41 protein-coding genes (1 of these 41 running past the window's edge) are annotated in these 57,671 nt (G+C 65.6%); 25 read left to right on the top strand and 16 right to left on the bottom strand.

The window, feature by feature from the left end:
• Window positions 1-1,407 carry the 3' portion of a CARDB domain-containing protein gene (locus tag CKO23_RS10130; RefSeq protein WP_200330640.1) on the top strand. The gene continues 912 nt to the left of window position 1, outside the view, so only the last 1,407 of its 2,319 coding nucleotides appear in the window; the start codon falls outside the window, past its left edge; it ends in the stop codon at window positions 1,405-1,407.
• Window positions 1,408-1,854: 447 nt separating this feature from the next.
• Complete coding sequence (locus tag CKO23_RS10125; RefSeq protein ID WP_200330638.1) at window positions 1,855-2,559, top strand: DUF3581 family protein; 705 nt, start codon at window positions 1,855-1,857, stop codon at window positions 2,557-2,559.
• Here the strand turns inward: CKO23_RS10125 and CKO23_RS10120 are convergent.
• Together CKO23_RS10120 and CKO23_RS10115 are read right to left on the bottom strand one after the other, a co-directional pair.
• A complete protein-coding gene (locus CKO23_RS10120; RefSeq protein WP_200330636.1) occupies window positions 2,547-2,930 on the bottom strand; it encodes a Uma2 family endonuclease in 384 nt (127 codons plus the stop codon). The two genes, CKO23_RS10125 and CKO23_RS10120, sit on opposite strands and share 13 nt — an antisense overlap.
• A 160-nt stretch (window positions 2,931-3,090) precedes the next feature.
• Entirely contained in the window at window positions 3,091-4,299 is a 1,209-nt protein-coding gene (locus CKO23_RS10115) for a hypothetical protein (RefSeq protein ID WP_200330634.1), read from the bottom strand.
• A 166-nt stretch (window positions 4,300-4,465) separates the two neighbouring features.
• Between CKO23_RS10115 and CKO23_RS10110 the strand changes: the two genes are divergently transcribed.
• The gene (locus CKO23_RS10110) at window positions 4,466-5,611 is read left to right on the top strand and encodes a glycosyltransferase (RefSeq protein WP_200330632.1); all 1,146 of its coding nucleotides are present in this window, start codon (window positions 4,466-4,468) and stop codon (window positions 5,609-5,611) included.
• A gap of 219 nt (window positions 5,612-5,830) precedes the next feature.
• Here CKO23_RS10110 and CKO23_RS10105 read toward each other — a convergent pair whose 3' ends face one another.
• On the bottom strand, window positions 5,831-6,259 hold the full coding sequence (locus CKO23_RS10105) for a thiol-disulfide oxidoreductase DCC family protein (protein ID WP_200330630.1): 429 nt from the start codon (window positions 6,257-6,259) through the stop codon (window positions 5,831-5,833).
• Between the two features lie 109 nt (window positions 6,260-6,368).
• Between CKO23_RS10105 and CKO23_RS10100 the strand changes: the two genes are divergently transcribed.
• The 9 genes from CKO23_RS10100 to CKO23_RS10060 all read left to right on the top strand — a co-directional run bounded on the left by CKO23_RS10100 (window position 6,369) and on the right by CKO23_RS10060 (window position 21,622).
• Complete coding sequence (locus CKO23_RS10100) at window positions 6,369-6,878, top strand: CIA30 family protein (protein WP_200330628.1); 510 nt, start codon at window positions 6,369-6,371, stop codon at window positions 6,876-6,878.
• 20 nt (window positions 6,879-6,898) lie between these two features.
• Window positions 6,899-7,255, top strand: coding sequence for a VanZ family protein (locus CKO23_RS10095; RefSeq protein ID WP_200330626.1), 357 nt, complete (start codon window positions 6,899-6,901; stop codon window positions 7,253-7,255).
• Between the two features lie 270 nt (window positions 7,256-7,525).
• Window positions 7,526-8,002: a pantetheine-phosphate adenylyltransferase gene (gene coaD, locus CKO23_RS10090; RefSeq protein ID WP_200330624.1), complete on the top strand. Its 477-nt coding sequence runs from the start codon at window positions 7,526-7,528 to the stop codon at window positions 8,000-8,002.
• Window positions 8,003-8,089: 87 nt separating this feature from the next.
• Entirely contained in the window at window positions 8,090-8,344 is a 255-nt protein-coding gene (locus CKO23_RS10085) for a YfhL family 4Fe-4S dicluster ferredoxin (RefSeq protein ID WP_200330622.1), read from the top strand.
• A gap of 26 nt (window positions 8,345-8,370) precedes the next feature.
• Entirely contained in the window at window positions 8,371-10,062 is a 1,692-nt protein-coding gene (ggt, locus tag CKO23_RS10080; RefSeq protein WP_200330620.1) for a gamma-glutamyltransferase, read from the top strand.
• A 341-nt stretch (window positions 10,063-10,403) separates the two neighbouring features.
• Window positions 10,404-11,849 carry a glycosyltransferase gene (locus tag CKO23_RS10075; protein WP_200330618.1) on the top strand — a complete coding sequence of 482 codons (1,446 nt, stop codon included), beginning with the start codon at window positions 10,404-10,406 and terminating at the stop codon, window positions 11,847-11,849.
• Window positions 11,850-12,098: 249 nt separating this feature from the next.
• A complete protein-coding gene (locus tag CKO23_RS10070; RefSeq protein WP_200330616.1) occupies window positions 12,099-14,708 on the top strand; it encodes a bifunctional diguanylate cyclase/phosphodiesterase in 2,610 nt (869 codons plus the stop codon).
• 466 nt (window positions 14,709-15,174) lie between these two features.
• Entirely contained in the window at window positions 15,175-18,162 is a 2,988-nt protein-coding gene (locus CKO23_RS10065; RefSeq protein WP_200330614.1) for a chemotaxis protein CheB, read from the top strand.
• A complete protein-coding gene (locus CKO23_RS10060) occupies window positions 18,155-21,622 on the top strand; it encodes a bifunctional diguanylate cyclase/phosphodiesterase (RefSeq protein WP_200330612.1) in 3,468 nt (1,155 codons plus the stop codon). Before CKO23_RS10065 ends, CKO23_RS10060 begins: the two co-directional genes overlap by 8 nt.
• Window positions 21,623-22,127: 505 nt before the next feature.
• On the opposite strand, the gene CKO23_RS10055 is transcribed toward CKO23_RS10060, so the two are convergent.
• The 11 genes from CKO23_RS10055 to CKO23_RS10005 all read right to left on the bottom strand — a co-directional run bounded on the left by CKO23_RS10055 (window position 22,128) and on the right by CKO23_RS10005 (window position 41,681).
• On the bottom strand, window positions 22,128-23,168 hold the full coding sequence (locus CKO23_RS10055; protein ID WP_200330610.1) for a quinone-dependent dihydroorotate dehydrogenase: 1,041 nt from the start codon (window positions 23,166-23,168) through the stop codon (window positions 22,128-22,130).
• Window positions 23,169-23,542: 374 nt separating this feature from the next.
• Window positions 23,543-26,941: a mechanosensitive ion channel domain-containing protein gene (locus CKO23_RS10050; RefSeq protein WP_200330608.1), complete on the bottom strand. Its 3,399-nt coding sequence runs from the start codon at window positions 26,939-26,941 to the stop codon at window positions 23,543-23,545.
• 228 nt (window positions 26,942-27,169) lie between these two features.
• Entirely contained in the window at window positions 27,170-28,402 is a 1,233-nt protein-coding gene (locus CKO23_RS10045; RefSeq protein ID WP_200330606.1) for a hypothetical protein, read from the bottom strand.
• A gap of 243 nt (window positions 28,403-28,645) precedes the next feature.
• Window positions 28,646-30,613 carry a mechanosensitive ion channel family protein gene (locus CKO23_RS10040; protein WP_200330604.1) on the bottom strand — a complete coding sequence of 656 codons (1,968 nt, stop codon included), beginning with the start codon at window positions 30,611-30,613 and terminating at the stop codon, window positions 28,646-28,648.
• A gap of 124 nt (window positions 30,614-30,737) precedes the next feature.
• Window positions 30,738-32,420, bottom strand: coding sequence for a DUF1254 domain-containing protein (locus tag CKO23_RS10035; RefSeq protein ID WP_200330602.1), 1,683 nt, complete (start codon window positions 32,418-32,420; stop codon window positions 30,738-30,740).
• 413 nt (window positions 32,421-32,833) lie between these two features.
• Window positions 32,834-34,396, bottom strand: coding sequence for a CorA family divalent cation transporter (locus CKO23_RS25565; protein WP_242482339.1), 1,563 nt, complete (start codon window positions 34,394-34,396; stop codon window positions 32,834-32,836).
• Between the two features lie 133 nt (window positions 34,397-34,529).
• The gene (locus CKO23_RS10025) at window positions 34,530-36,194 is read right to left on the bottom strand and encodes a PqiB family protein (RefSeq protein ID WP_200330600.1); all 1,665 of its coding nucleotides are present in this window, start codon (window positions 36,192-36,194) and stop codon (window positions 34,530-34,532) included.
• Window positions 36,187-36,870 carry a paraquat-inducible protein A gene (locus tag CKO23_RS10020; protein ID WP_200330598.1) on the bottom strand — a complete coding sequence of 228 codons (684 nt, stop codon included), beginning with the start codon at window positions 36,868-36,870 and terminating at the stop codon, window positions 36,187-36,189. Before CKO23_RS10020 ends, CKO23_RS10025 begins: the two co-directional genes overlap by 8 nt.
• The gene (locus tag CKO23_RS10015; protein ID WP_200330596.1) at window positions 36,867-37,610 is read right to left on the bottom strand and encodes a paraquat-inducible protein A; all 744 of its coding nucleotides are present in this window, start codon (window positions 37,608-37,610) and stop codon (window positions 36,867-36,869) included. Before CKO23_RS10015 ends, CKO23_RS10020 begins: the two co-directional genes overlap by 4 nt.
• Window positions 37,611-38,102: 492 nt before the next feature.
• Window positions 38,103-41,366 carry an AsmA family protein gene (locus CKO23_RS10010; RefSeq protein WP_200330594.1) on the bottom strand — a complete coding sequence of 1,088 codons (3,264 nt, stop codon included), beginning with the start codon at window positions 41,364-41,366 and terminating at the stop codon, window positions 38,103-38,105.
• Between the two features lie 60 nt (window positions 41,367-41,426).
• Window positions 41,427-41,681, bottom strand: coding sequence for a hypothetical protein (locus CKO23_RS10005; protein ID WP_200330592.1), 255 nt, complete (start codon window positions 41,679-41,681; stop codon window positions 41,427-41,429).
• A gap of 298 nt (window positions 41,682-41,979) precedes the next feature.
• Between CKO23_RS10005 and hslV the strand changes: the two genes are divergently transcribed.
• The 8 genes from hslV (at window position 41,980) to CKO23_RS09965 (ending at window position 48,622) form a co-directional block, all read left to right on the top strand.
• Window positions 41,980-42,525: an ATP-dependent protease subunit HslV gene (gene hslV / locus CKO23_RS10000; protein ID WP_200330590.1), complete on the top strand. Its 546-nt coding sequence runs from the start codon at window positions 41,980-41,982 to the stop codon at window positions 42,523-42,525.
• A gap of 253 nt (window positions 42,526-42,778) precedes the next feature.
• Window positions 42,779-44,110, top strand: coding sequence for an ATP-dependent protease ATPase subunit HslU (gene hslU / locus CKO23_RS09995; protein ID WP_200330588.1), 1,332 nt, complete (start codon window positions 42,779-42,781; stop codon window positions 44,108-44,110).
• Between the two features lie 87 nt (window positions 44,111-44,197).
• Window positions 44,198-44,560 carry a gamma-butyrobetaine hydroxylase-like domain-containing protein gene (locus CKO23_RS09990; protein WP_200330586.1) on the top strand — a complete coding sequence of 121 codons (363 nt, stop codon included), beginning with the start codon at window positions 44,198-44,200 and terminating at the stop codon, window positions 44,558-44,560.
• Between the two features lie 220 nt (window positions 44,561-44,780).
• Entirely contained in the window at window positions 44,781-45,530 is a 750-nt protein-coding gene (gene ubiE, locus CKO23_RS09985) for a bifunctional demethylmenaquinone methyltransferase/2-methoxy-6-polyprenyl-1,4-benzoquinol methylase UbiE (protein WP_200330584.1), read from the top strand.
• A complete protein-coding gene (locus tag CKO23_RS09980; protein WP_200330582.1) occupies window positions 45,527-46,168 on the top strand; it encodes an SCP2 sterol-binding domain-containing protein in 642 nt (213 codons plus the stop codon). Before ubiE ends, CKO23_RS09980 begins: the two co-directional genes overlap by 4 nt.
• Window positions 46,165-47,820, top strand: coding sequence for a ubiquinone biosynthesis regulatory protein kinase UbiB (ubiB, locus tag CKO23_RS09975; RefSeq protein ID WP_200330580.1), 1,656 nt, complete (start codon window positions 46,165-46,167; stop codon window positions 47,818-47,820). Before CKO23_RS09980 ends, ubiB begins: the two co-directional genes overlap by 4 nt.
• 291 nt (window positions 47,821-48,111) lie before the next feature.
• Window positions 48,112-48,345: an ATP-binding protein gene (locus CKO23_RS09970; RefSeq protein WP_200330578.1), complete on the top strand. Its 234-nt coding sequence runs from the start codon at window positions 48,112-48,114 to the stop codon at window positions 48,343-48,345.
• A 124-nt stretch (window positions 48,346-48,469) separates the two neighbouring features.
• Window positions 48,470-48,622, top strand: a complete 153-nt coding sequence (locus CKO23_RS09965) for a hypothetical protein (protein WP_200330576.1) — start codon at window positions 48,470-48,472, stop codon at window positions 48,620-48,622.
• Window positions 48,623-48,821: 199 nt separating this feature from the next.
• On the opposite strand, the gene CKO23_RS09960 is transcribed toward CKO23_RS09965, so the two are convergent.
• Complete coding sequence (locus CKO23_RS09960) at window positions 48,822-49,580, bottom strand: ATP-binding cassette domain-containing protein (protein WP_200330575.1); 759 nt, start codon at window positions 49,578-49,580, stop codon at window positions 48,822-48,824.
• Window positions 49,581-49,591: 11 nt separating this feature from the next.
• Window positions 49,592-50,443, bottom strand: coding sequence for an ABC transporter permease (locus CKO23_RS09955; RefSeq protein ID WP_200330574.1), 852 nt, complete (start codon window positions 50,441-50,443; stop codon window positions 49,592-49,594).
• Window positions 50,444-50,687: 244 nt separating this feature from the next.
• On the opposite strand from CKO23_RS09955, the gene CKO23_RS09950 reads away from it, so the two are divergent.
• The 5 genes from CKO23_RS09950 to CKO23_RS09930 all read left to right on the top strand — a co-directional run bounded on the left by CKO23_RS09950 (window position 50,688) and on the right by CKO23_RS09930 (window position 57,401).
• On the top strand, window positions 50,688-53,972 hold the full coding sequence (locus tag CKO23_RS09950; RefSeq protein ID WP_200330573.1) for a glycoside hydrolase family 99-like domain-containing protein: 3,285 nt from the start codon (window positions 50,688-50,690) through the stop codon (window positions 53,970-53,972).
• 229 nt (window positions 53,973-54,201) lie between these two features.
• Complete coding sequence (locus CKO23_RS09945; protein WP_200330572.1) at window positions 54,202-54,543, top strand: FeoA family protein; 342 nt, start codon at window positions 54,202-54,204, stop codon at window positions 54,541-54,543.
• 19 nt (window positions 54,544-54,562) lie between these two features.
• Entirely contained in the window at window positions 54,563-54,796 is a 234-nt protein-coding gene (locus CKO23_RS09940) for a FeoA family protein (RefSeq protein ID WP_200330571.1), read from the top strand.
• Between the two features lie 11 nt (window positions 54,797-54,807).
• Window positions 54,808-57,153: a Fe(2+) transporter permease subunit FeoB gene (gene feoB / locus CKO23_RS09935; protein WP_200330672.1), complete on the top strand. Its 2,346-nt coding sequence runs from the start codon at window positions 54,808-54,810 to the stop codon at window positions 57,151-57,153.
• A 26-nt stretch (window positions 57,154-57,179) separates the two neighbouring features.
• Complete coding sequence (locus CKO23_RS09930; RefSeq protein WP_200330570.1) at window positions 57,180-57,401, top strand: FeoC-like transcriptional regulator; 222 nt, start codon at window positions 57,180-57,182, stop codon at window positions 57,399-57,401.
• Window positions 57,402-57,671: the final 270 nt, after the last annotated feature.

The raw sequence follows: 57,671 nt of genomic DNA, 5'->3' as shown, positions 1-57,671 counted from the left end.
GTCATCGATGACAATGGCGCCTGGGCCGAGCGCTACGAGGGTAATAATGCAGTGACTTTCACGAACGGCGTGGCCTACACGGGGTCGAGCTACACGCCAACGCCGCTCACCATCCTGCTGGCGGAGGACGTCAACGAGCCGAACGACAGCACCGCCGCGGCGACGGCCGTCACCTTGCCCTATGTGCGCTCCAATCTCAGCATCGACCAGGACGCGGAGGAGGACTTCTACCGGATGGTCGCCCCGCGGCGCGGCACCTTCAATCTCAGCGCGACCTTCAGCCATGCCTTGGGGGACATCAACCTGCGCCTGCTGAACTCGAGCGGCGGCACCCTGGCCAGCTCCACGACCACCACGAATAACGAGTCCATCACCTATCACGTGAATACGGGCGGAACCTATTACGCCCGTGTCTACGGCTGGGGCGGCGGAAGCTGCAACAAGTACTCGCTAAGTCTGAGCTTTACGCCCGATTGGCCCGACCTCATCGTGGCGCGGCTCAACCTGTCGGACATCATTCTGAGCCTGGGCCAGACGTTCGCCATCGACGCTACGGTTCTCAACCAGGGCGAGGGGGCCTCGGACGCCACGACCCTGCGCTACTACCTGTCCGCCGATGAGATCCTCTCCAAGGACGACAGGCTGCTGGGCACGGATGCTGTCGGGGCGCTCGAACCGGGGGCGCGTTCGCCGCAAGATATCAGGGCAACCGCCCCCGATGTGCCCGGCGACTACTGGATCGGGGCTTGCGTCGATGCGGTGAAGGAAGAATCCGACACCACGAATCAGTGCTACGCGATGGTCAAGATCGGTGTCGGCGGCAGGCCCGACCTGACCGTCGAGGATCTCGCGCTGAGCAGCGCAAAGGTCTCCGCGGGTGGCGCCTTTGAGATCAAGGCCAGCGTGCACAACCTGGGATCGGTCGGTTCGACCGCCTCGACACTGCGCTACTTCCTCTCGGCCGATCAGACAATCGATCGATTGGACAAGGAGCTCGGCAACAACCCGGTGCCGGGACTCAGGGCCGGTGATTCCGCAACGGACAGCATTCGGGTATCGGCGCCAAGCACGGCGGGAACCTGGTGGATCGGAGCCTGCGTCGATCCGGTGACGGGCGAGACCGCGACTGGCAACCAATGCTTCAGCCCTGGCGCCGAGCTGAACGTCTCCGTCGGAACGCCTGACGACCTGCTGATCACCGACGAGACCTGGGCAGGGACGGAGAATCGCCGGGCGTGCAACTCCATCACCGCCGGTCCCAGGTTCGTGGTGAAGAGCGGGAGCAACGTCAGCTTCCAGGCGGGCGCGCAGATTCTCCTCAAGAGCGATGTCGCACCGGGCGCTGGCGTGACGATCGAGAAGGGTGCGTCCTTCACAGCCGTCATCGGCACTCCGCCAGGGTGTTAGTCATCTAGAGAGGTGCCGATCCAATGCCGTTCTGGCAAGGGATCGGATCGCGGCTCGGAAACGCGGTTTCCGAGCCGCGAAGTCTCTACCTTCGTCAGCATGCTCCACCTGGCCCCTCAACACCTGCAGCGACCCGCGCAAACAGCACCTCATCCCGCCCCGCAACCCATCAACGCAACCCCCTTCGCCGAGGTCTACGACAAGACCGACCTCTAGCCGCCCCCAGTGTGCCGGCATGCCGCGAGAGCAGGCACTCTCGGCGTTGGAATGATCTGGTGTGCGGCGGGTCAGGCGCATTCGCTTTGAGGTGCGGTTAGAATCCGGGTGTTTCGATTGACCCGTGAGTTGGCTGGGCACGCTGTGCCGACCCGACCTCGCGCGCGGTCGATGTCTTCCCCCGCCCCGATGCCACCCCGTCGGGCGCACCATTTCTCGGAGCGATGAGCCATGTTTCTCGATTCTTTCCACACGGCCGCCGGCGGCGCCGTTCGTGTCTCCGCGGCGCAGGGCAGTGCCTTCGCGAAGGAGGTCGCGGGTGACTTCAATCCCATTCATGACGCGGCGAATCCGCGCTTTTGCGTGCCGGGCGATCTGCTGTTCGCGCTGGTGCTGACGCGGTTCGGGGTGGCGAGCCGGATGGCCTTTCGCTTCACGGGAATGGTGGGGGCGGATGCCCCTCTGACCTTTTCGGAGGGCGACGCGGGGGTGACGGTCGGGGCCGAGGACGGCAAGTCCTGTCTTGAGGTCGAGTCGAGCGGGGAGGTCAGCAAAGACCTGGCGTTGATCGAGTCACTGGTGCGCCGCTACGTCGCCTTTTCGGGTCAGAACTTCCCGCACATCCTGGTGCCGCTCATGGAGGAGCATGGCGTGATGATCAATCCGGACCGGCCGCTGGTGATCTATGAGCGGATGTCGTTCGAACTCGACCGGCTGGATTGCCCGGATCTGGACGTGGTGCTGGAGTCGACCGCGCTGGAGGTGAAGGGGCGGCGCGGCGAGGCGCGCTTGGGCTTCGCGCTCAGCGCCGGGGGCGAGCCGGTCGGGCGTGGCTCCAAGACACTGATCCTGAGCGGGCTGCGCGAGCACGAGCCCATGGCGCTGCAAGGCTTGGTGGAGCGTTACGCGGGCTGGAAGGCGGCCTATCTCGGCTGATCCGCCGTCCCTTCCGCGACCTCGCCGGGGGTCGGCTCGGGCCGCGCGGGAAACGACAGGCGCTCGTAGATGTCGACGAGCCGCAGGCTGCAATCCATGTCGGTCAATGGAATGCTGTCGTCCGGGGCTTGATACTCGGTCAACAGCCAGCGGTTGCCGGTCTGGCGGGCGAAGTGCTCGACGCGGCACTCGGTCTGGCTGACCAGCAGGTAATGGTTCAGCGAGGGGAGGTTGCGGTAGTGGGCGAACTTCGCGCCCCGATCGTCGCTTTCGGTGGATTGGGACAGCACCTCAATGATCAGTCCGGGATTGAGCAGCGTATCGACCTTGGTGTCCTCGAACTGCGGCGCGTCTCCTGCTGCCGCTCCCACTCCAGGTAGTCCTGCGGCGTCGATCGTGATTGCGCTTAGGCACCCATTGCAGCGTCTCCGACTCGATAGACTTGCTTCATTCTGGGCAATCTCGGCCGGCAATGCGAGACCATGGCCGGTGCGCCGACCGAAGCCTTCCGCGCAGGCCGCTCCGCCAGACCTACTCGCGATGCCGGTAGGGCGCGACGAAGAAGATGACTGCGAGCCCGATGAAGGCCAGCACGGCCAGGGCCGACGACAGTCGATAGGTCAGCCGCCAGCCTGTGTTGGACTTGCGGGTGATCTGGAAGTCTTCGATGTAGACGGTCTCGCAGGCGCCGTTGCCGCTGTCCGTGCGGGTGGTGCTGGTGCCGCGCTGGAAGCCGCCGGCGTGGGAGTAGCGTGCGAGCTTGCCGCTGAAGTGGATCTGGTCGCCGATTTCGGCCGACTTGATGGCCTTCTGGATGTATTCGTCGTGCGAAAGCACATGGTTGTTGCTGAGCTGGTTCCAGCCGAAGCGCTCGGCGGCGACCGGGTCGGCCGTGGAGATCCAGCAGGTCCAGGTGGTGTTCTTGTACTGCATGTCGCGGAAGACGCCGCTCGCGACGTTGTCGCCCCAGACGACGCAGAGGTCGCGGATGTTGATGAAGTCCTTCCAGTCCTTGCGGTGGTAGATGTCCCAAAAGGCGTCGCTGTCGTGCAGGCTGACCACCACGCCGTCCAGCGCGTAGTCGAAGAGGGGCTCGATGTCGTAGGTGATCGCGTTCGCCTGGATCTTGAAGGGCTCGGTATCCGTCGGAGTCTGGCGCGGCTCTTCGAGCCGCGCCTGGTCGTAGAAGTCGGGCGGCGGTAGCTGGTCCTTCTTCCAGTGGCTCCAGAGGGCGAGCGCCAGGCTGGAGAGGAAGAGCAGCAGCAGGAGTTGGTTGGCCACGCGATAGGGGAAGGAGTCGGCCTTCTCCCGCGCAGCCTCCTCCGGCGCGGCCCGCGCGAACCGGCGCTGCATCTGCTCGAACTTGGCGTAGACGATGCCGCAGCGCGCACAGGTGTCACCTGGCGGCTGCTCGTGATCGCACTTCGGACAGCGAACCTTGGTCGTCTCGACCCGCAAGTCCGGCGGGGACGCGAAGGCGTCCGCAGCTGGCGACGGCTGGACCGGCCGCGGGGCCTCTTCCAGGATCTGGCAGCCGATCCCCGCCGCCTCGAAGCGGCGCTTGGCATCCGCCGCGCGCTCATAGGTCAAGGTTCCGTTCAGTGGCCTGGGCTTGCCGTTGAGCGTGGCGTCCGCCTGGGGCAGCGTCAGCCGCAGCAGCTCGGCGAGTGCCGCCACGGCGGCATGGCGTCTCGCGTCGGGCAGCAGCTCTCCGGTCAGCATCAGGGAATAGTGTTTCATGCCGGTCTCTCGCGTCTCTTCGCCTCACACGGGGCTCCGACGCTATCTTAGGCGACCTGGATGGGGTGAAATGCGCAGGGTTCGACAACTTGGCGATCACGGGGTGTCCATGCCACGGGGGCACGACCGCTTGGTCGGGCCAAGAGCTTCCATCCACGAGTGACTCATGCCTACTTCATTTGCCGCCAAGGGGACCGACGCGACCCGCATCGCCTGCTTCTTTTCCACCTCGGGACACAGCGGGGTCGATCGCGCGGCCAGCCACCTGCTTCCCGCGCTGGCTCGGCGGGGCTATCGGGTGGACCTGCTCAAGGTGCGCCGACACGGTCCGAATCTGCCCGAGATCCCGGACGGCGTGCGGGTGGTCGACCTGGGGTCGCGGCACACCTTTGCCTGTCTGCCAGCGGTCGCGCGCTATCTGAGGCGCGAACGCCCGGCCGCCATGCTCTCCGACAAGGACCGCGTCAACCGCGTCGCACTCTTCGCGCGCGCCCTGGCGCGGGTGCCCACGCGCCTGGTGCTGCGCTCCGGGACGACCATCTCGATCGACCTGGCGACACGCGGGCCGCTGGAGCGTTGGATCCAGCGCAACTCCATGGGGCGTCTCTATCCCTTCGCCGACCAGGTGATCGTCGCGAGCGAAGGTGTGGCGGACGACATGGCGGACTACACCGGACTCGCGCGTGAACGCATCCGGGTGGTGCCGCCGCCCGTCATCGCGGAGGATCTACTGACCGCGCAGCCGCCGCGCCCCGACCATCCCTGGTTCGGGCAGCCGGGGCAGCCGCTGATCCTGAGCGCCGGCGAGCTGTGCGGGCGCAAGGACTTCGAGACGCTCATCCGCGCCTTTGCGCGGCTGCGCGCCGAGCGTCCATGCCGGCTGATGATCCTCGGGCGAGGCGCCGCCCGAGATCGGCTGCTGGCGCTCGCGCGCGCCCTGGGGGTGGCCGAGGACGTCGCGCTGCCGGGCTATGTCGAGAATCCCTACGCCTACATGGCCCACGCCGATCTCTTCGCCTTCACCTCGCGCTGGGAGGGGCTGGGGTTCGTGCTGATCGAGGCGCTGGCCGTGGGCACGCCGGTCGTGTCGACGGACTGCCCGAGCGGGCCGCGCGAGATCCTGGAGGCCGGGCGCCATGGTCCCTTGGTCGCGGTCGGTGACGACGCGGCCTTGGCGGCGGCGATGCGGACGACGTTGGACGCCCCCCTGCCCGCGGCCCAGCTCAAGGAGGCGGCACGCCGCTATGAGATCGAGGCGAGCACGGATGTCTATTTGGATGCCTTGGGGCTGCCGCCGAGGGCGCCGGTCTGAGGCGGGTTTCGGGAAGGCTCCTATCCGTTTCAGAGCTGGTGAAGCCAGTCGAGCCCGCGACCATTGCGAGAGCGCTGCGCCCGATCGCGGCGGGGCGCCGCTCCCACCGATCGAGCGGCCTGGCTCAAGCGGCGACGAGGGGATGGGGAGTCGCCTCTCTGGAGAGCGTCGTGTCTCGAACGAGACGGCGACGGGGGCGTTCGTCGCGCTTGGCCTCGTTCAGGAGGATGCGCGTCCCGCGTCACCCGAGGCGGAGATTCCGCAACTGTCCTCGGTGCACCGTTGCCTGAGCCGCCGCCGGGCGAACCAGACATAGCCACGCTCCAGCACCCCGTCGAGCCGCAGGGCCTGGACGAGCCTGGCGAGATGACGCCAGCCCGGCATCGCGGACCAGAGCAGCAGAAAGGCCGCCGCGCCCGTGTGGATCTGCTCGCCGTCGAGCACGTGAAAGCGGGCCATGGCGGCTTCACGCGAGATGCCGAAACGCCCGGGCGCGCCGGCATCCGCATGGATATCGATCCAGACCAGGGGGCGGCGCGGCCGCAGGCGTTGGTAGAGCGCGATCTCGCGCCGGCACAGGGGGCAGCCCCCGTCGTAGAGCACGCGCAGGGTTGGCGGGCTGTCCTGGGTGTTGCGGTCGGCTGTCATGCGGAGTCCTCCTCTCTGGCGGCCAAGCGCCGTCGATCGATGGCGCGATGGCTAGAGATGCGTCATCGTTGGCGTCTTTCCAATCGATGCCGAGCCAGAGGAGACCCGCATGCAGCTGTATTCCGCCGTTGAGAACGAGGCAGTGACGTCCGGAAGGGCTTGGCGGCTGGTCACCGATCAGGTCATGGGCGGCCTGTCCCAAGGTCGGCTCCTGGCCGCGGAGCTGGGAGGCCGACCCTGCCAGCGGATGCACGGCGAGGTGAGCACCGCGAACAACGGCGGCTTCGTCCAGATCGCGTTGGATCTCGCGGACGACGGCGCGCTGGACGCAACCGGCTTCGCCGGCCTCGAGATCGAGGTCTTCGGCAACGGCGAGCACTACAACGCCCACCTGCGGAGCGCCGACACCCGTTTGCCCTGGCAGGCCTACCGCGCGCGCTTTCTGGCCGAGCCCCAGTGGCATTGCCTGCGCCTGCCCTTCGCGGCGTTCGAGCCCCATCGTATCGATCGGCCCTTGCGCGTCGATCGGCTGCGGCGCCTGGGCCTGGTCGCCATCGGTCGGCCCTTCCAGGCGGATCTCGGCGTCGCCCGGGTCGCACTCTATCGAGCCAAGGACTGAACCAGGGATCACGCCACTCGATGCCACCTGACAGCCTTCGGTCGCTCTCCCGGATCGCGCTCGCAACCTGCGTCCTGGCGGTCGCCTACCTCGCCTTCGCGCCCCTGGAGGAGCCAGTCCTCTTCAGCTACGACAAGGGCAATCATCTACTGGCCTTCGCCGTGATGGCCTGGCTTGCGGACATGGGCTGGTCGGGCCGCCGCTACGCGCTGGCCCGCTGGGGCTGGCTGCTCGGCTATGGGCTGCTCATCGAGCTGGTCCAGCATCAGCTCCCCTTTCGGGAATTCTCCTGGCTGGACTTCGCCGCCGACGCCCTGGGCATCGCGGCCTACGGCGCCGCGCGGACGATCAGCGCCCGCCTGCTCTCGGCTTGGTGATCTGGAGCCCCGAACGACAGTGATGTCCAGGGCGGAACAGCCTTGAATTGGAACCGGCGCCGCGCCGGCCGCGTTGCTCGCCCCGATCCTAGGAGACGTTTGCGCTTGGCCTCTTGATCCTCGGAGAGGAAGGCTCCTCGACACAGCTTCCGACTCAGGTTTGTGCTATCGTGCGCGCCGGCAGCGGCTCGGCAGTGCGGCTGGTGCTCCCGGTCTCTACAGCCGCGCGCAAGCGTGGACCTTGCCCCAGCTCTCAAGAGGATCCAGCGATTGCGAAGCGTGGTCTATCCCGGAACCTTCGACCCCATCACCATGGGCCATGTCGATCTGATCCACCGGGCTTCCCGATTGTTCGATCGCGTCATGGTTGCGGTGGCCGCGGATACCGGCAAGACGCCCCTCTTCTCCATCCAAGAGCGTGTGGCCCTGGTGCGTGAGAGCGTCGGCGACTGGCCGAACGTGGAGGTCATCCAATTCGAGGGCTTACTGGTGAGCTTCGCGCGCGACCTGGGTGTGTGCGTTATCATGCGCGGCCTACGTGCCGTCTCGGATTTCGAGTATGAGTTCCAGCTGGCGGGCATGAATCGACACATGGCACCGGATATCGAAACCCTTTTCCTCACCCCGGCCGAGAAGTACGCCTACATCTCCTCGTCGTTGGTCAGGGAAATCGCCCGTCTCAAGGGAGATGTGTCCGCCTTCGTCACGCCCGTGGTGCAAGCGGCATTGAGAGAGCGGTTTGGATGACGGCCCGAGATTTGGATAAGACCGGGTGGTTTGGATAACATCCGCCCGTCCCCACAACATCACTGAACAAGCAGAAGGAGTTATTCCATGGCATTGATCATCACCGACGAGTGCATCAATTGCGATGTCTGTGAGCCCGAGTGCCCCAACGGCGCGATTTCGCAGGGCGACGAGACCTACGTGATCGATCCGAAGCTCTGTACCGAGTGCGTCGGCCACTATGAGACCTCGCAGTGCGTCGAGGTCTGCCCGGTCGACTGCATCATCAAGGATCCCGACAACGAAGAGACCGAGGAAGAGCTGCGCGCCAAGTACGAGCGCATCGCGGGCACCGAAGGCTGAAGCCTCCTCAGTACGCTCGCAATCCGATGCGTCGTTCCCCAAGGAGCCCCATTGCGGGGCTCCTTTGCTGTTGTCTACTGACCCTCGCGGGCCCGCTCTGGGCACTGGGTGAGGTCCCACCCAAGGCGGCGATCGCCTCCGCGCATCCCCTGGCGACCGAGGCCGGCTTCGCGGCCCTCGATCAGGGCGGCAATGCCTTCGACGCGGCCGTGAGCGTCAGTGCCGTGCTTGCCGTCGTCGAGCCCTACAGCTCCGGCTTCGGTGGCGGCGGCTTCTGGCTGCTGCATCGCGCCTCCGACGGTTTCCAGACCATGCTCGACGGCCGCGAGCGCGCGCCATTGGCCGCCCGTCGCGACATGTATCTGGACGCCCAGGATCGCTTCGTTCCCGCGCTTGCGCTGAACGGTCCCTTGGCGGCCGGTATTCCCGGCATGCCGGCGGCCCTCTGTCATCTCGCCGAGCACTACGGCCGCCTCCCGCTCAAGCAAACGCTGGCGCCGGCGATTCGCATCGCCCGCGACGGTTTTCCCATCGACCCCCACTACAGACGCATGGCGGAGCTGAGAGTCGAGGCGTTGCGCGCCTCCGAGGCGGCGGCGCGGCAGTTTCTGTTCGACGCCCAGGTGCCGACGCTCGGTCACAGCCTCGCCCAGCCCGATCTCGCGGCGACCTTGACACGCCTGGCGGAGCAGGGCTGCGCGGGCTTTTACGCGGGTCCCGTGGCCGAGCGACTGGTCGCCGGCGTGCGCCAGGCGGGTGGCATCTGGACCCAGGAAGACCTGGCCCAGTATCGCGTCGTCGAGCGCGTCCCGATCCGCGGCACCTACCGCGGCTGGCGGTTGGTCAGCGCCGCGCCGCCCTCGTCCGGTGGCGTCTTGCTGGTGGAGATGCTGAACATGCTGGCCGCGCTCCCGGTTGCGCCGAGTGATGCCGGCAACACCCATGCCCTGGTCGAGGTGATGCGCCGAGCCTATCGCGACCGCGCGGCCTATCTCGGCGATCCCGATCAGGTCCAGATGCCGCTGGCACGCCTGACGGACCCGAACTACGCCGCCGGGCTCATCCGCGACTTCGATCCCGAGCACGCGACAGCGAGCCGCCAGACCGGGTCGGACTGCCTGGAGCCCGTGACCGAAGGGCAGGACACCACCCATTTCTCGGTCCTCGACCGCGCTGGGAATCGGGTCGCCGCGACCCTGAGCATCAATTACCCCTTCGGCTCGGGGTTCGTCCCTCCGGGGACCGGCGTCCTGTTGAACGACGAGATGGACGATTTCTCCGCCCAGCCAGGCGTCGCCAACGCTTACGGACTGATCGGTGGCGAGGCCAACGCCATCGCGCCTGGAAAGCGCATGCTCTCCAGTATGTCGCCGACCTTCCTCGAATCCGATCAGGGTGTCGCCATCCTCGGGACACCGGGCGGCAGTCGCATCATCACCATGGTCCTGCGGGCCATTCTGGCCGCGGTCGAGGGCCAGCCCGTGGGCGACTGGGTCGCCCTCCCGCGCGTTCACCATCAATATCTGCCGGACCGCATCGAGGTGGAGCCGGGCGCGCTCGACGCCGCCGAGCAGAAGGCGTTGACCCGTAAGGGTCATCGCCTGGAACGGCTCGAACGGCCGTTCGGCAACATGCAGGCCATTTACTGGGATTTCGCCAAGGGGCGCGTCGAGGCCGCGAGTGATCCGCGCGGCTTGGGGAGCGCCCTGGCGCGCTGAAAGACCGCCGCAGGCCGCCGGGGTGTTCAGCCGCGGTCAGCGCGGGCCGTTGGCCAGCGGCGATGGACAGGTCGCGGTCGATCGGCTGTCGGCGCGGGGCGGCATCCTGCAACAGACCCCAGACTGAGCCGCCGGCCTCGCGCGGCCGCCTGGCACCCTTGGGCGGGGCTTGCCGTTGACGCGGCGCGGCCCTATTCTTGGCACACCATCGCCGAGCGGCACCCGATCAGCCTTCGAGGCCCCGCCTCGCCTCAGTCGGACCTGGATCAAAGGCCCGACATCTCTCACCACTCTGTCGCTCCGCCCCTGCAATCCTGAAAACTCTGACGGAACCTCTAGCCATGCTTGCGGCAGAACCCTCGGTCGTGCTCCTGTTGACACTCGGCCTCGTCATCTTGGCATTTTTTTCCTTGAATCTGTTGACCCTGACGCTCGCGCGCCTGCTCATGCCGCGGCGAGCGATGAAAATCGCCGCGCTCGCCGACGCGGAACTACCCCAGGTGCTCGTCCAGCTGCCGCTGTTCAACGAAGGCGAGCTGGTAGAGCGCATCCTCGAGGCCACCCTCGCACTCGACTGGCCGAGGGACCGGCTGCAGATCCAGGTGCTGGACGACAGCATCGACGGCTCGCTCGCCATGAGTCAGCGGGCGGTGGCGGCGCTGCGCCGCGAGGGCGTTCAGATCGAGCTGCTGCACCGCGTCCAGCGCACGGCCTTCAAGGCCGGCGCGCTGGCGGCCGGACTGGAGCGCTCCGACGCGCCCTTCGTGGCGATCTTCGACGCGGATTTCCTGCCGCCGCCGGACTTCCTGCGCAAGACCGTCGGGGCCTTGGTCGCTCAGCCGGACATGGCCTATGTGCAGGGGCGCTGGGACCACATCAACCGCGATGAGAGCCTGCTGACGCGCGTTCAGGCCAGATTGCTCGACTCGCATTTCTGCGTCGAGCAGGAGGCACGCTGGCGGCTCGGGATGCCCGTGCCCTTCAATGGCACCTGCGGTCTCTGGCGACACGCGGCCATCGCGGACGCCGGCGGCTGGGACGGTGACACGCTCACCGAGGACCTGGATCTGAGCCTGCGCGCGCGGCTGCGCGGCTGGCGCTCCGGCTACCTCAAGGATCTGACCGTGCCGGGCATGCTGCCGGTCTCGGCGCGGGCCTGGCGAGTGCAACAGTTCCGCTGGACCAAGGGCTTCGTGCAGTGCTTCGTCAAGCTGATGCCGCTGATCTGGCGCAGCGACAGCCTGCCTCTGTGGCAGAAGGTCATGATCAGCTTTCAGATCGGTCAGCCGCTGGCCTTCATGGTCGGCGCCGCCTGCCTGCTCCTGGGACTGCCCTTCATGACCGGGACCGCCGTGGGCGGGGAAACACTCTCGCGCGTGGCGCTCGTCGCCTCGGTGCTGGGGTTTGCCGCACCCATCGCCTTCCTGACGATGGCCGGGACGCGCGAGGGCGCGCGTCGCACGGCAGCCGAGGTCTTCGGCGCCCTGGCCTGCACCAGCGGACTCCTGCTCTCCAATACGCGTGGCGGGCTGGAGGCCCTGTTCGGCTACCGGACCGAATTCGTGCGCACGCCCAAGGGCCGCGATGCCACTCGGTCGAGCCGCCTGCGCTGGCGTAGCGGACTCATCGAGCTGGTCACGGGGCTGAGTCTGCTCGGTTTCGTCCTGCTCGAGGAACCACTGGCCGTGCTCTACCTCGCCATGCTGATCGGCGGGCTGGTTGGCGTGGGGGCCATGCAGGTACTCGACGGCGTCGCCTTGCCAAGGGTCGCTGGCACGCGCAACTAGGTCGCGTCGGTCACTCGACGCTGCGTACTGAAGATCCACGACGGTCATATCCGGGAGACGATAGACCGGCCGCGCCGAGCACATCGGATGGGCAAGGCTCGCGCGATTGGCGCCCAGCCGACCAGCCACCCTTTCGTGGTTCGGTCCATGCCTGGCCTTCACCGGAACGCAACCGCCGCCGATGCCTTCGAGATCATCGCCCCGAGCCATCCACATCCTTCCCGCGCGCGGGCGGTCCGGGGCGCGCGGATGACCAGGCCAAGCGCCCCTGCCGTGCCAGATCCCAGGCGGTGGGGATCCGGCCCCCGCGGTCACTGGATCCTCGCCGGTCTCGTCTTCCTGCTCTCCGCGCTCGTGGCGGGGACGATCGTCTGGCAGTCAGAGCAGGCGCGCCTGCGCATCGTCAGGACCGATCTGCAGCGACTGGCCGCGGCCCATGCGGGGACGCTCCAGCGCAACATCGAGGCCGACATGGATGCAGCCTACGCCGTTGCGGCCCTGGTTCGACAGCAAGGCGGCACGCCGGCCGACTTCGCGGCCTACGCCGAGGCGCTTCGGCGTTTCTATCCCGATCTGGTTACCCTGAACCTGGCCCCCGGCGGGGTCGTGCGTCATGCCTCGCCCCTGCGGGGCAATGAGTCCGTCATTGGCCTGGACCTCTTCGCCGATCCAGTGCGCGCAAACGAGGCCGTCATCGCCCGCGACAGCGGCCGTCTGACCCTTGCTGGTCCCTATGACCTCATCTCGGGCGGGTCTGGGATGGTGGGGCGGCTGCCCGTGTTCCTCGATGCGCGACAGACGCACTTCTGGGGGCTCGTCAACGTCGTGCTGCGCCTACCCGAGGCGCTCGTGCCGGCCCGGCTCGCGCAGCTCGCGGCGGAGGGGATCGACTACCAGCTGTGGCGCATCGATCCCCAGTCGCGGAAGACACAAGTGATCGCGGCCTCGACCGAGCAGCGCCTGAGCGACCCCGTCGAGCATCGGCTCACGCCCCCCATCGACACCTGGGTCCTGAGCGTGACGCCCGCCGCGGGATGGGCGAATCCACTCGGGCTGACCCTCAAGACGGCTCTCGGGGTTATCTTCAGCCTCCTGCTCAGCACCCTGACCAAGCTCCTGCTGGACTCAAGAACCCATGCGCGCCGACTCGCGGCGCTGATCGAGGAGCGCATCGACATCAGCGAGCGCATCCGTACCGATCGCGAGCTGCGGATCGCCGCGACGGTCTTCGAGGCGCGGGAGGGCATGCTGGTGACGGACGCCCGCAGCGTCATCCTGCGGGTCAACCAAGCCTTCTGCGAGAACACCGGCTACCGGCCGGAGGACGTCGTCGGCAAGACGCCGCGTATGCTGCAGTCCGGCCATCATGACGCGGACTTCTACGCGGCGATGTGGGAGCACATCCAGCGCAGCGGCGCCTGGCAGGGCGAGATCTGGAATCGCCGCAAGAACGGCGAGATCTACCCGGAGTGGCTCACCATCACGGCGGTCAAGGACCGTGACGGGGTCGTCATCAACTACGTGGGCACCCATACGGACATCACGCAGCGGAAGGCGGCCGAGAACGAGATTCGCCATCTGGCCTACTATGATCCGCTCACCCAGCTGCCCAATCGCCGCCTGCTCATGGACCGCTTGCACCAGAACCTGGCGAACGCCGCGCGTTATGCCCAGCGAGGCGCCTTGCTCTTCATCGATCTGGACAAGTTCAAGACCCTCAACGACACCCTGGGCCATGAGGTCGGCGATCAGCTACTGCAGCAGGTCGCCAAGCGTCTGAGCGAGAGCGTCCGTGAAGGCGATACCGTCGCCCGGCTCGGCGGGGACGAGTTCGTCGTCATGCTCCAGCACCTTGGAGACAGTCCCACGGAGGCCGCCAGCCTGGCACGGATCGTGGCCGAGAAGATCCGCGGCCGACTCGATGAGCCCTATCAGCTCGGCGCTCACAGTCACCTGAGCACGGCCAGTATTGGCGTCATCCTCTTCGGTGGACGCGACGAGACCATCGAAGACCTGCTGAGGTTTGCCGACCTGGCCATGTACCAGGCCAAAGCGGCCGGCCGCAACAAGCTCCATGTCTTCGACCCGGCCATGCAGTCGGCGTTGAGCATGCGCGCCAGTCTGGAAAATGACTTGCAGCAGGGCATCGAGAGCGGTCAGCTCCTGCTGCACTATCAAGCCCAGTTCGACGACAGAGACCGGCTGCTCGGGGCGGAAGCCCTGGTCAGGTGGCTTCACCCGGAACACGGCTGGGTCGCTCCCGGCGACATCATCGAGTTGGCCGAGTCCACCGGACAGATCTTGCTGCTGGCGCAATGCGTTCTGGAGATCGCCTGCAGGCAGCTCGCGACCTGGAACGGACAGGCAGGGAAGGGCGATTGGTCGCTCTCGGTCAACATCAGTCCGAAGGAGCTCCGCCATCCGGGCTTCGTGCAGGCGGTCGAGTCAGCCTTGAGGCTCACGGGCGCGGATCCGAGCAAGCTCGTCCTCGAGCTCCCAGAGTCGCTCATCCTGGGCGAGCTCGCGGAGACCCGCGCGAAGATGATGACCCTGAAGGCGCTCGGGGTCCGCTTCGCCCTGGACAACTTCGGCAATGGCTATGGCTCGCTCGTCTTCGTCAGACGTCTGCCGTTGGACCAGCTCAAGATCGGCCCCGCCTTCATCGACAGCCTCCTCGCACACCCGAACGAAGACGTCATCGCCCACGCCTTCATGGAGCTGATCCATGGCCTTGGCCTCGAGCTGCTCGCCGAGGGCGTCGAGACCCAAGAGCAGCGCGATTTCCTGGTTCTGCATGGTTGTCGCACCTTTCAGGGCTATTTCTTCGCCCGGCCCGGTTCCGCGCAGATGCTCGGTTGACCACCGCGCTTGGCCGTGACCATCGCCCCAGCTCCAGGTCCCGACGCGGACCTCGCCACCGAACGCCCAAAGATGCCGCATCGATTGATTCCATTCGGTTAAAATCCTCCTTCCGAGGCCCTGACGCCTGACGCTTCAGCGGCCGTCGCAGATGTTGCGTGCTCGTCACAAAGCCTTTGTGTCATGGTGGGGTTTGCTGTTGAATGATCGGCTCTGCTGTTGAAATGACCGCTCGATGTCCGTGCGAACTCAGAACGGCATCGATCATGAGTGCCGCACTTGAAAAACCACACAGCCGTCGTGGAGACGCACGGCGCCGTCCACCACGGCTGGCGCGGGATTCGCGAGACTTCACACGCGCTCGCCCACCCGAGCGGCAACGGTCTTCGGATCAAGGCATCCAGAACCGTCGCTCATTCAGATTCGATGCATATCCAGAGGTGCGTCGCCCAGGAGCTTGCCCCGCATGTCCAATGATTCCGAAGTGAACGGCGCGGTCGAGACGGCGCCCAGCACCCAGCCCTTCAAAGGCTACGTCGTCGCCGTCGGCGCCTCGGCCGGTGGCCTGGATGCCTTGGAGCGCTTCTTCCAGAGCGTCCCGGACGACACGGGCGCGGCCTTTGTGGTGGTCCAGCATCTCTCGCCAGACCACAAGAGCATGATGGGCAACCTGCTCGCGCGCCATACCTCCATGCCCGTGGTCACGGTCGAGCATGACATGCACCTCGAGGCGAACCGGGTGCATCTCATCCCGCCGGCCAGCTTGATGACGGCCTCAGGGAATGCCCTGAGACTGAGCCCAAAGAATCCACGCGGCCTGACCCTTCCGATCGATCTGTTCTTCTCCTCACTCGCCCGCGAATTCCGCGGCCACGCCATCGGCATCATTCTCTCCGGCACGGGCTCGGACGGCACCCGAGGCGCGGTGGCCATCAACGATGCCGGCGGCTTTCTGCTCGCTCAGGAGCCGGAGACCGCCAAGTTCGACGGCATGCCACGCAGCGTCATCGCGACCGGCTTGGTGGACGCCATCCTCCCGCCGGAGCAGATCGGGCCACGCGTCCTTGATCACATGCATCAGATTCCGCCTCCCAAGGTCCGGGCGCCGGCCGCGACCATGGAGATCGACCGGGACAGCGCGCACGAGGAGGCGATGCACCTGCTGCAGCACGCCGGCGGCATCGACTTCCGCGAGTACAAGCCAGCCACCGTGATGCGCCGGATGGAGCGGCGCATGCAGGTGCGGCAGACCCCGGATCTGGTGAACTACGTGCGCCTGCTCAGCACCGACCGCGGCGAGCTGGCGACCCTGAGGCGCGAGTTGCTGATTCCTGTCACCAACTTCTTCCGCGACCCGGATGCCTTCGAGGTTTTGGCGGAAACCGCCATCCGGACCATCGTCGCGGACCACTCAGGCAATCAGCCGATCCGCGCCTGGGTGGCGGGCGTCGCGACGGGCGAAGAGGCTTACACCATGGCGATCCTCTTCGCCGAGGCCTTCGAGCGCGAGCACCGCTGGCCCAGCTTCAAGCTCTTCGCGACCGACGTGGAACCGCAGAACATCGAGGTGGCCGGTGCCGGGGTCTTCTCCGAAGCCATCACGGCCGAGATCTCTCCCGAGCGGCTGGAGCGGTTCTTCGTCAAGCGCGGCACGCACTTCGTGGTGAAGACGGAGATCCGTCAGAGCATCGTCTTCGCCCGGCACAATCTCCTGGACGATCCGCCCTTCACCCGCATGGATCTGGTGTCCTGCCGGAACCTGCTCATCTACTTCCGGTCCCAGGCGCAGGAGCGCGCGCTGCGCCGGCTGCAGTACGCCCTTGCCCCCGGCGGCTTCCTCTTCCTGGGGCCGAGCGAGTCCATCGCCAATATGCACACGGACTTCACGGCGGTCAGCTCCAAGCACAAGATCTACCGCATCCTGCGTCATGTGGCCTTGCCCCTGGATGCGTCCAGCACACCACGTACCCGTCAGACGCTCGCGCAAACCTTGCCGCGCCCAGGAGGCCGCACCCAGAGCCTCGCGACCGACGCCGCCTTGATCGACGCGGCTCAGGGGATGCTCCTGCACAACTATGCACCGACCAGCCTGCTGCTGAATCAACGCCACGATCTGCTCCACGTCTTCGGCGACGTCGGTGCCTACCTGCGTATCGGCGAGGGCAGCGTTAGCCTGGACCTCGCGCGCCTGCTGCCCAGCTCGCTCGTCGCCATCGCCAAGGCCCTGCTCTACAAGGCCGCCCGCGATCGCGCCACGCTCTGCTCGGAGATCATCGGTCTGCCCCTGGCGGACGGCCGCAATGAGCAGCTGCGTCTGGTTGCGCGGCCGGTCGAACCCTTCCCGGGCGAGCTCCATCTGTTGCTCTCTTTCGAACCGGATGAGCCCCAGGCGCCGGCTGTCACGCACGACTCCGGCGCGCGAACCCTGCCGCGTGCCCCCGGTGCTGCGCCGATCGAGACCATCAGCCTGGATCGCGAGACGGCACAGCGACTCGAGAACCTCGAGCGCGAGCTGGCCGCGACGCGCGAGAGCCTGCAGGCCACCATCGAAGAGCTGGAAACGGCCAACGAGGAGTTGCAGGCCACTAACGAGGAGCTCATGGCCTCCAATGAGGAGCTGCAGAGTTCCAATGAAGAGCTGCAGTCCGTGAACGAGGAGCTCTACACGGTCAATGCCGAGAACCAGGAAAAGATCGAGATCCTCAACCGGCTCAACGCAGACCTCGACGGCATGGCCAAGGCGGCTTCCATTGCCACCATCTTCGTGGATCCGCAGCTGCGCCTGACCCGTTTCACACCGGAGGCGACAACCCTCTTCAAGATCCGCGAGGGCGATCTGGGCCGACCGCTCGACGACTTCAGCAACCTCCTTCAATACCCGGAGTTCATGACGGAGCTGCGCCAGACGATCGTCAGCGGCGACATGCTGGAGCACGAGATCCGCTCCGCGAACGGGCGTTTCTATCTGGTCCGGGTGCTGCCCTATGCGGTGCGCTCGGGTGAGTCGCGCGGGGCCGTGGCGACCTTCGTGGATATCACGACGCTGCGCGACGTGGAGCGGCTGCAAGCGGTGCTCGACTCGCTGCCCGAGCACGTCGTGGTCCTGGATCCCAAGGGGGTGGTCACCATGGTCAACCGCGCATGGCGCACCTTTGCCTCCGAGCACGGGGATGCGGAACTGAAGGCGACCGGGGTGGGTGCCGACTATCTGGCGGCCAGCCAGACGGGGGTGCTGGCGCGCGAGCCGCATGCCCAGGAGGCGCTGGCAGGGATCAAACAGGTGCTGAGCGGCGAGGCCGCGTCCTTCTGCATGGAGTATCTCGGCGACGAGCAGGGTGAGCAGGGTGAGCCGCGCACGTACCTCATGCATGTCGCGCCGATCGAACATGCCAGCGCCGGCGTGATCGTCAGCCACATCAACATCACGCGCTGTGCCAAGGCCCAAAATGGCTAGATCGACCAGCGACAACCAGGACGAGGACGGGCTCCTGGATGGTCTCACGGGGCTTTCGGACGCCGAACTGCACGAGCGCGCGCTCACCGCGCTGCGCCTGCGGCGCTTCGACCTGGCCGACAAGCTGCTCGCCAGGGGGGATCTCGGGCTGGAGGCGGTGGTCGAGAACCTGCGCGTCTACCAGGCGGAGCTGGAGATCCAGAACGAGGAGCTCGTCCTCAGCCAGCGCCAGGTCCAGGAGGGCCTGGCGCGCTTCACGTCCCTTTTCAACACACTGCCGATCGCCGAGCTGGTGATCGATCGTCAGGGCCTGATCAAGGAGGCCAATCTGGCGGCACAGGCGCTGTTCAATCTGCGCGGCTCTCACCTCCTGCATCATTTCTTCGCCCGGCTGATCGAGGAGCGCGACCGCGCGACTGTGCTCGGTGTCTTGGGTCAGCTCGCGGACAGCCGAGCCCTGGTCCTCCCCGAGATCCACTTCACCGGCCAGGGCGAGGACGGCTTCATCGGCGACCTGCACATCGCCCCCATCCCCGCCGGAGGCGATGCCCCTCCGCAGTTCGTCTGCGGCGTGGTGGATCGCACGGAGGCCGTGAGGCAGCGCCGATCCCTGCTGGAGACCGGAGAGCAGCTGCGCCAGAGTGAAGCCGACATGCGCGAGCGGCTCAAGGAGTTCGCAACCCTCCACGACGTCCTCCTCGAGACGAGTCAGACCAGGGCCTCGGTCAGAGACGTCTTGCAGCATGTCGCCGAGCGCCTTCCCGCCGGGTTCAGATACCCCGAGCTGGCCGAGGCGCGGATTCGCCTCCCGGAGATGAGCGCCGCCACGCCCGGTTACGCGCAGACTGACTTGAGCCTGTCGGCGCCCATTCCCCTGGCAGGGGTGAGTTTCGGGGACGTGACCCTGAGCTACCGCGAGCCGCCGAATGCGCGGGAGGAAACGCCCTTCCTGGTGGAAGAGCAGCACCTGCTCGAATCCGTCGCCACGCACCTTGCCGTGTACCTCGCCCGCATCCAGGACGAGGAGAGACTCCGGGAGAGCCGGGAGCGCTATCGGGTGCTCGCCGAGTTCAGCTCGGATTGGGAGTATTGGCTGGGGCCTGAGGGCCGTTATGTCTACGTCTCCCCGGCCTGCGAGCGCATCAGCGGGCACGCCGCGGACGACTTCATGGCGGATGCGACACTCTTTGCCCGTCTCATCCTCGCCGTCGACCGGTCCGTCTGGGATGCGCATCTGAAGGCGCTGGCCGACAATCAGGCGGCGGATCTGGAGACGCTGGAGTTTCGCATCCTGGCGCGTGACGGCAGCGAGCACTGGATCGAGCACATCTGCAACCCGGTGCTGACTGAGGATGGCCGGTTTCTCGGCCGGCGCGGCGTCAATCGGGACATCACCGAACGCAAGCGATTCGAAGAGGCGCTCAAGCGCAGCGAGGACTTCCTCAATGCGACCGGCCGCATGGCCAAGGTGGGCGGCTGGGAGTATGACCCCGCCGCCCGAACCATCCGCTGGACCCAGGGGACGCTCGCGCTCTTGGGGATATCCTTCGATCAGCAGCCGGGCTTGGATGCCCTGGTGGATCTGTTCGATCCCAGGGACCGGCCGGGGCTGCAGGCATCGGTCGAGCAGGCCATCGTCTGTGGCACGCCCTTCGATATGGAGGCCCGCCTCACGGCGGAACGCAGCGAGCCGACCTGGGTGCAGATCACCTGCGAGCCCTTCCTGGAAGACGACGGCGTCATCAAGCTGCTCGGCGCGGTGCAGGACATCACCGCCCGCGTCGAGGCCGAGAAGTCACTGCGACAAGCGGCGCGGGTCTTCGAGAGCACGGCCGAGGGCGTCGTCATCACCGACCTGGACGACCGTGTCCTCGCCGTGAATCGCGCCTTCACGGAAATCACGGGCTATCGCGAGGCGGAGGTGCTGGGGGCGACACCTGAGCTGATGCGCTCCGCTCGCCACGACGCGGCGTTCTTCAGCGAGATGCACGAGACGCTCACGCGCACCGGCCAATGGCGCGGCGAGATCTGGAACCGCCACAAGGACGGCCACGTCTACCCCGCGCTCCTGAACATCAGCGCCGTGCCGGACAGCGCGGGCGAGCCGACCCACTATGTCGGGGTCTTCAGCGATATCAGCCAGCTCAAGCAATCCGAGGAGCGGCTCGACTACCTCGCGCACCACGATCCGCTCACGGGTCTGCCCAACCGCAGCCTCTTCCAGCAGCGCCTGGAGAGCTGTCTGCAGCGCGCCAAGCGCTACAAGCGCCAGTTCGGGCTGCTGTTCCTCGATCTCGACCGCTTCAAGGAGGTCAACGACACCCTGGGCCACGGGGTCGGCGACGCGCTCCTCATCGAGGTCGCCGAGATGCTGGCCAAGCAGGTGCGTGAGGTCGACACCATCGCGCGGCTCGGCGGCGACGAGTTCGTCATCATCCTGGAAGACATCCCGGCCTCGCGCTTCGCGGCGACCTTCGCCGACCGCCTCATGGAGACCTTCTCCCGACCCCTCGCGGTCCAGGGCCGGGATTTGTTCATCACGGCCAGCATCGGCATCAGCATCTACCCGGACGACGGCGCCGACATGGAGACACTGGTGCGCCATGCGGACGTCGCCATGTACCAGACCAAGAACACCGGACGCAACGGCTTCCGCTTCTTCGAGACCGCCATGTCAGAGGGCGCCATGGAGCGGCTGCGTCTGGAGCACGATCTGCGCTTCGCCATCCAGCGCGCGGAGCTGGTGCTGCACTATCAGCCCCAACTCGGCCTGACGGATGGCCGTCTGTGCGGCGTCGAGGCGCTCTGCCGCTGGGCGCATCCTGAGCTGGGTCAGATCCCGCCGCGCGTCTTCATCCCGCTGGCGGAGGAGATCGGCTTCATCGACGAGCTCGGCTTCTGGGTGCTGGAGCAGAGCTGTCGGCAAGTGCGCACCTGGGACCGCGCCGGCTTCCAGATTCCGCGCCTGGCGGTGAACCTCTCGGTCAGGTCGCTGCAGCGCCCCGGCCTGATCGATCGTGTTGGGTTGGCCTTGGAGCGCGCCGGACTGCAGCCCGAGCGCCTGGAGCTCGAGATCAATGAGTCCAAGATCATGCACCGGGCGGACGAGTCGATCGAGGTCCTGCGGGCCCTGCGTCGGCTGGGGATCACCCTGGCGGTCGACGACTTCGGCACCGGCTATTCCTCGCTCGCCTATCTCAAGCGCCTGCCACTGAACCGGCTCAAGATCGACGGATCCTTCACGGACAAGCTGACGCAGGATGAGGGCGACGACGCCATCGTGCGGGCCATCATCGCCCTGGCGCGCAACATGGGGCTGGGCGTCCTCGGCGAAGGCATCGAAACACAGGCGCAGGCCGACTTCCTGCGCGCCGAGGGCTGCCTTGAGGGGCAGGGATACCTCTTCAGCCCCGCCGTTGAGGCGGACGCGCTGGCCGAGGCTTGGTCAGCGGCGCTCTGAGACAACGCCGCTCGGCCTTGGGGCGAGGGCATCGCCGCCAGCCCCCGCAAGCGACAGAGCCCGCGTGATGGGCTTTGCTCGGAGCGCTGAGAATCGACGGGCGTGCCCATCATCCCCGCGCCCTGCCTTGCTCGATGGGCACGTCCGTCCGACGTCGCTATCAGGCTCGAACTCTGAGCGCGGACTTTGCCCATCCTACCCATCTGAGATCCCGTAGGATGGGCAAAGCCCGCCTGATGGGCTTTGCTCGGAGCACTGAGGCTTGGCGGGCGTGCCCATCATCCCCGCGCCCTGCCTTGCTCGATGGGCACGTCCGTCCGACGTCGCTATCAGGCTCGAACTCTGAGCGCGGACTTTGCCCATCCTACCCATCTGAGATCCCGTAGGATGGGCAAAGCCCGCGTGATGGGCTTTGCTCGGAGCGCTGAGAATCGACGGGCGTGCCCATCATCCCCGCGCCCTGCCTTGCTCGATGGGCACGTCCGTCCGACGCCGAGGCCCAACGTCAGTCACGCGGCTTAAGCGTCTTCAGCAGCCTGCGCACGAAGGCCGGCCCCTGATAGATGAAACCGCTGTAGACCTGGATGAGATCCGCGCCTGCGGCGAGCTTGGCGGCCGCGCCCTCGGGATCCATGATGCCGCCGACGCCGATCAGGACCGGATCCGCCCCGACCGCCTCACGGACCCGGCTCAGGAGCTGGGTGCTGCGGGCCAGGAGCGGGCGCCCCGACAGGCCGCCGCTCAGTCCCTCCGTTGAGCTTTCGAGGCCCTCGAAACGGATGGTGGTATTGGTGAGGATGAGGCCCGCGCAACCGGCTCCGAGCGCCGCCTGGGCACAGGCGATGGCGTCTTCGTCGGCGAGATCGGGGGCCAATTTCAGGAGGATGGGGCGGGGTTTTCCGAGTCGCTGATTGGGCGTCTGGATGGCGTCCAGGATGCGCGTGACCTCATCGACCCGCTGCAGGTCGCGCAGTCCCGGCGTGTTCGGGCTGGAGACGTTGACCACCACATAATCCGCCAGCTCGGCCAGCCGCTCGAAGCTGCGGCGATAGTCCCCGGCCGCCTGCTCGGCGGACGTCACCTTGGACTTGCCGAGATTCACCCCGAGCGGGACCTCGGGCAGTCCGCGCGCGCGGAGCCGCTCAAGTCGCCGGCCCATCGCCTCCGCGCCGGCGTTGTTGAAGCCCATGCGGTTGACCAGGGCTTCGTCCCGCGTGAGCCGAAACAGCCGCGGCTTCGGGTTGCCGGGCTGCGCCAGGGCGGTCACCGTCCCGACCTCCACGAATCCGAAGCCCAACGCCTGCCAGGCGGGCACGGCGGTGCCATTCTTGTCCAAGCCGGCCGCCAGACCGATGGGGTTGGGGAAGTGCAGCCCCATGGCGTTCACGGCCAAACTCGGGTCGCGCGCCAGGTCCGTGGCGGGCAGCCGCCCGGCGAAGAGGCGTGACCAACCCGAGAGCAGTCTCAGCGCGAGGTCGTGGGAGACCTCGGGGTCCAGTTGAAAGGCCAGGGGGCGCAAGTGTGGCCAGAGATCGGGCAAGGTCATGCGAAAAGATCCTCGTGTGCGTCGGGAGCAGGCTCATGGGCTTCCGGCGATGATGGCGGTCAATGGTCAGTCGAGCACCGACATGGAACTGGGTGTGGAGGATGGCCGCCCACGCATCGGATAGAAGCAGCCCCAAGCAGTGATCGATCGGCGTGGCGGCAGCAGGCTCAGTGCACTGAGTTCCAAACTCGGCGAGGACGCCGGTCGCCACCGCGGCGCGAATCCGTGCGAGCAAGAGCCATCTCCGTTGTGATTGTCACAGAAGTGGCAGAACGCCGCCGGGACAACGACCAGTGCGCGAAACATGTTGCTCGGATCATGCGCGAGACGGGCTCAGACTCAACGCCCTCGGACGGATGCAGCGGATGCGTCGCCTATTTCGGCACCGCGTGCTCGATCTGCACCCGCAGCGGCTTGATGGTGTCGAGATGCAGGTCGCGCTGCGGGAAGGCGATGCTGATGCCGGCGGCATTGAACTTGTCGTTGATGGCCTCGTTCAAGGCGCTGATGGTGCTGACGCGCAGATCGATGGAGTCGACGAAACAGCGCAGCAGCAGGCCGAGCGCGTTGTCGCCGAAGGTCTCGAAGATCACGGTTGGGGAAGGCTCATCGAGCACGTTGGGATTCTCATCCGCCGCCTCTTCCAGCAGGTCCATGGCCTGGCGCACCGGCGATCCGTAAGCGATGCCGATGGCGAGGACCAGCCGCGTGGTTTGGTCCGACAGCGACCAATTGAGCAGGCGCCCGGTGATGAACTCCTTATTGGGCACCAGCAGCTCCTTGCCGTCCCAGTTGCGGATGGTGGTGGCGCGGATCTTGATCTTGGTGACCACGCCATCGGTGTCGCCGACGGTGACGGCATCGCCGACGCGGATGGGTCGCTCGAACAGGATGATCAAGCCGCTGATGAAGTTGGCGACGATCTCCTGCAGGCCGAAGCCGATACCCACGCTGAGTGCCGCCGCCAGCCATTGCACTTGCGACCAACGCGCGCCCAGCGTGCTGAGCACCAGCAACAGGCCCACCGCGACGACGGCATAGGTCGTCAAGGTGGTCACCGTATAGCGGCTGGCAGCCGTCATTTTGAAACGCTGCAGCAATAGGATCTCCAGCAGGGCCGGGAGCCGATCCGCCAGCACCCAGGTGCCGATGGCATAGAGCAGCGCCATGCCGAGGCTCCCGAGCGTGATGGGTAGTGACTGCTCCGTGCCATCGACGGTGACGGTCCCATGCCACAGGATCACATCGTCGAAGATGTGCAGCGCCGGCAGTGCGCTGGACCAGATCAGGTACAGTCCGACGATGGCCGCGGTGAGCATGAGGATGCGAATCAGCCCGCGCGTCTCGTCGCTCAGTGCCGTGATATCCACTTCCGGCGCCTCGAACTGCAGCTCACCCGTCTCATCGGCCGGCTCTTGTCCTTGCGCTTCCGCTCGCTCCGCGCGCCGGCGCTCCATGGCGGCATCGTAAGCCAGGCGCCGTCTGGTGACCTGCAGCCAACGCAAGGCGAGCGCGTTACTCAGCACCAGCGCAAGCAGGAACCAGAGCGTCAGCAAGAACAGATAGGAAAAGGCCGTCGCCGTGTAGACGTACCCGGTGAACGCCAGGGCGATCAAGGCCAACGGAGCGCCGACGACCAGCGAGTACCAGATGGGGTAGGTGCGGAAGAGCATCGGGTAGTCGCCACCGGATCGCAGCTGTGCAAGCACGCCACGACGGGGATGGAACACCCGGTACAGGAACCAGGACAGCGGCAGGTAGCCAAGCAGTAGACCGAGCTTGGCCAAGGTTCCGCCGGTCTCGGCCCGGTTGATGCCAAGCGCGACGTTAATGATCAAGACCGCGGCCACGAATGGCCAGACGAAGCCTTTGAGCTGGGCGCGCAACAGCGTCAGGTTGCGCTCCGGCCAGCGGAAATGGACCCCCGCCAACCCCTGAGGCAAGCAGATGGCGCCCAGGCTGAACAGAATGGACAGATGCAGGGCGGCCCGTGTCAGTGCATTGCCCAGGGCCTGGGACAGCTGTGTTGCGCCGCCACCGGCCTGGAGCTGCCAGCCCATGACCGCCAAGAGCAGGGGCAGCGGCGCCGCGAGCAGCAGGGTCAGACCCAGCACGCGCCCGGTATGACCCATGCGGTCGGTGGTGGGTTTGCCGATCCGTGGCGTGACCGATGCGATGGCGGCGATGATCGCTCGGCGTTGCAAGAGCAGGACGCCAGCGCCGATCACGGCCAGCCAGAAGGCGGGGCTGCGCGCGAGCTGCTGGCCAATCAGGCGCGGCAAGCCCGGCAGGTCCGCGGCCATGAGTCGAGCGCTGAGTTCGCTCGGCAGCACGCGGATGTCCTCGAGGCGGATCGGCTTGGCGTTACGCAACCAGGGTAGCTGCTCGTCCAAATAGGCATCGTACTCGGCCGCGGTCGTGAGCAACGCCTGCTCGGCCCGATCGAGCTCGCGCAGCTTGCCGAGGTAGAGCTGATAGGTCTCCAAGGCCTTGTCGAGCAGGGTCTGGCGTTGCTGCACCAGCTCCAGCAACGTCGCCTTCTGTGCCTCGGTCTGGGGCCGCGCCGACGCATCGGCCTGCAGCTCCAACGCGAGCCGCGCCACGGTCGTATCTATATCGGCGATACGCCGTGCCTCGGCACGATGTTTCAAGCGGCGCACGGTGAGGTCGGCGATCTCCGTCTGGCGCAGCTCGTCGTTTTGAACGAAGGCCCGCAGATCGGGCAAGGCGTCGAACTGCTGCAACAGGATTCGGCCAAGATCGTCGTTGACCTCGCCTGACTCCAAGGTTTCACGGGCATCGCGGTAATCGGCGTCGAGCTGCTCCACGAGCTGCTCGAGGTGTTGTCGCACCAGATCCTGTGCCTGAAGCTGCTGGGTGATGTCGTTGACATCGCGCGACAGCGCCGCGTTCTCCGCGGACAACGCGACCAACACCGGGGGCATCCCCTCGATCTCGCGCTGCGTCTGCTCGGCTTGTGTCGTTGCTTGTTCCGCCGCCTGACGGCGCTTGTGGTCGAGCAAGTCGTTGAGGACCCGCATGCGCTCGCCGACCGCTTCGACGTTGGCCTCTTCCTGGTCGCGCCTGGCTTCCAGCAACTGCGTGCGCAGCGGCAGGGTCGAAAGTTCCTGCTCGAGCATCGTGGTCTCGGTGTTCAGCGCCACATAGCGCGTCTCCAGCACCCACTTTTGGGCCTGCGCAAACGTGGGGCTTGCATCATCGGCAGCCACTGTCTGAACTTGTGCCGAGGCCTCTTCGCGTTGTCCCGTCGCCTCCGCGAGGCGCTGGCCGATCGCCTCCGGGCGCTGTTCGAGGGTTGCCAGACGGGACTCCAAGTCAGCGCGTCGCGCATCGGTCGCGGTCAGCTCCGCCTGCTCCTCCTGCGCGCGCTGTTCAAGCACCGGCAGCGGGGTGTCAGCATCCGCATCGAGGCCATTTGTCGGCGCGGCCCGGGCATCCGGCGCAAGCGCCGCGCGGATGGCCTGGATCTCGGCCGGCGCACGCTCGGCCCTACGCCGAAACGTGGCCGCAGATGCGGCGTTGTCCTTCGCCGCCTGTAGATTGCTCAAGGCCTTGCGGTACAGCTCGATCAGCTGGGTCTTGGCCTCCTCGGTCCTGTCGTTCGCTGTCCGCGCCTCGGCGATCTTCGACTCCAGCGCCTTCGCGGTGACCAACCATCCGGGCAGGGCGCTGTCGGCCTCTTGAGCACAGGCGCACGACAACCAGACCGTCCACAGCATGCAGGCGATGACGATAGTGACAAGGATTCGCATGTTTCTCGATCTCTTGGCCTTTGTCTCAGTAGTCGAAGGTCTATCCATTGCCTCCCGGTTTCTGGTCACGCAGCTCCAGCGGCGTGACCCATGCGATGAAGCTCCGCTTCACGAAGCGTCGGCGCAGCCTGAGGATTCATGAAGCAGAGCTTCGTCTCACGGGTGCCGAAGGAGGAGCTTCAGCACCAGAGAAGGTACGGATCTTGGTGCTGCGCAGACCGACATCGATCAGTCGCCGCCTCGGGCTTCGGCGGTTGCGATCGAGTCGTCCGACATGGCCGGCGCCAATGCCTCGTGCAGCAGCGCGTCGAGCAGGCAGCGACGAGCGCTGTCTGCGGTGGTGAGACTGGCTTCGAGGCGGTCGCACAGGGCCATGAGTTCGTTGACCTTGGCGACGATGCGGTGTTGTTCGGCGAGGGGTGGGAGAGGGAATTGCACCTCTTTCAGTTTCGAAGCGCTGATTCCCCAATTGCCTACTGTTGTGGCGCAGATGACATCCAGCGGCAGCCCCTCGCCCGCCAGCTCATCGACCAGCGCCTGCTTGCGCTCGGTCGCGCCCCAGCGTCTGAGGAAGTCATCAAGGCTCGCGAAGTGCCGGTGCAGGGCCTTGCGCGTGAAGTCGCGCAGGCTCTCGGTGACGAGCTTGCCCTGCTCGTCGAGGTATTCGACGCGCTCGGCGATGATGCGGGCCGTGACGCCGTCGACGTAGATCTTCTCGCGTCTGCCGCCGCCAGTTGGAATGCCGTTCGGCGTGCCACCGACGAGGACGTCGTAGTCGCCAGAATCTTCACCGACCTCGGCATCCGTCGCCTCGTCGTCCGACGGTGGCTCATCCGGCGGCGCGACGAGATCCTCTTCACGCGGCGCATAGATCTGCACCGGCTCGCCGTCGAACTCCGGGTCGGCGAAATGGCTGGTCGCGCCGCGAAAGTCGATCAGGGTGAAGTAGTACTTCTGGGTGTCCTCGTGCACGCGGGTGCCGCGACCGACGATCTGCTTGAACTCGGTCATGGAGCCGACCGCGCGGTCGAGCACGATCAGCCGGCAGGTCTGGGCGTCCACGCCGGTGGAGAGCAGACGCGAGGTGGTGACCAGCACCGGGTATCGCGCCTCGGGGTCGATGAAGTTGCCGAGTTCGGCCTGGCCCTCGGCATCGCCGCCGGTGATGCGGATGTCGAGCGTCAGGGCGTAATCAAGCGCCTGCTGCATGCCGTCGCCGACGCTGTGGCGGTTGTCCTTGACCTCGATGACCGCGATCGGGATGTTGGGCTTGTAGTAGAGGATGTAGTCGGCACGCTTGCCCTTGCCGCGACTCACCAGTTTGCCGCGCACGATGATGCGCCCCTTGGTGAAGCTGACTTCCTCGCGGATCTGTAACTGCTCGTCCCAGCCCGCGTTGCGCAGGGCCGGGGTGATGAATTTGGTGCAAATGTCCCGCTCGCTGAGATCCTTCTTGTTCATGCTGTCCCTTCTGCTCGCTTGAATGTACCGACCGACATCGTTCCGTAAGCATACCGGTGAAAGCGGTCATTGCTTCCCGGTTTCTGGTCACGCAGCTCCAGCTGCGTGACCCATGCGATGAAGCTCCGCTTCACGCAGCGTCGGCGCAGCCTGAGGATTCATGAAGCAGGAGCTTCGGCACCAGAGTCAGATCGGGAAGCGGGAAGTAGAAGATGGACGGCGCCCCAGCGGAGCGGCGTTCGCTCAATTCCTGTTCTCCGCTGTTTTGCCGCCGTCCTCACGCAGATACAGCGTCTGGCTCGGGAAGGCGATGCTCAGCCCATTGGCCTTGACGATGGCGCAACAGCGAAAGATCACGTCCTGCTTGACCTCGAGCCAGCCCTGCCAGTCGACGGTCTTGGAGAAGCAGTAGATCAGGATCTCGATCGAGCTGTCGCCGAGGGCGTCGAGATAGACCAGCAGCGTCCGCTTGATGCCGTATCCATCCATGGCGTCGGAGATCTTTCCCAGTTGCTGCTTGGTGTATTTTGTGGTGTCGGTGCTGCTGTCGGCGATGTCCCCATGGGCGATCAGCATGGCGCGGATGTCGTCGACGGTCTTCTTCACCTGCTGCATGTCGCTGCCGTATTCGAGCCCGAGCGTGAGCTTGATGCGTCGCCCCAGTTTGCGCCGGCTCCAGTTGCGCACGTCGGTGCTGGCCACATAGGCGTTGGGTAGAAAGATCACCGCGTTGTCGAAGGTGCGGATCTTGGTGCTGCGCAGGCCGACATCGATCACCGTCCCCTCGCCGTTGGGCGTCACGATCCAGTCGCCCTGCTGGAACATGTCATCGACGATGATGGAGATGCAGCCGAAGATGTTCGCGATGGTCTCCTTGGCGGCGAAGGCGACGGCCAGACCGCCGATGCCGAGCGATGCCAGCAGGGCGCGGATGTCGAAGCCGAAGCGCTGCAGCAGGTAGAGCAGGGCAATCACGATCACCAGGAAGCGGGTCACGCTGGACGAGAAGTTGACCAGCTCTCCGCGCAGGGTCGGATGACGGCGAAGCAGCTCGCTCGAATAGAGCATCACGAAGTTGTCGATCAAGCGCAGTAGCGCCCAGACGATCAGCACGACGTAGAGACTGCCAAGCACTTCCATCATGCGCTCGTCGGATTCGCGCAAGAACAGGATACGCGTCGTCTGTGCGATGGCGATCAACACCAGCAGGACGCGCAGCGGACCGAGAAAGGATTGCTTCAGCAGGCGTAGAAAGCGCTCGGATTCGGATGGGGCCTGTTGCGCGCTCCGCGCCCGTTGTGGCAACGCGCGTCGCAAGAGGCGCGGCAGTATCGGCAGCAGAATCAGGCCGACGCCGATCAAGGCCAGAAAGAACACGGCGGCAGCGACGAGTTGGCCAACGCTGATGAATTGACCAATGCTGTATTGGCTGCCCGGCATCATCTTGGCGTTGATATCGATGACCCAGGGCTGCGCGTCGATGGCGCCGATCAGCGCGCTGATGCCGAGCCAATTCAACAGCCGGTTGCTCGTCGCCGCGCCCTTGACGAAGCCGAACAGCGACTGCGCCACGGCATCATAGACCTCGGCGCGCTGGCTGTAGTCACGATAGGCGTCGATCAACCCTTGCTCGGCGCTGCTGAGCGTGGTCGACCCGGCGGCTTGCAAACGCTGCACGGCGCGCCCGAACGGGACCTGATTGAAGGCGGTTCGATGCGCGAAGCGGCTGAACGCGCGGTTGAAATCTCCGGCTGGGGCGAATCTGATCCAGTCACGCGCCACCGTCGTCAGCAGCTCCGTAAAGCTCTGGTCCAGGATCGCGCTGTTGAGGCGCAGAATCGCGCTCATCTCGGCGGTGCTGTCCGCGCTGCGCCGGGCACGCAAAACGCTGTCGCGCAGACGCTGCAGTGCGTCCGCGGGGAGCCTTGCTGCAAAGCCGCGACCCCCTTGGGACAGGATGGTCCGGGTGAGTTGCTCCAGCACCAGGGCGCGCTGATGCGTCAGCCGGGCCCGGCCGAGGGTGTCGGTGGTGGTGCGGATACGCTGGTCGAGGTTGGCGACCGCGAGCAGAAGTGGCTGCGTGAACAGCTTTGTGTCGCCGAGGTTCTCCGCGCGCATCGCCGGCGCATCGCCTGCCGGTAAGATCGCCGGGAACACCAGCAGGCCGACCAGCAGCGCGGCGAGCACAACTGGGATCGAACTGGAACGCATGCCGCTTCTCGATTCATTCATCGTCGTATGCGTTCAGACCCGATTCGCAACGCGCTGGTCGTCGTTCTGGCTCAGAGGGTCTGCGCCGATGAGCAACCCGGCCGACCCCCGATCCGCTGCCCCGTCACTGCACCTTTTCGACCTTCGGCGGCGTCCAGGTGCCGTCGATGATCGACGGGCTCTTCTCCTTCGGCCAATACATGCGCAGCATCGGGATGAAGTCGCCCTTGGGCGCCGGCAGCCAGTTGGCCTCCTTGTCCTTGCCGGGCGATGCGTTCTGGAAGTAGAGCGTCAGCGAACCGTCGGCGTTGTAGGTCAGGTCGTCACGCGGGCTGACCGTGAACTTGTTCAACGCATTCGGCACGAACCACCAGCCGTTGTCGATCTCATACATGGTGATCGACCAGAACCCGTCGACCGGGGGCGTTTGGTCCTTGGGGAAGGTCAGGGTGTAGTTGTTGGCGCCCGAGAGCGTCGCGCCGCTGCTGTCGACCTCGGTGTAGGGGTAGATGGCATCCTTCTCGCGGTTGGCGGGCCAACCGAAGGCGGCCACCACGGCACGCTTCACATAGTCGGTGCCGTAGTCGCCCAGTCCCATGGAGACGATCCAGCCGTTGACGACCTTGCCGAGCTTGGGCTTGTCGGCCTCGATCTGCTTCAGCGCGGTCTGCGGCAGATCCTTGAGTGCGGCCTGCACCGGCGCGCCGAGCGCGGCCATGTCGAAGGGCTGGCAGGGCTCGATGCCGATCTTGGCCATCTTTGCCAGCATCGGCGCGTCTTCCGGCGCCGGCGGCGCATCCTTGCACATGAGCCGCGTCATCATGTCGAAGTAGCCCTTGGTGCCCATGTCGAGGATCACCTGCTGCGGCTTGTCGGTCATCGAGAAGCCTGGGCTCGGGTCGACCGGCGGTGCCTCGTAGACATAATCCGCCTTGCCCACCGCGGACAGCGGTCTCAAGCCGTATTGCGCCTGCAGCGCGTTGACCGCCTTGTAGTCGGCCTCGGTCCCGTCCGCGTAGGTGCGGCCGAGGATGACCATGTAGCGTGTCGGGACCTTGATATGGGTCATGCCCGCGGGCACCTCGCCGCTCCAGCCCGGCCCGCTGATCAGGAAGGTCTGCGCCTTCTCGCCGGTGGTGCGGCTGCCCGCCGATTCGATCACCGGCATCCACAGGCTATACATCGGGAACAGGAAGTAGCGCTTGCCCATGTCGGGATGCGAAAAGACCATCGGCTCCTTGCCCAGGTCGAGCCACGCCAGCGAATAGAGGGTGTCGGCATTGGGTGCCGAGACCCCGCGATAGTCCGCCGGCGGATAGCGCGGGACATTGATGAATTGCCCCGCAGGTGCTTGCAACCCCTCCACCTTGGGCACGTTGCTCATCTGCACCCGAGTGACATTGGTGGTGATCAGCGAGTAGCCGTAGATGTAGGCATCCATGGCGATCGCCTTGGCCTCCTCCGGTGTCAGCGCGCGAGCATTGCCGGAGCCGGAAGCGGCGCCGGCCAGCGTCAATGTCTGGCCTGTCATGATCTCGTCCGATGACAGAGCGTTTTCTGCCTTCAGGGCCGCGACCGTGGTCTCGAAGCGTCGGGCGATCTCGATCAGATCGTCGCCTTCGGCCACGACATAGGTTGCCGCCGAGCTGTCGTAGTCGCCGCGGGCATGGTCACGGGAACCTTGGTCGGCAGCCAGGGCGCCAAGAGCGACCAAACAGAGGGCCAGCGCGAGGGCGAGGGCGGAGCCGCCGGCACGCCACCTCGGTGCGGAATGTGTTTGCGAAATAGCGCCTATGTTGCGATGCATGTGTCTAGATCCTCATCAGGTTGGCGATCGTCGGGGCGGGACTGAAACAGTCTCAAGTTATAGCTGGGTTTAGGGATTGCGGAAGGCGTGATCGGGGACTTCTTGGCGCCTGCCTCCAAATCGCTGCCGAAGTCGTGCACCTACCCGTGAAAGGTCGCCCCCGGGGTCGGGCCAGTCTGCGCAGATCTGCGTCATGCGTATCGTTGAAATCGCAGGAGAGACTGCGGATGGAAAGCTGCACAGGCATTGTCCGCTCAGGGCTGGGGTCGGCCTTGCTCGCCGCGCGGCTCGCGAACCTGCCCATCAAGGCATCGCCTACAAGCCAGGCGCGGCTTTGAGCCCAAGCTCCTGAGCATACGAAGATAGGCCGCCGGCTTCGCCGGAACCTGCCCATCCGATACTTCAGCGCCTGCCTAAAGGTGCTGCGCCCATACATAGTGCAGGACAACGAACAAGAACGCCGTCGAACAGCCGAACAACAGCACCCCGTGGATGGCGATCAAGGGTCCGAGTTGTCGCCAAGGCGTTGGCAGTACGACATCGCCATAGCCAAGGGTCGTGGCGGAGGTGGCGGAAAAGTAGATGCCTTCCAGCACGCTTGAGAATAGCCGCGTCCAGCGCAGAAACAGGCCCCATGCCGCAGCTTCGATGAGGTGGGCTGTGAACAATAGGAAAAAGCAGCCAAGCAGGATGGCCTTGCCAGTATAGGAACCAACATGCGCCAACAGCCATACCTTGTGACCAATCAACTCGCCAGCTACGTCCAAGATCACGACGACGTGAAAAGAGAACAGCAAGAGCGCGAGCAACAGTGCGATGACATAGACGCCACCAGGCTTGCTGCGGGAAAAATGGCGATGTCCGTCAAGGTTCGTTCCACCTGACGTGACTTGACGCTCAAGCTCGGTGCCGGGAAGGGGCGCAAAGTGCTGGCGAGGCTCCCCCTTGACCCCCGTGAAAGCGGGCGTCAACCCCGCGCCATCGATCACAGGGGGCTGCACCAATCGCTCAGGTGCCTTCTTGCCAAGACTCGCCTGAGGCAGATAGCGATCGAACGTCCGGCGACGCAGCCAGCGCCAAGCCACCACGGAAATGGTGATGGACAAACCAGTCACCAGCCAGAAACCCAGCGGATTATGTTCGTCGGGGATGCCGCCGATGTTCATCCCAAGCAGGCCGGTCATGAAGCTCAGCGGCAGGAACACAGTCGCGACGATGCTCAGATTGAGGCTGGAGCGTGTCATGGTGTCCGAGCGTTGCGCCGCGATCTGATCCTCCAGCATCTGAACCCGCGTGCGGCATTCATTCAGACTCCCCAAGTAGCGGGCCACATGATTCGACGCCCTGTTCAGCGTTTCACGATCGTCGGCATCAAGCGTGAGTGCGGGATCGGTCGTCATCGGAGCAAGCACCTGCTGCGTGCCATTTACGTGCCGTCGAGTGCGAAAGATTCGGCGTCGAAGCTCGCTCAGCGTTTGCGGGGGTGGCACCGAACCGCCATCGATGAGTGCATCCTCGACCCCATCGATGTCTTGAGTCAGCTCGTAGATAACCGCTTCCATCCGGTTGGTCATCGCCGACACCAGAAAGCCCAACAGATCCACCGCCGTCACCAGCGTCCTGTCCGACAACAGGTGCTGTCGTAACTCGTCCACGACGACGAGCGCCCCGAATCGTACCGTGACCGCCCTGGTCGAGCCGATCAGCAGCTTCAGGTCGGCGAGATCGGTGACATCATCCGTCTGCCCGGGACGAAGCGTCTTGATGCTCAGCAACATGCCGTATGGGACGTGTTCGTAATGGTTGAAACGCACCGGCTCCAACAAGGCCGTTCTGGTCTGCGCGTTGATCTCCGGCCACGCCATCAGCCATTCGCGATCGGCGTCGACGGCCATGTCGATATCGAACCAGGTGACGCCGCCAGTGCCGGTGTGATCCGCGGCTGTTCCGGGACCGAAACGGGTGATCTCAGGCATGGCGAATTATCTTTAGCTGACGGGGAAACAAGAGGCTGGAGTCTGGTGCCGCGTTCAGGGCCGCGATTGCCAGCGCAAGGCCGTATCTCGTCCTCGGCCCCGCGCTGCGCCAGACAGGGCCGGTCTGTCAGGGCTATTTGCCCTTGCCACGAATCAGCGCGCCTGGGTTGCGTTCGAGGTAGTCGGCAAGCACGCGCACCGCGCGGGCGGCGCGTGCCACCTCTTGCAAGGCATTGCGCAATTCAAGCTGGCTGGGGGCATCCGGTCCGAGCAAAGTGGCATCGGTGTTCTTCAACACCCGGTCGACGGTTGCCAAGGCGCGCCGGAACTCGACGAGACCGGACTTCAGCTCCGGGGTGACGCCGGTGTCGATGTGATCCACCGCCTTGTCGATGTCCTTGATCGCGTTGTCAGTCGTCGCCAAGACCTGTTTGATCTCGTTACCGATCGCCTCGAATGGGATCTTGTCGACCTTGTCGAGAATACCCGTCACCTTGTCCTCGAGATTGGGTAGGGTGCTTGGGACGGTCGGGATCACCGGCATCGGCAGGCTCCAGTCGATCTCGACCTTGGGGGCATCCTTGACGTAGTCGAAGGCGACGTAGAGTTGCCCCGTGATCAGGCTGCCGCTGCGCAACTGGCCGCGCAGTCCGCGCTCTTCGATCAGCCGTTGAAAAAAGGCGTGGCTGTGCCGCTCGTTGCCGACGAGCTTCTCGGTCTGCGCAGCCTGCAGCGTTCGCACGCGAGCGACGAGCCGTTCGGGGTAGACGACAAACTCCACACGGCCACGCAACAACGAGCCCTCGGGTTGCATTTCAAAGCCGACGTCGGTCACCTCGCCGGCCTCCAGACCGAGCAAGGTCACCGGCGCACCCACGGACAGTCCGCGCAGGGAATCGTCGAAATAGAGCACGTAGCGTCTGGCGATGGCCTCCGGTTGCTTCATCGCGGTGGCCCGATCCGCAAACAGGGGGAACGCGCTGCCGGCGGCCGCGGGCTCGCCTTCAGTAACGAACGTCGGCGTCTCGAAGGCAACCCCGCCGATCAGCAGCGACACCAGTGATTGGGTGCGCACGTCGACCCCATCCGCGCCGAGCGAGACATCCAGGCCGCTGGCATTCCAGAAGCGGGTGTCCGCGCTGATGAAACGATCGTAGGGGGCGTTGACAAAGACCCTGAACCTGACTGAAGCACCGTCGGCGGCAAGCTTGGAGTCAATGACCTGGCCGACCTGCAGGCGACGGAAATAGAGCGGCGAGCCAATCCCCAACGAGCCCATATCCGCGGCCGTCAGCTCGAATTGCTTGCCCGGCTGATCGATCCTGATCATCGGCGCGACCTCGAGCCCGATAAAGCGACGGTGACTCTGTGTGGACTTGCCCTTTTCGAAGCCGATGTAGTTGCCCGACAGCAGCGTGCCCAGACCGGAAACGCCGCTCAGCGTGACGCGCGGCTGCACCACCCAGAAACTGGCGTCTTGCACCATCAGGTCCTCGGCATGCTTGTCGATCTTCGCCGTGACCAGCACCTTGGAGAAGTTAGCGTCCAGCTCCACCGCAGAGACCTCGCCGATCTTCACGTCCTTGTACTTGATGAAGGTCTTGCCGGCCTCGACACCCTCGGCGGATTTGAACAGGATGGTGATGGTCGGCCCCTCGTTCAGAATCCGATTGACCGCGATGCCGACCGCGACCAGGGCAGCGAACAGTGGAATGAGCCAGACCGCCGAGACCCGACCACGCCGTTTGGGGACCAGGGTTGCGCGCGGCAGGTTTTGGCCGTCGATGACTTCAGCCAAGGTTGGACTCCTGTTGCGGACTGTTCTCTTCTAATGGGGCCGGTTCAGAACCGGCATCCGAAATGGCATCCCAGATCAGGCGCGGATCGAAGGTGCTCGCCGCGATCATCGTCAGCACCACCACGGCGGCGAAAAACAGCACGCCAGCGCCAGGGCGCACGGACATGAGCGGGTCCAGTTGCACCAGCGCGACCGTGAAGGTATCGACGAAGACATCCAGCATCGACCAGCGGCCGATGAACTCCACCATGCGGTAGAGCCGGGTTCGCTCCCTGCTGCCCTGTATCGAGCCGCGCTGGACCGTGATCAACAAATAACTCAACGCGACCAACTTACCGAGCGGAACCATGACGCTCGCGATCAAGACGATCAGCGCCAGCGGCCAGGACCCGGAGGTAAACAGGAACACCACACCGCCCATGATGGTGTCGTACTCGGTCGAGCCGAGCGTGGTGGTGCCAAGCACGGGCAGGATGTTCGCCGGGATGTAGCAGATGGCGGCAGCGATGACGAGCGCCCAGGTTCGCTCGATGGAGCGGTGACGGCGCGATTCGAGCTCGCTACCGCAGCGGGGACAATAGCCAGGCTCGGCCGCGCTGGCCGGTTGCGATAGGAGGCCGCAGGTCTCGCAGGACAGCAGTCCCGCCTTGATCGCGGTGAGGGGGGCTGCCGTCATGAACTGGAACGGCCGGATGGGGTCTCGGAGTTGGCGGATTCCGGCCTGCCGTCCAGATCAGCCTTTTGCAGGTCAGGCTCCAGATCAGGCATGGGATTCGATGCGAATACGCGTTCGGCCACCGGGTCTGAGGCTGGATCAGGTTCGTGCCAGGCCACTCTCGCCCACAGTTCCTCGGTATCGACGCTGCTCAGAATAGCGGGAAAAAGTAGCATCAACACGCCGATGGCAAGCATCCCGATTCCGGCCTCCACTTTGGCCAAGTCCGCGATCTTGATCAGCGCGACCATGATGCCGAGCATCATCACCTCGGTCATCGCCCAAGGCCGCGTGCGCTCCGCCCAGCGCAGCATGCCGCCGACCCAGCCAGGCGCTGGCGGCCGGCGCACCGCGAACAACACGATCAACAGGAAAAGCAGATATCCGGCAGGGGCGATGACCGCGCAAAAGGCCACGATCACGGCGGTCACCTCTTGCCCCTCGTGCCACATCTGGTAGGCGCCGCCGATGATCGTTGTACTCGCATGCCGACCGACGGCGGACAGCCCCATCAGCGGCGTCGTATTGGCCACGACCAGGACCAGCAAGGCCGCCAGCCCGAGCGCGAGAGGGCGTTCGATCGGGTCGGCTGGACGGGTGGCGAGCGTGCAACCGCAACGACAACAGGTTGCCTTGCCTGCGACCGGAAGGTCGGGCAGCACCTGCAACAGGTCGCACTCATGGCAGGCGACAGACGTCATCTAGCCACCGAGTTGTATACCCCTAGGCATGCTGCGTCCCAGTCAGCCAACGGCCGATGAAAAGTACCAAAATTGCACAAACCACAGTCAGGACAGCGAGATCTCGATGGCTATAGCGCCTGACACCTCTGCAACGGCGACGCACAGCCTATTGCTGAAACTGGGTCTATTGAAACCTGCTCGGCCAACATTCTATGACACATCGCCCAAACTGACACAGGGATGCGTCCATTTGGCGTGAAACGGTCAGTCATGGCCAAGGACGGCGCGGCAAACTTCAATCCTCCAGGCGGCAGCAGCGCTATCCGAAGCGGTGGTTGCTGCCATGAGCCGCTGCCTGGGGGCATCCAGCCGCGACGTCGCGCAGGTGATCCGCACCACGCCGCCAGCGCAGCCCCGCAGCCCCGCAGCCACCATTTCGCCGATCCCAAGGTAAGGCCATTCGACAGGAATCGCCGGAGGTTCGCGAGGGCCGGCAGATCGGTCAATACTTCACCACGGGGCCGACGCATCCCGCCGCAGCACCGTTTCGCAGGGGTTACCGAAGGCGGTCAGGCGTTGGATGATCTGAGCGGCCACCAGACTCAGGCCGCCAGTGGCCCAGGCCGCGGCGCCTTCGACGAGCAGATCGCCGCGGTCGATGGTGGTGCGGGGGGACTTCAGCGTGCCGCCGACGACGACAAAACGGTCGGCGATGCCGAGCAAGCTGAGTCCGACCCCGGTGCGTTTGACGGTCTTGAAACGCAGCTCGATCTCACCCGTCTCCAGCTTGATGGCGCCGCCGCCCAGCACATTGAGGTTGTCGGTTTGCAGCGCCAACCCACGCTGGCTGGTGGCGATGCCGTCAGCGACATCGAACTGCAGCACCGCGCACTGGAGCTTGAGTAGATCCTGCCGGACGCGGAGCGTGCTGAGTTGGATCGGGTTGAGGGTGTCGAGCAGGTTGACCACAACGCCCCCGAACGGCAGCCCGGAAGCCTGACGCTCCAGCTGCCCGGCACCCAGGATCAGCTCTATGCGCCCATCGGCGGAGCGCAGCAGCTTAGGAATAGAGGCGCCGACAGCGCGCAGGCGCATCTCGACGGCGACGGGTACGTTGGAGAGTGCCTGTTGATTCTTCGCCTTGATCAGTCGCCCGAGGTTGAGCTTGCCCTTGTGATGCAGATCGAACCGCCAGTCGGTCTGGCCGGGCCGTAGCTCCAGGTCTACCGACAGGCCCCCCTGAGCGGCATTGGCTGACAGTGCCAAATGTCCGGCGTCAATGCGCGCATCGAGCGTGCCATTGTCGATGTCGAAGTCGCCGAACTCGACGCGACTGGCGCTCAGTTTGAGTGAGCCGTCGATCGCCTTCAGTCCGTCCAACGGCAGTGACTGCTCGCCGCTGTTGTCGCGCCCGAATCTGGGGACGCCGCTGCCGCGCGCATCGCTCAACGCATCGGTCGGGTCCGGGTTCCGGGCCATGAACGGGATCAGGTCCAGCACATCGGCGTTCAGATCGACGTCGATCCGCGCATGCTCGCCGAGGCCGATACGGACCTCTCCGGCGACATCACTGCTGCCGCTGCTGGCCTCGATGTCCAGCAGCTCAAGCTGCCCGGTCTGACCTCGGAGGCGCGCCTTCGCCGAGAACGGCTGCGCGGGCAGCCCGGGGTGCAATGCCGCCAGGCTCTTCCCGGTGAACCGCGCCTGGAGTTGGTTTCCTCTCAGGCCGTCGAGTCGGGCAAGCTTACCGGTGAGGGTGCCGGTTAGGCCGGTATCGTCGGCCAGGTTCAGGTCGAGCATCAGGTCGCGGCCGGCGCGGATGGCCGCGAGCGGCCCCAGATGACCGCGGATGCTCAGCTGATGCTGGTCCAAGCGGGTCTGGGCAACGACGTCGATCCGCGGCCAGGACCGCCCCCTGGGCAACAGGTTGGCCAGCGTCCCGCCGGTCAGCGTCAGGTCCATGGACTGTCCTGCCCGGTCCTGACTGGCCGTCGCCAAGCCGGCCTTGAAGCTCACCGCCTGGCCGGCCTCGACGTGCAGGTTAGGGCTACTGAGTTCGATTGCCGTGGCCCTTTGGCCCCGCTTGGCGGGCGGCAGCAGTCGGGCCGATTTAGCCGCCAGGGTGCCGCTCAGGGTGCGGATCAGTGTCGCCGGCGTCGTGCCGCTGGCCTCGGCGTCCAGGCGCAAGCCGAGGATGCTACCGCCCCACTTTGGGGCTCGGGCCAGCATCGACCGGGCTTGCGCCAAGTCGATGCGGTCCGTGCTCAGCTTGAGTTTGAGCGCGGGCACCCTGGGGCCGGCTTCGAGGAGCGCCTGGCCGCTGAGGGTCAATCCGGGCAGCGCCAACCTGACCTCGTCGAGCCGCAGGCGCCCGTCGCGGAGTTTGGCCCGAGCCTGCAGTCCGCGCATGGTGATCCGCTGCCAGGTTAGGGCCTCGACCGCGAGATCCAGATCCGCATCGAGCCGGGTCAGCGACGAGAACGGCAGCGGCCGATCGGTCCAGGGCGGGGCCTTCGCCACCTTGGTTTTCGCCTTGGCGATGGTTGCCGCGGAACCCGAGGTTCCCTTTGCATCGGGCTTAGAAACCTTAGCCTGCGCGCCGTCGGCCAAGGTGACCGTCCCGACGTTGAGCTTGCCGCTGAGCCGCGCCCGGGCATCACCGGATGCCGGCCGCAACTCGCCGTCGAAGCGGCCTTCGGCGAGCCTTGCCTTGATCGCCAGGGTGCCGGCCGTCTGGTGCCCGGCCTTGGGCACGGCGACCGGTGTCAGTTGCAGCGTCCCTGGCCGATCGCCGAGCGTCCCCGTCATCCGCGCGGACCAGGGGCCATGCAAGGGGACGCTGATCTCGCCATCGCTGACGGTGAGCGGCGCGGGCAGGACATCCGCCGCCGATGATCCCTTGATCGCACTGACCGCTAGGGTCTGGCCGTCCCAGCTCAGGCCCGTCTCGAGGCGAAAAGGCCCCGCCGGTAGCCCCTTGATCCCGGCGATTTTCCCGAGCGGTACCGCCGTCGGCCCCTGCACCTGGAACTTGGCATCCAGCCCTGTGGTAGCGAACGGCGCGGGGGCGCTGCCATTGAGCTCGATACGGATGTCGGCGCTCTGCGCCTGGACCTGGAAGGGCCAGCGGGCGCCGGTCGGAGCATCCGCCGCACCCGCGCGAGCGCTCACCGTCAGCGGCGTCTGATTGATCGTCAGTTCGGCCTGGAGGTCCAAAGGCTCGGCGCCCAGGCCGTCGAGCTGAAGTCGTGTGATATCGGCGCGTCGCACCAACGTCCTTGGAGACGCAAAGGTGATCTGCGAATCGATCACCCGCACCGTCGGAACCCGCAGGCCGATCTTGCCGGCACCCTTGCTTTTGCTAGGACCAAGTTGCCAGTTGCCGCGGCCATCGGCGGTCTTCTGGAGCACCAAGCGCGCACCACGGATCACCAGTTGGTCGATGCGGACCTGTCGGTGCAACAGCGCCCGCAGCTGCCATGTCACATCGACCCGCTGCGCCTCCAGCAGGTGCGGCCCCAGCCTTTGCTCGGTGTCCCAGTCCGGATTCGACACCCGCAGCCCCTGCAGCACGATCGATAGGCCTGGTCGTGGATGCACCACCCAGCCCAGCGCCGCGCCGTCGATCGCGACCGGCCGCCCAATGGCATCGCCCGCCACAGCCTCCAGGTCCGCCTTGTGCGCCTGCAGATAGAACGGCAGATAGCCGATGGTGCCCACCAAGAGCACAAACACCGACAGCAGCAGCCAGGCAAAAGCGCGAAGGATTTTCATTCAGTGGTCTACAAGAGCCGCTCAATCGGATGGATTGTCGGCATGACCGACCCAAAGCCATCAGGTAGTCGAGGTTAGGGGGGAGAAACATCCAAGCTTCTCGTGGGCTAGAAGCCTGTCCGACTGGCGCCGCGACGACTTCACCTCACCGAGGATCTCGTTGCGGAACCTGGCAACGACGCCGTCGCCGACCTTGACGCCGTCAAGCAGCGTCGGGGCCTGCTCGTCGAGGGTCCGAGTTGCCTTGGTGCCTTCGATCGTCACCTTGCCCTCTGCCTTGCTCAGGCCGACGATCTTACCCGAAAGGGTCAACATTGAACTGGCGCCCGAGCAACGTCCCCTCTTGGAGGCGCTTGCGCACAGCTACCGAGACGATTTCGCCCAGCATGATCGGGCGGATCTTCAATGAGGCCGACCTCAAGCCCCACCACACCCGCTATTGACTCAACCCCAAGACTGGCATGAAGGATGATCGACGCCAACGGACAAGGACCACGGGCGCCTGGAAGTGCATCGTTTGCCGAGGATATATATGCAATCGCCCTGGTGAGTCCGGCTGAAGACCGGCCGATCGGCTAGAATGATGCTCTGCAATCGTTCACCAAGGCTGATCATGGAAAACTTTCGCGGCACCACAATCCTCTCTGTCCGGCGTGGCGACAAGGTCGTGATCGGCGGCGACGGCCAGGTTTCTCTCGGTCCCACCGTGATGAAAGGCAATGCGCGCAAGGTGCGCCGCCTCTATAAGGGGCAGGTGCTGGCCGGCTTTGCCGGCGCGACCGCGGACGCCTTCACCCTCTTCGAGCGCTTCGAGGGCAAGCTGGAAAAGCACCAGGGGCACTTGACCCGCTCCGCCGTGGAGCTGGCGAAGGATTGGCGGACCGACCGCATGCTGCGGCGGCTGGAGGCGCTGCTGTGCATCGCCGACGCCAAGACCTCGCTCATGATCTCGGGCACGGGCGACGTCGTCGAGCCGGAGCAGGACATCATGGCCATCGGCTCCGGCGGGTCCTTCGCCCTCTCGGCCGCGCGCGCCCTCTTCGAGAATACGGAGCTGGGTGCCCGCGAGATCGTCGAGACGAGCCTGCATATCGCCGCCGATATCTGCGTCTATACCAACCACAACCTGGTAATCGAGGAGCTGGATGCGGAGGTTTGAGGGCAGTTGGCAGTTGGCAGTTGGCAGTTGGCAGTTGGCAGTTGGCAGTTGGCAGTTGGCAGTTGGCAGTTGAGGTTGCGCCAGGGTTCGATAACCCGCAACTTATCCTGATAGGGAGTTGAGGCGATCGCGAAGCGAGCATCGCCTCGGCTGTCTTCGACAATGGCCCGCCCACTGACACAACGCCGCCCGCCTGGCGCATCCTCAATACCGACCATCGAGCACTCAATGACCGCCGAACCGGACACGTCGAATGTCTGAAATAACCCCTCAACGCATCGTCGCCGAGCTTGACAAGCATATCGTCGGCCAGGACGACGCCAAACGCGCCGTCGCCATCGCCTTGCGCAACCGCTGGCGCCGAGGGCAGATCGAGGAGCCGATGCGCTCGGAGATCACGCCCAAGAACATCCTCATGATCGGCCCGACTGGCGTGGGCAAGACCGAGATCGCGCGGCGCCTGGCCAAGCTGGCCAACGCGCCCTTCATCAAGGTCGAGGCCACCAAGTTCACCGAAGTCGGCTATGTCGGCCGCGACGTGGAGTCCATCGTGCGCGACCTGGCGGACATCGGCGTCAAGATGGCCCGCGAGCAGGAGATGGCCAAGCTGGCGGATCAGGCCGAGGTCGCGGCGGAGGATCGCATCCTGGAGGCCCTGCTGCCGTCGCCCTCGAGCTTCGAGGAGGATAGCCACGCCGGCGCGAGCTCGGGCACGCGCGAGAAGCTACGCACCAAGCTGCGGGCGGGCGAGCTGGACGACCGAGAGATCGAGATCCAGGTTTCCGCCACCCCGCTGGGCGTCGAGATCATGGCCCCGCCCGGCATGGAGGAGATGTCGAGCCAGCTCCAGGGGCTCTTCCAGAACCTGGGCCAAGGGCGCACGAAGCGTCGCAAACTCAAGATCCGCGACGCACGCAAGATCCTCAAGGACGAAGAGGCGGCCCGCCGTGTCAATGACGAAGAGATGAAGCTGCATGCCATCGACAACGTCGAGCAGAACGGCATCGTCTTCATCGACGAGCTCGACAAGGTCGCCAAGCGCGGCGAGGGTTCGAGCGGCATCGACGTCTCGCGCGAGGGCGTCCAGCGCGACCTCCTGCCGCTGGTGGAAGGCAGCACCGTCTCGACCAAGCACGGGGCCGTGCGGACCGATCACATCCTCTTCATCGCCTCGGGCGCCTTTCATCTCTCCAAGCCCTCGGACCTCATCCCCGAGCTGCAGGGGCGTCTGCCGATCCGGGTCGAGCTGAAGGCCCTGACGACGGAGGACTTCGTGCGCATCCTGACCGAGCCGGACGCCTCGCTCACCGATCAATACAAGGCGCTGCTCGGCACCGAGGGCGTGAAGCTCGAATTCACCGAGGACGGCATCCGCCGCCTCGCCGAGATCGCCTGGCAGGTGAACGAGCGCACCGAGAACATCGGCGCCCGGCGATTGCATACTGTCATGGAGCGCCTGCTCGAGGATGTGTCATACAACGCCTCGGATCTTGACCGCGTCACCGTGACCGTCAACGCCGCCTATGTCGACCGGAACATGTCCGGGCTGGCGGCGGACGAGGATCTGTCACGCTACATCCTCTAGAGACCGCTCTAGGCTTCCCGCTGGCGCGCACCGCGCGCCAGGGCCTGACAACTGACAACTGACAACTGACAACTGACAACTGAAATCATGCCAGTACCCACAGAACTCAATTTGCACCGTCAATCCCGCGTGTTGGAAGTGTCCTACGACGACGGCTCCCACTTCACCCTGCCGTGCGAATATTTGCGCGTCTACTCGCCGTCGGCCGAGGTCCAGGGGCATGGGCCGGGACAGCGTGTCCTGCAGCTCGGCAAGGAGGACGTGGGGATCGATAAGATCGAACCCGTCGGCAACTATGCCGTCTGCCTCCATTTCGACGACGAGCACAACACCGGCATCTATTCCTGGGACTATCTCTATAAGCTCGGCACCGAGCAGGAGCAGCTCTGGAAGGCCTATCTGGACGAGCTGGAGAAGGCCGGTCAACAGCGGCAGTCTCGCCCCTCCTGAGCCCTCGGGGGCAACTCGAGACCGCATCTTGGTCGCGAGTCCGGCAACGCCGCCAAGTCAGCGCTGGCGAGCGCCGCGGCCTTGGCGCCCAGGGTTTGCTTGACCATGGTTGCCGCATGTTTGCCCGGTACGGGACCGCCCCGCACCTTGGTGTAAGATAGCCGCCATCACTTGGGGGCGCGCCCGCCCTTCCGCCCAATTCAAGACCCAGAGACACAGCATGTCCGACGAGAAAACGACCCATTTCGGGTATCAGCAGGTGCCAGTCGAAGAGAAGGCCAAGCGCGTGCGCGAGGTCTTCGATTCGGTGGCGACGCGCTACGACCTGATGAACGACCTCATGTCGCTGGGCATCCATCGGCTTTGGAAGCGGCATGCGATCGAGCTGGCCGGGGTGCGGCGGGGACAGAAGGTGCTGGATCTGGCCTCTGGAACCGGGGATCTGGCCTATCGCTTCTCCGGAATCGTCGGACCGGACGGCGTGGTGGTGATGACGGACATCAACGCGGCCATGCTGGGCGAGGGCAGGGAGCGCATGCTCGACCGCGGCCGTGTCGGCAACGTCCATTACTCCCTGGTCAACGCCGAGAAGATCCCCTTCGAGGGCGACACCTTCGATTGCGTCACCATTGGCTTCGGGCTGCGCAACGTCACCGACAAGCAGGCGGCCATCGATGAGATGTTTCGCGTCCTCAAGCCGGGCGGCCGCGCACTCATCCTGGAGTTCTCCCACCCAGTCAGCAAGACGCTCAGCCGCGTCTACGACCTGTACTCCTTTTCGGTGCTGCCGACGCTCGGCCGCCTGGTGGTCAACGATCCGAGCAGCTACAGGTATCTCGCGGAGTCCATCCGCATGCACCCGGACCAGGAGACGCTGCGCTCCATGATGGAGACGGCCGGCTTCGAGCGGTGCGAATACTTCAACCACACGGGCGGCGTCGTGGCCATCCACCGAGGGTACAAACTGTGAGCGAAGGCATTCAGATCCCGGATGCGCTGCTGGCGGTCGTCGAGCAGGCGCTGAACCGCTATCTCGCGCTCGACCCCGAGGGCGCGGCCGGCCTGGACGCACTCGAGGGCCGCATCATCGGCATCGAGATCAAGGGGTTCGGGACGCGCATCACCATCGTCCCGGGCGAGCGCGGACTGCAGCTTTTCGGCCACTATGACGCAGCGCCGGATTGCCTGATCCGCGGCACACCGCTGGGGCTCGCCCGCATGGGCATGGCCGAGCGCAAGGAGGCCCAGCTCATCTCCGGCGAAGTCGAGATCGAGGGCGACACGAGCATCGCGCATGCCTTCAGTGCCGCACTCGCCAAACTCGACGTGGATTGGGAGGAGCAGCTCGCGCGGGTGATCGGCGACCCCTTTGCCCACCAGGTCGGCAACCGCGTGCGTTCGGCGGAGCGCTGGGGTGAGCGGACCTCGGCGTCCATGACCGCCAATCTCCGCGAGTACCTCCAGGAAGAGCGCCGCCTGCTGCCGACACGCTACGAGGTCGAGGCCTTCCTCGGTCAGGTCGACACCCTGCGCGACGACGTCGAGCGAATCGCCGCGCGCGTCGAGCGCCTGACCAAGAGCGCCGTGGAGCACGGCATCCCGCAATGATCGGTCCCCGCCAGGCGTTACGGCTCTTTCGCATCAACTGGGTCCTGCTCCGCAACGGTCTCGACGAAGTCGTCCTCGCCACGCATCTCCTGCGCCCGCTGCGCTGGGTCAAGTATCTGCTGCCCTGGCACTGGGTGAAGCGCGACCTGCCGGCCTATCCGGTGCGGGTGCGCATGGCGTTGGAAGACCTGGGTCCCATCTTCGTCAAGTTCGGTCAGATCCTCTCGACCCGCCGCGATCTCCTGCCAGACGACCTCGCGGTCGAGCTCGCCAAGCTCCAGGACCGGGTGCCGCCCTTCGGCGGCGCCGAGGCCCGCGTGCTGATCGAGAAGGCGTGGGGCTGCTCGGTGGACGACGTGCTGGACCACTTCGACCCGGTGCCATTGGCCTCCGCCTCGATCGCCCAGGTCCATACCGGACGGCTCAAGGACGGCACCGAGGTCGTCGTCAAGGTGCTGCGGCCCGGCATCGATCGCACCATTCGCCAGGACCTTGGGCTGATGTACACCATCGCCCATCTCGCCGAGCGTTACTGGAAGGACGGCAAGCGGTTACGCCCCGTCGAGGTGGTGCGCGAGTACGAGAAGACCATCTACGATGAGCTCGATCTGCAGCGCGAGGCCGCCAACGCCTCGCAGATCCGGCGCAACTGGATCAACAGCGAGATGCTCTACATCCCGGAGATCTACTGGGATTGGACGCGCGCCAATGTGATGGTGATGGAGCGCATCTACGGCACGCCCGTCAGCGACGTCACCAAGCTCAAGGCCCAGGGCGTCAGCATGAAGCAGCTCGGCGAGCGCGGCGTGGAGATTTTCTTTACCCAGGTCTTCCGCGACAACTTCTTCCACGCCGACATGCACCCGGGCAACATCTTCGTCGAACCCTCCGGGCGCTACATCTCGATCGACTTCGGCATCGTCGGCACCCTCACGACCGAGGACCAGCGCTACCTGGCCGAAAACCTGCTCGCCTTCTTCGAGCGCGATTACCGCCGCGTCGCCGAGCTGCACGTCGAGTCCGGCTGGGTCCCGCCCGGCACGCGGGTGGACGAGTTCGAGTCCGCCATCCGCACGGTGAGCGAGCCCATCTTCGAGAAGCCGCTGGCCGAGATCTCCTTCGGCCACTTCCTGGTGCGGCTCTTCCAGACCGCGCGGCGCTTCAACATGGAGATCCAACCGCAGCTCGTCCTGCTGGAGAAGACGCTGCTCAACATCGAGGGCCTCGGGCGCCAGCTCTATCCCGAACTGGACCTCTGGACCACGGCCAAGCCCTACATGGAGCGCTGGATGAAGGACCAGGTCGGCCTCAAGGGGCTCTACGACCGCACCAAGCGCAACATCTACTCCGTCGCCGACCAGGCCCCCGAGCTGCCGCTCATCGCCTATCGGATGCTCATGGCCTACGACAGGCGCGTGCGCACCGAGGAGGCCATGCAGACGGCACGCCTCTCATCCCGAGACGCCTACCCGCTCTCCAACACCCACGCCATTCGCGCGCTCGGCGGGGCGACCGTCATCGTCAGCGGAACCCTGGTGTTGCTGCTCGGACCGGGTCATTGGCTACCGGAAACCATGGGCGTCGCCCTGGTCGTCTCCAGCTATCTCATCGGTGGCTGGCTATTCTTCTCGGCGGCACGCAAGACCGCCTGAGCGCGTGCAGGCTCGAGATCCGCTGACGCCCCGCGGGATCACGCGCGCGCGGATCAGCGCGGCTCGACCACGAGAGCGCGCTGATCCGCGCAGTCCAGTCCGGTGCCGCATGTCGGAACTATACTTGTTGCAGGACTGCGGACTCAGGACGACTCGAACGCGCCGAATCGATGAGACGCACTGTTCCCAGTCCAGGATGATCGCGCCATGGGAGCCTCGGCACCGAAGGTGCCGACACATGTCTTCGCCGCTTCCACAGCGCTTGGCTGATTGAACGACAGGAGATCAATCGTGGATATCTCGTTAGCTGATGTCGTGATCCATATCGACGAAACCCTGACCCCTGAACAGCGTGCGGACGTCGAAGGGGTTCTACGCGGGGTCGAGGGCGTTGTCAGTGTGCACAACCCCGATGACCGCCCACATCTCACCATCGTCGGGTATCGACCCGATGTCACCGACACCCAGGCGCTGCTGCAGGGCGTACGCGCGCAGGGTGTGCATGCGGAGCTGGTCGGTCTCTGAGCGGCCTTCACGCCGCTCGCGCGCGAGGGGCGGCGATCGATCGGGCCGAGCCGCACGGTAGCCGACGCCCGACCTCATGTGCGTCACTCGCGGAGTAACCGGGAGTTGTGGCATGAACAGCAGGATGAACACCCACGAAACAGCCAGACTGGTTGGGATCGTCGCCGTCATGCTGGCGATCCCCTTCTCCTGCCTGCTGGCACAGGCCCTCCTGTGCTGGATGGAGCGAAGGGCTGAGGAACGGCCCATCTTCTACGTCCCGATTCGAGCCTGGTGACGAAGCTCGGCCTTGGTCATCAGCTGGACCGGTAGGGTGGACGAGCGAGAGCGAAGTCCACCGACCCCCGCGCCGTTGTTGGTGGACTGCGCTGCGCTTGTCCACCCTCCGAAAACGACTGGTCCCAAGGATGTCGACGCCCAGGGTAAAGACGGCGCCGCATCTTGAGGCGAAACCGCATGCGGCCGGTCGCCAGCCCTCAGAAACCCCGTCGAGCCTGATACTGCTCGAGCACCTCGTCCGTCGGACCCGCGCAGACGATCTGCCCATGTTCCATGAGGATGGCCTTGGAGCACATCGAGCGAACCAGGTCGTCCGAGTGGGAGGAGAGGACGATGATGGAGACCTTCTCCGTGAAGCGCGCCAGACGCTCGCGCGCCTTCTGCAGGAAGGCCGCGTCACCCGCCCCGATCCCTTCGTCCAACAGCAGGATGTCTGGCACCACGGAGGTCGACACCGCGAACGCGAGCCGCATCTGCATGCCCGCAGAGTAGGTGCGGATCGGTAGATCGAGGAAGTCGCCCAACTCCGTGAAATCCGCGATCTCCTCCATCCTGGCTTCCATCTGCTGGCGCGTCAGGCCGAGGAAGAGACCACGCAGGATGATGTTCTCATAGCCCGTGCTCTCCTGATCCATGCCCAGGCTGATATCGAACAAGGGCACCGTCAGTCCGCTGACGCTCACCCGCCCGGAGTTCGGCTCGTAGATACCGCCGAGCACCCGCAGCAGGGTCGTCTTGCCCGCCCCGTTGTGACCCACTAGGCCGAGCCGATCCCCGTTCTCCAAGGACAGATTGATGTCCTGCAACGCCTGCACCACGGAGATGCGCTGCGAGGTCGCGTCCGCGCGGATCTGACCGCCGGTTGCGCTCTGGATGATCCGGTTTTTGATCGAGCGCGTCGCGGCGTTGTAGACCGGGAAGGAGACGGATACTTTTTCCAGTTGAATCGAAGCCACAGTCGCGTCCTTCAGACCCAGTAGGCGATACGCCACCGGTAGGCCGAATAGAAGAAGAAGGTAATGACCCAGCCGACCAGGAGAATGGAGAGCACCGCGAGCCAGTGCTCCAGCGCGGGCGCTTGCCCCAGCATGGGCGCGCGCATGATTTCCACCAGGTGATAGAAGGGATTGAGATCCAGCAGCAGCGCCCGACCTGGCAGCATCTCCGGGCGCCAGATCACCGGCGTGATGAAGAAGAGCACCTGCACGATGCTGCCGACGATCAGCGGCACGTCACGGAAGCGCGCGCTCAGAAGCCCGAAGAGCAGCGAGATCCAGAGACCATTGAGCAGGATCACGAAGAGCGCCACGGGAAGCCAGAGGAGATTCCAGTTGAGATCCACGCCATACCAGAGCGCAACGCCGAAGAAGACCCAGATGTTGTGCGCGAAGGCGATCAGGTTGGACCAGAGATTCCTGTAGGCATAGATGGACACCGGGGCATTGAGCTGGCGGATCATGCCGTCCGAGCGGATGAAGGACAGGCAACCTTCGTTGACCACGCTCGAGACGAGCCCCCAGATGACGAATCCCGCCGCCAGGAAGGGGAGATACTCGTGCAGGTCTTGGCGGAAGATCTGACCGTAGAGCAGCCCAAGCGCGAGCACCATGACGGCCATGGAAATCGTGATCCAGAATGGCCCGAGCTTGGAGCGCCGATAGCGCTGGCGCACGTCGTGCAGGCCCAGGGTCATCCAGAGTTCGCGGCGCTCCCAGCCCGCGACGATGTCCGATACGGCACGCTGAATCTGCTCCGGGTTCAGCCCATGCCTGAATTGACTCAGGAGCGGCGATTCGCCGGCTTGGGTCTCAGAGGACATCAGGGAGATTCCAATCCAAGAATTGATAAGAGGAGGTGATCACGCCAGCGGAGGCTATCCGGGGGAGAGGTCAGCACGACCCCGTTAACCCGATGTTTGAGAATCGGGCTACTATACCACGCCGTTCCGCCGGGAATCGGGCCCGGCGTCCCACTTCACCGCGCCCACCCGCGTCACCCCGAGCCTCTTGCCCTCATGATGCGCCCGGGCGGGACCACGCCGGCGCAGGGACAGACATCACACCATGGTTTTCGATCTATTTCGTCCCCTGTGGCGCCTCCTGCCCCTCGACATTCCGGCCCGGCAGCGTCTGCAGCGCCGCCTCTTTCGGACCTTGCCATTCCTCTTCGGCAAGCACCCCGGATTCAAGGCCTTCCAGCAGGCCCGTCGGCGCGGCGAGCTGTGGCGCGGCATGGGTGGAGCGCTGGAGGATCAGAGCGTCCAGTGGGTGCCGCTGCTCGACGCCGCTCCGCCGGCCTCCGCCGCGGTCAGGCTCATTGCCTTCTATCTGCCGCAGTTCCATCCCATCCCGGAGAACGATGCCTGGTGGGGGCGCGGTTTCACCGAGTGGACCAATGTCGTGCGTGGCCGACCTCGGTTCCCCGGTCACTATCAGCCTCACCTCCCTGGCGAACTGGGCTTCTATGACCTGCGCCTCCCAGAGGTCATGGCCCGCCAGGTCGAACTCGCACGGCTCTACGGGGTGGGCGGCTTCGCCTTCTACTATTACTGGTTCGCCGGCAAGCGCCTGCTGGAGCGACCGCTGGAGGACTATCTCGCGAGCCGCCTGGAGCTGCCCTTCTGCCTCTGTTGGGCGAACGAGAACTGGAGCCGACGCTGGGACGGACGCGACGACCAGATCCTCATGGCCCAGCGGCATTCGCCCGAGGACGATCTCGACTTCATCCAGGCCATCGCCAAGTACCTGCGCGATCCGAGATACATCCGCGTGGGCGACCGCCCCCTGCTCATGGTCTACCGCCCGGCGCTGCTACCCAATCCGGCCGAGACCGCCGGGCGCTGGCGCGCCTGGTGCCGGGCGCATGGGATCGGCGAGATCTTTCTTGCCTACACCCAGTCCTTCGAATCCCAGCCGCCGGCGGACTATGGATTCGACGCGGCGGTCGAGTTTCCCCCGAACAACAGTCACCCGGTCGACATCACCCGGGAGATCCAGGGACGCGAGCCCGCCTTCGAGGGCACCATCTACGACTGGACCATCTACCCCGAGCGCAGCCGTCACTACGCGCCTTGCGACTACGCGCTCTTCAGGGGCGTCAATCCATCCTGGGACAACGAGGCGCGCCGGCGTGGGCGCGGGGCGGTCTTTCTTGGCTCGACCCCGGCGGGCTATCGGCAGTGGCTGGAGAACGCCATCGCGGACACCCGCGAGCGCTTTCAGGATCCCTCCGAGCGCTTGGTCTTCATCAACGCCTGGAACGAATGGGCCGAGGGCGCCCATCTCGAACCCGACGCGCGTCACGGCTACGCCTATCTGCAGGCCACGCGGGACGCCCTGACGCGCGCGCGCGCCAACCTGCGACGCGAGATCCTGCTGGTCGCGCATGATGCCCACGCACACGGCGCCCAATACCTCGCCCTGCGCATGGCCGAGCGCCTCACCGAGCGCTTCGGCTACAGGGTCACCATGGTGGTGCTTGGCCCTGGCCCCCTGCTGGCCGACTACGCCGCCGTGGCAGACGTGCACCGACTCGACAGCGAGGAGGCCGACCGGGCACCCGGACGCCGGCTCGCCAAGAAGCTCCGCGAGCGGGGCCTTCAGGACGCCTTGGTCAACTCGACCGCATCCGGCCGCTTCCTGCCGAGCCTGCGCGCCGCCGGCTTCCGGACGGTCGCACTGGTGCATGAGCTTCCAGACCTCATTCGCCGGCACGCACTCCAGCCACACGCCAGGTCGGTCGCTGAGATGGCCGATGTGGTGGTCTTTCCGGCCCAGATCGTTCAGGACGGCTTCGCCCAATTTGCCAGCCTAAGCGCTGGTCAGAGCCGGATTCGGCCGCAGGGCCTCTACAAGGAGAACGCGCTCTTCACCCAGCTCGGAACCGAGGCGGCCGGCATCCAACTGCGCGAGCGGCTGAATCTGCCGCCGCGGGCGCGCGTCGTGCTCGCCGTCGGCTATGGCGACCATCGCAAGGGGGTCGATCTCTTCGCCGAGATCGGGCGAGCGCTGGTGGCGGAGCGCCCGGAAACCTATTGCGTCTGGGTCGGCAAACTCGATGCGGCGATGCAGGCGCAGCTCGATCAGGTGCTCTCCGCCACTCATGTCTCCGAGCACTTCGTCTTCCCCGGCCACACCACGGACACGGACACCTTCTATGCGGGCGCGGACGTCTACGCCATGACCTCGCGCGAGGATCCCTTTCCATCGGTCGTCCTTGAGTCCCTGGCGGTCGGGGTTCCAGTGGTCGCCTTCGAGGGGGCCGGGGGGTTCTGTGAGCTGGCGCCCAGCGGTGCCCTGCACCTGGTGCCGGCCCTGGACACGGCGGCCTTCGCGGCGAAGGTCGCGCAGCTGCTCGCCGACGAAAGCGCGCGCCAAGCCTCCGGACAACGAGGCCGCCAGCTGGTGGCACGCGATTTCGGCTTCCAACGCTACCTCTTCGACCTGCTCGCGGAGACGGGCCATCCGCTCCCCAGGGTCTCCGTGGTCATCCCGAGCTTCAACTACCGCCGTTACCTGCCCGAGCGCATCCGCAGCGTCCTGGAGCAGGGGTTGCCCATCTACGAATTGATCGTTCTGGATGACGGCTCGACGGACGGCAGCCGCGAGTGGCTGGAGACCGAGCTGCCGCGGCTGGCACCCGAGGCACAGGTCGTTCTCAATCGCGAGAACTCCGGCTCGGTCTTCGCGCAGTGGCTCGCCGGCGTCGAGCACGCCCGAGGCGAGTATGTCTGGATCGCGGAGGCGGACGACCTGGCCGACCCGGAGTTTCTGGATGAGGCCCTGCGCGGCCTCGCCGACCCCGAGGTGGTGCTGAGCTTCACGCAGTCGCGTCAGATCGACCCAGGGGGCGAGGTGCTTTGCGGGCACTATCTGGACTATGTCGCCGACATCTCACCAAGCCGCTGGACGCGCCCCTACCAATGCGCGGGCGACACGGAGATTCGCCAGGTCCTGGCCGTCAAGAACAGCATCCCCAACGTCAGCGCCGTCGTCTTCAGGCGCGCGCCGCTCCTGGAGGTGCTGCGGGCGCACATCGACCACATTCGCAGCCACAAGGTCGCGGGCGACTGGGTGGTCTATGTCGAGCTGCTGCGGCGCGGCTCCATCGCCTTCTCGCCTAGGCCGCTCAACGACCACCGCCGACACCCCGGCAGCGTGACCCTCTCGCGGTTCAATCTCGAGCAACTGCGCGAGATCGTCGGCGTCCAGCGCTGGATCGCCGCCAGTCAGGAGATCGACGAGGTGACCCAGGCCATCGCCGATGCCTATGCCCAGAGCCTCTACGAGCAATTCGGTCTAGCGACGCCCAAGGCGCCGAGATTCACCGACTGCCCTGAGCTACGCTGACCGCTGTCAGTCGGCCACTGTCCCGCCAACGGGTCCGCGGCTTCACCAGCACCGAACACCTGGCGACGCAACCGCGACACCTGATCCGAGACTCCGAGCAGCGTCCGTGCGTGATGCGGCCGCCGCGTTCGCGCGCAATGCGCGGATGAGAAACGTTTGCATTTGAAACCTGGAAAACATATTCTGAGAATCATTCTTAATAGCATTTCCACTCTCGGATGTCTTCGCCATGACTCAATGCCTTTCGCTCGCGGCTACTGATCCCTTTTCATCCACAGAGGCGCGCAACCCGCTGGAGGGACTCCTCGAAGGTGGGTTTACGGGCGCCGCCGACCGGCCCGACGCCAAGACCTTTCCGCTCACCATGGCCGCTGAAGGCGAGCGCGTCCGCATCCAAGGCCTGCGCGGGGGCAAGGGCATGGTGATGCGGCTGACGGAGCTTGGACTCAATCAGGGCGCCGAGGTCCGCGTGATCCAGCGGCAGGGCGGCGGCCTGATCGTGGCGCGCGGCGAGACGCGCATTGCGCTCGGCGGCGGAATGGCAATGAAGATCCTGGTGACCAGGGTCTGAGGCGACGGGGGTCTAAAGAATGAGCAAGACACTGAAAGACTGCGCGGCGGGCGACAGCGGCCAGGTCGCTGGCTTCGAGGGTGGTGGCGGAGCCTACCGCCGCAAGCTCCTGTCGATGGGCATCACGCCGGGCGTCGCGCTGGAAGTGGTACGGGTCGCGCCCATGGGCGATCCGATCGAGGTGAGGGTGCGGGGCACCTCGGTGAGTCTGCGGCGTGACGAGGCCGCCGTCATCCACATGGAGGCAGTCTGATGAGCGAGCTGATGGGCGAGCACTATACGATCGGTGTCGTCGGCAATCCCAATTGCGGCAAGACGACCCTCTTCAATGCCCTGACCGGGTCCAGACAGCGGGTCGGCAATTGGCCCGGCGTCACCGTGGAGCGCAAGACCGGACGCTATCGCTTCGCGGATCTGGACTTCACCCTCATCGATCTGCCCGGGACCTATTCGCTGGATGTCTCGGACGCCTCGGTCTCACTGGACGAGCGCATCGCGCGGGACTTCGTCCACGCGCGCGAGGCCGATCTCATCCTCAACATCCTCGACGCGTCCAGTCTGGAGCGCAACCTCTACCTCACGACCCAGCTGATCGAGATGGGGCGGCCCTTGGTCGTCGCCGTCAACATGATGGATGTCGCCGAGGAACGCGGTCTTCGGCTCGACGTCGAGGCGCTGTCGAGTCGACTCGGCTGTCCGGTCGTGCCCATCGTCGCGGCCGACGGCAAGGGCATCAAGGCGCTGCGGCGCACCCTGCTCGACGCGGCCGAGCAGGCCCGGGCGCGCGAGCACAGCCAACCGATCGACATTCCGTTCGGTCCGAAGCTGGAAGCGGTCATCGCAGCCTTGGAGCCTGCCGTGGCTGATGTCGCGCGTCGCCAGGGCGACCCGCCGCGCTGGCTCGCGGCACGGCTCATCGAAGGGGACGATTTGGCGACGCAGCTGGTCGGCGACCGGATCGGCGCGGACGAGATCCGCCGCCTTATGGGTGAGGATGCCGAGGACGCCGACATCCTCTTCGCGGATGCCCGCTACAGCTTCGCGCACAGCGTGACGCAGCATGCCGTCGCGCACTCGGGCCAAGTCTCGCGGAGTCTGTCCGACCGGCTCGACCGCGTCATGCTCAATCGCCTGCTGGGCATCCCGCTCTTCCTGCTCGTGATGTACCTGATGTTCATGTTCACCATCAACATCGGGGGGGCCTTCATCGACTTCTTCGATATCGCCGCCGGAACCCTCTTCGTCGACGGAACGGCCGAGCTGCTGGCATCGCTTGGCACGCCCGAGTGGCTGATCGTCACCCTCGCGAACGGCATCGGCGGTGGTATCCAGGTGGTCGCCACCTTCATCCCCATCATCGCCTTTCTCTACCTCTTCATGTCGGTGCTGGAGGATTCGGGCTACATGGCGCGCGCCGCCTTCGTGATGGACCGCTTCATGCGCGCCGTCGGGTTGCCGGGCAAGTCCTTCGTGCCCTTGCTGGTCGGCTTCGGCTGCAATGTGCCGGCGATCATGGCGACCCGCACCCTGGAGAATCCACGCGACCGCATCCTCACGGTGCTCATGGCCCCCTTCATGTCCTGCGGCGCGCGCTTGCCGGTCTACGCGCTCTTCGCCGCCGCCTTCTTCACCGTGGGCGGCCAGAACATCGTCTTCGCGCTCTATCTCATCGGCATCGCGGCCGCCATGCTCACGGGCTTCATCCTCAAGCGGACCCTGCTGGAAGGACAGTCGATGCCCTTCGTCATGGAGCTGCCGCCCTATCATCTGCCGACCGTCAAAGGCGTGCTGCTGCGCACCTGGGATCGGACCCAGGGCTTCGTCGTCCGGGCGGGGCGGGTCATCGTGCCCATGGTGCTCGTCCTCAACGTACTGAACAGCACCGGGACCGACGGCAGCTTCGGCAACGAGGACAGCGAGCGCTCGCTGCTCGCCTCCATCGGGCGCACCATCGCTCCCGCCTTCGGACCCATGGGGCTGGACGAGGAGAATTGGCCGGCAACGGTCGGTATCTTCACCGGCATCCTGGCGAAGGAGGCCGTTGTCGGGACCCTGGATGCGACCTATTCGGCGCTCGGGGCAGCGGACCAGGGCGGCGCGGCTGAAACGCCAGAGACGGCCTACAGTCTGACCGCGGGACTGAGCGAGGCCGCCGCGAGCATCCCGGCCAATCTCGCGGACGCCTTGAGCGGCTGGGCGGATCCGCTCGGCTTGGGCATCGGCAACGTCAGCGATCCCGTCTCGGCAGCCGAGTCCCAGGACGTGGACAGCAACACCTTCGGCGCCATGGCCGCGCGCTTCGACGGTGCCGCAGGGGCCTTCGCCTATCTGCTGTTCATCCTCATGTATGCCCCCTGCGTGGCCGCCATGGCCGCCATTTACCGCGAGACGTCTGCCGGATGGACCCTCTTCGCCGCCGTCTGGACCACCGGGCTCGGCTATCTGTCGGCAACCGTCTTCTATCAAGCCGCCATTTTCTCGCGCGACCCCATCACCTCCGGCGCCTGGATCGCGGGCATGCTGGCCCTGCTCGGCGCGACGGTGATCGGGCTGCGCTGGTGGTCCCGGCGCGACCTCGGCATCGCACCGCTGGCAAGGGATATGGCCTGAGAACAGGCATCAAGAGGACAGGCACCATGATCATCTCCGAGCTTTCACGCTACCTGCGGGACAGGGAACGCGCCGCCCTGAAGGATCTCTCGAACCGATTCGATGCGGACCCAGAGGCGCTGCGCGGCATGCTTGGCACCCTGGAGCGCAAGGGCAGGGTGCGCAAGCTCCCCGCCAGCACGCCCTGCGGCGGCGGCTGCACCAGCTGCGATCCGGCCTCGGTCGAGATCTACGAGTGGGTCGGTTGACCTCGGGTTCGCCATGCGCGCCCGACCGACTATCGCACCTCATCAGTATTTGTTTATTGACTAAACTTAAGGCGAGGGATCCGGGTCCCATGCTTCCGTGGGATAGCCATTGGGTCCCTGAGGAGGTGCGCAATGAAACGGTCACATGTGTTCGCATCGGCAGTGCTCGCGGCCCTGCTGTCGGTCATACCGGCCCAATCGCAGGCGTTCTTCGGCTTCTTCGGCGGCGGCTTCAGCTTCGGGTTCGGCGGCGGCTGGGGGGGCTGGGGC

This window comes from Thiocystis violacea (assembly GCF_016583565.1).
Taxonomy (GTDB): domain Bacteria; phylum Pseudomonadota; class Gammaproteobacteria; order Chromatiales; family Chromatiaceae; genus Thiorhodococcus; species Thiorhodococcus violaceus_A.
This window is presented reverse-complemented; position numbering and strand designations above follow the sequence as displayed.

Coding starts and splice junctions, on each gene's coding strand:
- CKO23_RS10045 (WP_200330606.1), bottom strand. CDS start 28,402: ATGAACAAGAAGGATCTCAGCGAGCGGGACATTTGCACCAAATTCATC.
- ggt (WP_200330620.1), top strand. CDS start 8,371: ATGCGTCGTTCCCCAAGGAGCCCCATTGCGGGGCTCCTTTGCTGTTGT.
- CKO23_RS09965 (WP_200330576.1), top strand. CDS start 48,470: ATGAACACCCACGAAACAGCCAGACTGGTTGGGATCGTCGCCGTCATG.
- CKO23_RS10075 (WP_200330618.1), top strand. CDS start 10,404: ATGCTTGCGGCAGAACCCTCGGTCGTGCTCCTGTTGACACTCGGCCTC.
- ubiE (WP_200330584.1), top strand. CDS start 44,781: ATGTCCGACGAGAAAACGACCCATTTCGGGTATCAGCAGGTGCCAGTC.
- CKO23_RS09955 (WP_200330574.1), bottom strand. CDS start 50,443: ATGTCCTCTGAGACCCAAGCCGGCGAATCGCCGCTCCTGAGTCAATTC.
- CKO23_RS10105 (WP_200330630.1), bottom strand. CDS start 6,259: ATGACAGCCGACCGCAACACCCAGGACAGCCCGCCAACCCTGCGCGTG.
- ubiB (WP_200330580.1), top strand. CDS start 46,165: ATGATCGGTCCCCGCCAGGCGTTACGGCTCTTTCGCATCAACTGGGTC.
- CKO23_RS10010 (WP_200330594.1), bottom strand. CDS start 41,366: ATGAAAATCCTTCGCGCTTTTGCCTGGCTGCTGCTGTCGGTGTTTGTG.
- CKO23_RS10095 (WP_200330626.1), top strand. CDS start 6,899: ATGCCACCTGACAGCCTTCGGTCGCTCTCCCGGATCGCGCTCGCAACC.
- CKO23_RS10055 (WP_200330610.1), bottom strand. CDS start 23,168: ATGACCTTGCCCGATCTCTGGCCACACTTGCGCCCCCTGGCCTTTCAA.
- CKO23_RS10100 (WP_200330628.1), top strand. CDS start 6,369: ATGCAGCTGTATTCCGCCGTTGAGAACGAGGCAGTGACGTCCGGAAGG.
- hslU (WP_200330588.1), top strand. CDS start 42,779: ATGTCTGAAATAACCCCTCAACGCATCGTCGCCGAGCTTGACAAGCAT.
- CKO23_RS10040 (WP_200330604.1), bottom strand. CDS start 30,613: ATGCGTTCCAGTTCGATCCCAGTTGTGCTCGCCGCGCTGCTGGTCGGC.
- CKO23_RS10065 (WP_200330614.1), top strand. CDS start 15,175: ATGTCCAATGATTCCGAAGTGAACGGCGCGGTCGAGACGGCGCCCAGC.
- CKO23_RS10015 (WP_200330596.1), bottom strand. CDS start 37,610: ATGACGTCTGTCGCCTGCCATGAGTGCGACCTGTTGCAGGTGCTGCCC.
- CKO23_RS10050 (WP_200330608.1), bottom strand. CDS start 26,941: ATGCGAATCCTTGTCACTATCGTCATCGCCTGCATGCTGTGGACGGTC.
- CKO23_RS09990 (WP_200330586.1), top strand. CDS start 44,198: ATGCCAGTACCCACAGAACTCAATTTGCACCGTCAATCCCGCGTGTTG.
- CKO23_RS10125 (WP_200330638.1), top strand. CDS start 1,855: ATGTTTCTCGATTCTTTCCACACGGCCGCCGGCGGCGCCGTTCGTGTC.
- feoB (WP_200330672.1), top strand. CDS start 54,808: ATGGGCGAGCACTATACGATCGGTGTCGTCGGCAATCCCAATTGCGGC.
- CKO23_RS09945 (WP_200330572.1), top strand. CDS start 54,202: ATGACTCAATGCCTTTCGCTCGCGGCTACTGATCCCTTTTCATCCACA.
- CKO23_RS25565 (WP_242482339.1), bottom strand. CDS start 34,396: ATGCCTGAGATCACCCGTTTCGGTCCCGGAACAGCCGCGGATCACACC.
- CKO23_RS10035 (WP_200330602.1), bottom strand. CDS start 32,420: ATGCATCGCAACATAGGCGCTATTTCGCAAACACATTCCGCACCGAGG.
- CKO23_RS09950 (WP_200330573.1), top strand. CDS start 50,688: ATGGTTTTCGATCTATTTCGTCCCCTGTGGCGCCTCCTGCCCCTCGAC.
- CKO23_RS10020 (WP_200330598.1), bottom strand. CDS start 36,870: ATGACGGCAGCCCCCCTCACCGCGATCAAGGCGGGACTGCTGTCCTGC.
- CKO23_RS09940 (WP_200330571.1), top strand. CDS start 54,563: ATGAGCAAGACACTGAAAGACTGCGCGGCGGGCGACAGCGGCCAGGTC.
- CKO23_RS10085 (WP_200330622.1), top strand. CDS start 8,090: ATGGCATTGATCATCACCGACGAGTGCATCAATTGCGATGTCTGTGAG.
- CKO23_RS10115 (WP_200330634.1), bottom strand. CDS start 4,299: ATGAAACACTATTCCCTGATGCTGACCGGAGAGCTGCTGCCCGACGCG.
- CKO23_RS10070 (WP_200330616.1), top strand. CDS start 12,099: ATGACCAGGCCAAGCGCCCCTGCCGTGCCAGATCCCAGGCGGTGGGGA.
- CKO23_RS10060 (WP_200330612.1), top strand. CDS start 18,155: ATGGCTAGATCGACCAGCGACAACCAGGACGAGGACGGGCTCCTGGAT.
- hslV (WP_200330590.1), top strand. CDS start 41,980: ATGGAAAACTTTCGCGGCACCACAATCCTCTCTGTCCGGCGTGGCGAC.
- CKO23_RS10110 (WP_200330632.1), top strand. CDS start 4,466: ATGCCTACTTCATTTGCCGCCAAGGGGACCGACGCGACCCGCATCGCC.
- CKO23_RS10005 (WP_200330592.1), bottom strand. CDS start 41,681: ATGTTGACCCTTTCGGGTAAGATCGTCGGCCTGAGCAAGGCAGAGGGC.
- CKO23_RS09930 (WP_200330570.1), top strand. CDS start 57,180: ATGATCATCTCCGAGCTTTCACGCTACCTGCGGGACAGGGAACGCGCC.